Origin of the sequence: Parasphingopyxis sp. CP4 (genome assembly GCF_013378055.1) — a bacterium.
Classification (GTDB): Bacteria; Pseudomonadota; Alphaproteobacteria; order Sphingomonadales; family Sphingomonadaceae; genus Parasphingopyxis.
The window spans coordinates 57,672-115,342 of sequence record NZ_CP051130.1 but is presented as its reverse complement, the minus strand read 5'-3'; the positions used below and the strand labels follow the sequence as shown (position 1 = coordinate 115,342).

At 55.8% G+C, this 57,671-nt stretch carries 50 protein-coding genes, 1 tRNA gene and 1 pseudogene (1 of these 52 only partly in view); 16 read left to right on the top strand and 36 right to left on the bottom strand.

Features of this window, described 5'->3' with window-relative positions:
- Positions 1–223, top strand: partial view of a bifunctional diguanylate cyclase/phosphodiesterase gene (locus tag HFP51_RS00540; protein ID WP_176873824.1) — the 3' end only. It extends 1,751 nt beyond the left edge of the window; only the last 223 of its 1,974 coding nucleotides appear in the window; its start codon lies off the left edge, out of view; its stop codon occupies positions 221–223.
- Here HFP51_RS00540 and HFP51_RS00535 read toward each other — a convergent pair.
- Complete coding sequence (locus HFP51_RS00535) at positions 210–1,157, bottom strand: crotonase/enoyl-CoA hydratase family protein (RefSeq protein ID WP_255454730.1); 948 nt, start codon at positions 1,155–1,157, stop codon at positions 210–212. The genes HFP51_RS00540 and HFP51_RS00535 overlap by 14 nt on opposite strands.
- 433 nt (positions 1,158–1,590) lie before the next feature.
- Entirely contained in the window at positions 1,591–2,910 is a 1,320-nt protein-coding gene (hemN, locus tag HFP51_RS00530; RefSeq protein ID WP_176873823.1) for an oxygen-independent coproporphyrinogen III oxidase, read from the bottom strand.
- Positions 2,911–3,042: 132 nt separating this feature from the next.
- On the opposite strand from hemN, the gene HFP51_RS00525 reads away from it, so the two are divergent.
- Entirely contained in the window at positions 3,043–3,699 is a 657-nt protein-coding gene (locus HFP51_RS00525; RefSeq protein WP_176873822.1) for an OmpW family protein, read from the top strand.
- A 59-nt stretch (positions 3,700–3,758) separates the two neighbouring features.
- Here the strand turns inward: HFP51_RS00525 and HFP51_RS00520 are convergent, their stop codons facing one another.
- The 10 genes from HFP51_RS00520 to ccoN form a co-directional block, all read right to left on the bottom strand.
- Positions 3,759–4,460: a Crp/Fnr family transcriptional regulator gene (locus tag HFP51_RS00520; protein ID WP_176873821.1), complete on the bottom strand. Its 702-nt coding sequence runs from the start codon at positions 4,458–4,460 to the stop codon at positions 3,759–3,761.
- 65 nt (positions 4,461–4,525) lie between these two features.
- Complete coding sequence (locus HFP51_RS00515) at positions 4,526–4,786, bottom strand: hypothetical protein (RefSeq protein ID WP_176873820.1); 261 nt, start codon at positions 4,784–4,786, stop codon at positions 4,526–4,528.
- Positions 4,783–4,929 (bottom strand): cbb3-type cytochrome oxidase assembly protein CcoS, encoded by a 147-nt coding sequence (gene ccoS, locus HFP51_RS00510; RefSeq protein WP_176873819.1) that lies wholly within the window; start codon positions 4,927–4,929, stop codon positions 4,783–4,785. Before ccoS ends, HFP51_RS00515 begins: the two co-directional genes overlap by 4 nt.
- Positions 4,926–7,049 (bottom strand): heavy metal translocating P-type ATPase, encoded by a 2,124-nt coding sequence (locus HFP51_RS00505; protein WP_176873818.1) that lies wholly within the window; start codon positions 7,047–7,049, stop codon positions 4,926–4,928. The genes ccoS and HFP51_RS00505 overlap by 4 nt, the downstream gene beginning before the upstream one ends.
- Positions 7,046–7,498, bottom strand: a complete 453-nt coding sequence (locus tag HFP51_RS00500) for a FixH family protein (protein ID WP_176873817.1) — start codon at positions 7,496–7,498, stop codon at positions 7,046–7,048. The genes HFP51_RS00505 and HFP51_RS00500 overlap by 4 nt, the downstream gene beginning before the upstream one ends.
- The gene (gene ccoG, locus HFP51_RS00495) at positions 7,498–8,967 is read right to left on the bottom strand and encodes a cytochrome c oxidase accessory protein CcoG (protein ID WP_176873816.1); all 1,470 of its coding nucleotides are present in this window, start codon (positions 8,965–8,967) and stop codon (positions 7,498–7,500) included. The genes HFP51_RS00500 and ccoG overlap by 1 nt, the downstream gene beginning before the upstream one ends.
- Positions 8,954–9,934, bottom strand: coding sequence for a cytochrome-c oxidase, cbb3-type subunit III (gene ccoP / locus HFP51_RS00490; protein ID WP_255454729.1), 981 nt, complete (start codon positions 9,932–9,934; stop codon positions 8,954–8,956). Before ccoP ends, ccoG begins: the two co-directional genes overlap by 14 nt.
- Complete coding sequence (locus HFP51_RS00485) at positions 9,915–10,085, bottom strand: cbb3-type cytochrome c oxidase subunit 3 (protein ID WP_176873815.1); 171 nt, start codon at positions 10,083–10,085, stop codon at positions 9,915–9,917. Before HFP51_RS00485 ends, ccoP begins: the two co-directional genes overlap by 20 nt.
- Positions 10,082–10,816 carry a cytochrome-c oxidase, cbb3-type subunit II gene (gene ccoO / locus HFP51_RS00480; RefSeq protein WP_176873814.1) on the bottom strand — a complete coding sequence of 245 codons (735 nt, stop codon included), beginning with the start codon at positions 10,814–10,816 and terminating at the stop codon, positions 10,082–10,084. The genes HFP51_RS00485 and ccoO overlap by 4 nt, the downstream gene beginning before the upstream one ends.
- 12 nt (positions 10,817–10,828) lie before the next feature.
- Entirely contained in the window at positions 10,829–12,493 is a 1,665-nt protein-coding gene (ccoN, locus tag HFP51_RS00475; protein ID WP_176873813.1) for a cytochrome-c oxidase, cbb3-type subunit I, read from the bottom strand.
- A gap of 376 nt (positions 12,494–12,869) precedes the next feature.
- Between ccoN and HFP51_RS00470 the strand changes: the two genes are divergently transcribed.
- Positions 12,870–13,148 (top strand): tautomerase family protein, encoded by a 279-nt coding sequence (locus tag HFP51_RS00470; RefSeq protein WP_176873812.1) that lies wholly within the window; start codon positions 12,870–12,872, stop codon positions 13,146–13,148.
- Between the two features lie 550 nt (positions 13,149–13,698).
- Positions 13,699–13,995 (top strand): PilZ domain-containing protein, encoded by a 297-nt coding sequence (locus HFP51_RS00465; RefSeq protein WP_176873811.1) that lies wholly within the window; start codon positions 13,699–13,701, stop codon positions 13,993–13,995.
- Positions 13,996–14,109: 114 nt separating this feature from the next.
- On the opposite strand, the gene ppc is transcribed toward HFP51_RS00465, so the two are convergent.
- The 10 genes from ppc to HFP51_RS00415 form a co-directional block, all read right to left on the bottom strand.
- Complete coding sequence (ppc, locus tag HFP51_RS00460; protein ID WP_176873810.1) at positions 14,110–16,785, bottom strand: phosphoenolpyruvate carboxylase; 2,676 nt, start codon at positions 16,783–16,785, stop codon at positions 14,110–14,112.
- Between the two features lie 110 nt (positions 16,786–16,895).
- Positions 16,896–17,927 carry a sugar kinase gene (locus tag HFP51_RS00455; RefSeq protein WP_176873809.1) on the bottom strand — a complete coding sequence of 344 codons (1,032 nt, stop codon included), beginning with the start codon at positions 17,925–17,927 and terminating at the stop codon, positions 16,896–16,898.
- Positions 17,920–18,579 (bottom strand): bifunctional 4-hydroxy-2-oxoglutarate aldolase/2-dehydro-3-deoxy-phosphogluconate aldolase, encoded by a 660-nt coding sequence (locus HFP51_RS00450; RefSeq protein ID WP_176873808.1) that lies wholly within the window; start codon positions 18,577–18,579, stop codon positions 17,920–17,922. Before HFP51_RS00450 ends, HFP51_RS00455 begins: the two co-directional genes overlap by 8 nt.
- A gap of 24 nt (positions 18,580–18,603) precedes the next feature.
- A complete protein-coding gene (locus tag HFP51_RS00445) occupies positions 18,604–19,362 on the bottom strand; it encodes an SDR family NAD(P)-dependent oxidoreductase (RefSeq protein ID WP_176873807.1) in 759 nt (252 codons plus the stop codon).
- Between the two features lie 36 nt (positions 19,363–19,398).
- Positions 19,399–20,670 (bottom strand): MFS transporter, encoded by a 1,272-nt coding sequence (locus HFP51_RS00440; RefSeq protein WP_176873806.1) that lies wholly within the window; start codon positions 20,668–20,670, stop codon positions 19,399–19,401.
- Positions 20,667–21,038: a cupin domain-containing protein gene (locus tag HFP51_RS00435; RefSeq protein ID WP_176873805.1), complete on the bottom strand. Its 372-nt coding sequence runs from the start codon at positions 21,036–21,038 to the stop codon at positions 20,667–20,669. Before HFP51_RS00435 ends, HFP51_RS00440 begins: the two co-directional genes overlap by 4 nt.
- A gap of 1 nt (position 21,039) precedes the next feature.
- Positions 21,040–23,217 carry an alginate lyase family protein gene (locus tag HFP51_RS00430; RefSeq protein ID WP_176873804.1) on the bottom strand — a complete coding sequence of 726 codons (2,178 nt, stop codon included), beginning with the start codon at positions 23,215–23,217 and terminating at the stop codon, positions 21,040–21,042.
- Positions 23,214–25,463, bottom strand: coding sequence for a polysaccharide lyase 6 family protein (locus HFP51_RS00425; protein ID WP_176873803.1), 2,250 nt, complete (start codon positions 25,461–25,463; stop codon positions 23,214–23,216). The genes HFP51_RS00430 and HFP51_RS00425 overlap by 4 nt, the downstream gene beginning before the upstream one ends.
- Before the next feature lie 117 nt (positions 25,464–25,580).
- Positions 25,581–26,321 carry a FadR/GntR family transcriptional regulator gene (locus HFP51_RS00420; RefSeq protein WP_176873802.1) on the bottom strand — a complete coding sequence of 247 codons (741 nt, stop codon included), beginning with the start codon at positions 26,319–26,321 and terminating at the stop codon, positions 25,581–25,583.
- 165 nt (positions 26,322–26,486) lie between these two features.
- On the bottom strand, positions 26,487–29,516 hold the full coding sequence (locus tag HFP51_RS00415) for a TonB-dependent receptor (RefSeq protein ID WP_218135315.1): 3,030 nt from the start codon (positions 29,514–29,516) through the stop codon (positions 26,487–26,489).
- 180 nt (positions 29,517–29,696) lie between these two features.
- On the opposite strand from HFP51_RS00415, the gene HFP51_RS00410 reads away from it, so the two are divergent.
- Positions 29,697–30,926: an Nramp family divalent metal transporter gene (locus HFP51_RS00410; RefSeq protein WP_218135314.1), complete on the top strand. Its 1,230-nt coding sequence runs from the start codon at positions 29,697–29,699 to the stop codon at positions 30,924–30,926.
- Between the two features lie 15 nt (positions 30,927–30,941).
- A complete protein-coding gene (gene uxuA / locus HFP51_RS00405) occupies positions 30,942–32,120 on the top strand; it encodes a mannonate dehydratase (protein ID WP_176873800.1) in 1,179 nt (392 codons plus the stop codon).
- A gap of 39 nt (positions 32,121–32,159) precedes the next feature.
- Here uxuA and HFP51_RS00400 read toward each other — a convergent pair whose 3' ends face one another.
- From HFP51_RS00400 to HFP51_RS00380, 5 genes are all read right to left on the bottom strand, one after another.
- Entirely contained in the window at positions 32,160–33,356 is a 1,197-nt protein-coding gene (locus tag HFP51_RS00400; protein ID WP_176873799.1) for a cytochrome C, read from the bottom strand.
- 210 nt (positions 33,357–33,566) lie between these two features.
- Entirely contained in the window at positions 33,567–34,007 is a 441-nt protein-coding gene (locus HFP51_RS00395) for a hypothetical protein (RefSeq protein ID WP_176873798.1), read from the bottom strand.
- Between the two features lie 83 nt (positions 34,008–34,090).
- Entirely contained in the window at positions 34,091–35,101 is a 1,011-nt protein-coding gene (gene rtcA / locus HFP51_RS00390) for an RNA 3'-terminal phosphate cyclase (RefSeq protein WP_176873797.1), read from the bottom strand.
- Positions 35,102–35,134: 33 nt separating this feature from the next.
- On the bottom strand, positions 35,135–36,358 hold the full coding sequence (locus HFP51_RS00385; protein ID WP_176873796.1) for an RtcB family protein: 1,224 nt from the start codon (positions 36,356–36,358) through the stop codon (positions 35,135–35,137).
- 20 nt (positions 36,359–36,378) lie between these two features.
- Positions 36,379–36,456, bottom strand: a tRNA-Pro gene (locus HFP51_RS00380).
- A 236-nt stretch (positions 36,457–36,692) separates the two neighbouring features.
- Between HFP51_RS00380 and rtcR the strand changes: the two genes are divergently transcribed.
- The gene (gene rtcR / locus HFP51_RS00375; RefSeq protein WP_176873795.1) at positions 36,693–38,288 is read left to right on the top strand and encodes an RNA repair transcriptional activator RtcR; all 1,596 of its coding nucleotides are present in this window, start codon (positions 36,693–36,695) and stop codon (positions 38,286–38,288) included.
- 44 nt (positions 38,289–38,332) lie between these two features.
- Here rtcR and HFP51_RS00370 read toward each other — a convergent pair whose 3' ends face one another.
- Positions 38,333–39,409 (bottom strand): fatty acid desaturase, encoded by a 1,077-nt coding sequence (locus HFP51_RS00370; RefSeq protein ID WP_176873794.1) that lies wholly within the window; start codon positions 39,407–39,409, stop codon positions 38,333–38,335.
- A 256-nt stretch (positions 39,410–39,665) separates the two neighbouring features.
- Here HFP51_RS00370 and pnuC point away from each other — a divergent pair, with 256 nt between their 5' ends.
- Both pnuC and HFP51_RS00360 read left to right on the top strand, forming a co-directional pair.
- The gene (pnuC, locus tag HFP51_RS00365) at positions 39,666–40,244 is read left to right on the top strand and encodes a nicotinamide riboside transporter PnuC (protein WP_255454721.1); all 579 of its coding nucleotides are present in this window, start codon (positions 39,666–39,668) and stop codon (positions 40,242–40,244) included.
- 29 nt (positions 40,245–40,273) lie between these two features.
- Positions 40,274–41,218, top strand: a complete 945-nt coding sequence (locus HFP51_RS00360) for an AAA family ATPase (RefSeq protein ID WP_370462924.1) — start codon at positions 40,274–40,276, stop codon at positions 41,216–41,218.
- 106 nt (positions 41,219–41,324) lie between these two features.
- Here the strand turns inward: HFP51_RS00360 and HFP51_RS00355 are convergent, their stop codons facing one another.
- Together HFP51_RS00355 and HFP51_RS00350 are read right to left on the bottom strand one after the other, a co-directional pair.
- Complete coding sequence (locus HFP51_RS00355; RefSeq protein WP_176873791.1) at positions 41,325–41,651, bottom strand: anti-sigma factor; 327 nt, start codon at positions 41,649–41,651, stop codon at positions 41,325–41,327.
- Positions 41,648–42,232, bottom strand: coding sequence for an RNA polymerase sigma factor (locus HFP51_RS00350; RefSeq protein ID WP_176873790.1), 585 nt, complete (start codon positions 42,230–42,232; stop codon positions 41,648–41,650). Before HFP51_RS00350 ends, HFP51_RS00355 begins: the two co-directional genes overlap by 4 nt.
- A 141-nt stretch (positions 42,233–42,373) precedes the next feature.
- Between HFP51_RS00350 and HFP51_RS00345 the strand changes: the two genes are divergently transcribed.
- From HFP51_RS00345 to HFP51_RS00320, 7 genes and pseudogenes are all read left to right on the top strand, one after another.
- Positions 42,374–43,660: a sodium:proton antiporter gene (locus tag HFP51_RS00345; RefSeq protein ID WP_218135313.1), complete on the top strand. Its 1,287-nt coding sequence runs from the start codon at positions 42,374–42,376 to the stop codon at positions 43,658–43,660.
- Between the two features lies 1 nt (position 43,661).
- The gene (locus tag HFP51_RS00340) at positions 43,662–45,275 is read left to right on the top strand and encodes a glutamate synthase-related protein (RefSeq protein WP_176873788.1); all 1,614 of its coding nucleotides are present in this window, start codon (positions 43,662–43,664) and stop codon (positions 45,273–45,275) included.
- The gene (locus HFP51_RS00335) at positions 45,275–46,123 is read left to right on the top strand and encodes a hypothetical protein (protein WP_176873787.1); all 849 of its coding nucleotides are present in this window, start codon (positions 45,275–45,277) and stop codon (positions 46,121–46,123) included. Before HFP51_RS00340 ends, HFP51_RS00335 begins: the two co-directional genes overlap by 1 nt.
- Before the next feature lie 396 nt (positions 46,124–46,519).
- A pseudogene (locus HFP51_RS14770) lies at positions 46,520–46,651 on the top strand (LysR family transcriptional regulator); the annotation flags it as partial.
- A gap of 87 nt (positions 46,652–46,738) precedes the next feature.
- Positions 46,739–47,404, top strand: coding sequence for a LysR substrate-binding domain-containing protein (locus HFP51_RS00330; protein WP_255454716.1), 666 nt, complete (start codon positions 46,739–46,741; stop codon positions 47,402–47,404).
- Between the two features lie 230 nt (positions 47,405–47,634).
- Positions 47,635–49,188 (top strand): NAD(P)/FAD-dependent oxidoreductase, encoded by a 1,554-nt coding sequence (locus HFP51_RS00325; RefSeq protein WP_176873785.1) that lies wholly within the window; start codon positions 47,635–47,637, stop codon positions 49,186–49,188.
- 158 nt (positions 49,189–49,346) lie between these two features.
- Positions 49,347–49,646 carry a hypothetical protein gene (locus HFP51_RS00320; protein ID WP_176873784.1) on the top strand — a complete coding sequence of 100 codons (300 nt, stop codon included), beginning with the start codon at positions 49,347–49,349 and terminating at the stop codon, positions 49,644–49,646.
- A 371-nt stretch (positions 49,647–50,017) separates the two neighbouring features.
- On the opposite strand, the gene HFP51_RS00315 is transcribed toward HFP51_RS00320, so the two are convergent.
- From HFP51_RS00315 to HFP51_RS14765, 6 genes are all read right to left on the bottom strand, one after another.
- Positions 50,018–52,270 (bottom strand): P-loop NTPase fold protein, encoded by a 2,253-nt coding sequence (locus HFP51_RS00315; protein WP_176873783.1) that lies wholly within the window; start codon positions 52,268–52,270, stop codon positions 50,018–50,020.
- Positions 52,267–53,826 carry an HNH endonuclease gene (locus HFP51_RS00310; protein ID WP_176873782.1) on the bottom strand — a complete coding sequence of 520 codons (1,560 nt, stop codon included), beginning with the start codon at positions 53,824–53,826 and terminating at the stop codon, positions 52,267–52,269. The genes HFP51_RS00315 and HFP51_RS00310 overlap by 4 nt, the downstream gene beginning before the upstream one ends.
- A gap of 121 nt (positions 53,827–53,947) precedes the next feature.
- Positions 53,948–55,051 carry an MvaI/BcnI family restriction endonuclease gene (locus HFP51_RS00305; RefSeq protein WP_218135312.1) on the bottom strand — a complete coding sequence of 368 codons (1,104 nt, stop codon included), beginning with the start codon at positions 55,049–55,051 and terminating at the stop codon, positions 53,948–53,950.
- A gap of 217 nt (positions 55,052–55,268) precedes the next feature.
- Positions 55,269–55,691, bottom strand: a complete 423-nt coding sequence (locus HFP51_RS00300) for a very short patch repair endonuclease (RefSeq protein ID WP_370462923.1) — start codon at positions 55,689–55,691, stop codon at positions 55,269–55,271.
- A gap of 31 nt (positions 55,692–55,722) precedes the next feature.
- On the bottom strand, positions 55,723–56,787 hold the full coding sequence (gene dcm, locus HFP51_RS00295; protein ID WP_176873780.1) for a DNA (cytosine-5-)-methyltransferase: 1,065 nt from the start codon (positions 56,785–56,787) through the stop codon (positions 55,723–55,725).
- 627 nt (positions 56,788–57,414) lie between these two features.
- A complete protein-coding gene (locus HFP51_RS14765; protein WP_370462964.1) occupies positions 57,415–57,513 on the bottom strand; it encodes a hypothetical protein in 99 nt (32 codons plus the stop codon).
- Positions 57,514–57,671: the final 158 nt, after the last annotated feature.

Here is a 57,671-nt window from a genome sequence, read left to right as displayed (position 1 = left end):
GATTATTCGCGCTGTCGTTCAGCTCGCGAAATCATTGGAAGTTGCGACGGTCGCAGAGGGTGTCGAAACCGAAGAGCAGCTAGCCCGTGTACGCGACGCTGGCTGCAGCCGCGTGCAGGGTTTCTACTATGCGCGCCCGATGACGGCACCGCAGGCACAACAACGATTGGCCATGGAAACTGTGTCGAACGCAGCCGATCCGCAGATCGTCAACCTGCGCTAATACTCGCCGACAATTTGCTCTGCGCGCGAACCAGGCGTTCCATCAGTCGCAGATCCGTTTCTTTGAGCTTTAGTGCAGTATCCGCCCATATATCGACGATCGCATTTAGTTCCGCCAGCGAGACCGGCCAAACTTCGCGGCTGGCCTTGAATACGGCATGATTACCAGCATGGCGGCGGCTGTTCTGGGCGATATAGTCATGCACCGCTTGCTCACCTTCGCCGTCTTCGACGACCTGGTGAACCAGGCCCAGTTCAAACATTTCTTCGGCGGTATGCGTCTTGCCGCTCAAGATCATCTGCTCTGCCCGTGCAAAGCCAAGCCGCCGGGCCAGCAACGCATGCGCACCCATACCCGGGAACAGCCCAAAGGCGATCTCGGGCAGGCCGAATTTGGCACTCCGCTCGGCAATGATAACATTGAATGAAAGAAGGGCTTCGAACCCTCCACCCAGCGCTTGTCCCTGCACCAGCCCGATCGTAACCATCGGCAAACCAAGCGCCTGCATGTTCCGGAACAGGATAGTGTTGCAGGCCTGGCCATAATCGACGAGCGATTGGCGATCCTGATTGCGGATATATTTGGAGAACAGCCCCAGATCACCGCCGAAATTCCATACCCCGGGGAAGCGTGAGCCCAGAATCAGATAGCGGATCTGATCGTCGCTTTCGCCATAGAGGCGCTCAATTTCGTCCTGCCAGACATCAAAGTCCCGCAGCATCGGTAGGTTAAAACTGGGCCGCCCCTCAGGTGTCATGAAGGTCCACAACGCCTTTGTCTCCGGATCCCAGCTGATATCGAGCTGGCCGAGGTCAAATAGTGGCGATGGCTGGACTTCCGCAACTCGATGAAGCTCGGCTTCGCCCAATATCGTATCGGCCGCATCATTCGGAAGCGATTGACTGTCCGTCGGTCCGATCCTGGTCTGGTCCACTCAACTATCTCCGAACGCGGTAAATGGAATCTAAACACATTTGGTTACGGCGGGCAAACACAAAACAGCCAGTTTTCCATCCGTCCCTGTGTTGGACAGTAATAACGCCGTCCCTCGATCGTGGTTAACGGGCACAGACGTAAATCGATCCATCGACGAATTATTAATGGGTTTGCGTCATGCCATTTACATGGCTTTCGCAGACTCAACTCCCGGCTCAAATCGGCCTGACCAGCATCGCATTGCGAGACTCGGCCTTGTCGATGGCACGGCATTCTCGGTGATGCTCTCGCCAGGTTGTGAGCAATTTGTCGGGCGGTTTGTTAGATTGCCTGAACTGCACACTGCAGACCATGTAATCCGATTTCGGGATCCAGAAACGGCCTCGGACAGCGCCTCGGGCTAAATTCAAGCCTGAAAACTAGCCTCCACATTATACGGCGCTGCTGAAGCGCTCTTCAGAACTGGCGCGATATCCGTCAAACAAGGCCGCTATCGCCCGGCTATATGGCAATCCTTCGGATGCAATCGCAATGTCGCTCGCGCCTAACTCGATCAAGCCGAGTTTCGAAAGTTGTTCCAGGCGAGTCACCATAGCTGTCGGTACGTCAATCTCTGAGAGATTGGCCTGGCCACCACATAACAGGGATTCAATTACGCGTCCGCGAGCATTGTCCTCAGCAGTCCGCAGCACACCACGTTCACCGCTCAACATGCCGGCGCTCGCCATTATGCGATACTGCCCGCTATTTTTCGCATTCTGAACGATGCGATCAGGAAAATTGCTGATTGCACTGGCGCCAAGACCGATCAATGTTTCGCACGGATCGTCGGTAAAGCCCTGGAAATTGCGGCGCATCTGGCCGGATTCACACGCCTGGGCGAGGCTATCTCCCGGTCGCGCGAAATGATCAAAACCGATTGGCACATAGCCGGCACCCGTTAGCCGTTCAAAACCGATCGCAGCCATCTCGAAACGGGTTGCGCCATCCGGCATATCGCTATCGTCGATCTGGCACTGTCGCTTGATCACATTGGGAAGATGGGCATAGCCGAACAGGGCAATTCGATCAGGACTAAGGGTGATCGTCTGCTCAATCGAACTGACCAAGGCATCGCAGCTTTGCCCTGGCAGGCCGTACATTAGATCGAAATTCAGCGATTGAATTCCGGCACGGCGGAGATGTGCGACGGCCTGTTTGATGCTCTCGACAGGTTGCACCCGCCCGATCCGCGCCTGCAAGTCCGGATCGAAGGTCTGGACGCCGAGGCTCGCATGCGTGATTCCGGCCCTGCCGATCAACGCCTCCCATCCATCACACATGCTCCGCGGATCGAGCTCGATCGATAGCCGGGCGTCAAATGCCGTGAATGCAATCAGCAGATGATCCAGCAACCGCACGAAATCGATCGGGTCGAGAGCATTGGGGCTACCGCCCCCAAAGGCAATCTGGGTAACGGAGTGCTGTTTTCCGAGGCGGTCGACGGCTGTTTCAATCTCTGCGTGCAAGGCATCGAGATAACTTGTCAGGCGATGGGCGCGATTGGCAGCCCCGGTATTGCACCCGCAATACCAGCAAATCTTCTCGCAGAAGGGAATGTGGACGTACAATGATATCGGCGCATTTGGCGACAGGCTGTCAAAACCAGCTTCGTGGAAATAGCTGTCCACGGAGCCAAACTCCGCCGCTGTCGGATAGCTGGTGTAGCGCGGGACCGGTTTACCGATCAGTTCAGGGTAATAAGGCCACATGCCCCGCTAGAAACCAGCTTTTCCGCCCTATCTCCTTGACCATGATCAAGGAAGCGATTGACGCAAATCAAGGCGCATCATGCCGGGCGCTCGCAAAGCATGTGTGTCCAAACCGAATTGAAAGGTATCACAATGCGTGCGCTTACCCTCCTACCTCTGATCGCTCTCGCAGCTGCGCCAAGCGCTGCCTATGCCGAAGCTGGAGACGTTCTCCTGCGGGTCAGAGCTGTTGTCGTCTCACCGACCGAAAGTTCCGGATCGATTCTGCCGGCCTTTCCGGGTGAAGAAGTCGAAGTGACTGACAGCTTCGCACCAGAGGTCGACATCACCTATATGGCAACGGATCATATCGGTTTTGAGCTGATTGCCGCTACAACCAAGCATGATTTTTCCGGCACGTCCGGAACCACAGGCGGGATTGGCCAACTGGGTTCAACATGGGTGCTCCCGCCGACCCTGACCGCGCAATATCATTTTGCGCCTGAGAGTTCTGTTCGGCCCTATATTGGCGCCGGTATCAATTATACGGCTTTCTATTCGGAGGATGCGACCTCTGCTCTGGAGGCTGCCGTTGGCCCGACATCGGTGTCGCTGAGCGATAGCTGGGGATGGGCGCTTCAGGCAGGTGTCGACATTGATCTCAACGAGGACATCTTCCTCAACTTCGATGTTAAATATATCGACATTGATACGACCGCGACACTCGTCACCGGGGGCGCAGGCACCCAATCGGTCGATATCGACCTTGATCCGCTGGTCTTCGGAATTGGAATTGGTTTCCGGCTCTAGATAGACCGTAATCGCAACATGGGACAGGCTGCCACCCCTTCGGTGGCCTGTCCCATTTGCTATTCGCGCTCCGCTTCAGCCTCTAGCGCCGCGCGGTTGAGGATACCGATCGTACGACGATCCGGGGTCACGATGATCCCAGCTTCGCGGAGCCGACCAAGCTGACGGCTGACCGTCTCGATTGTCAGGCCAAGAATATCTGCAGTCTGCTGCCGAGAGAGCGGAAGTTCAAACTCATCGGCCGGACCAACTGGACCTTCGCAAGCGCGTCCAGCCAGCCTTTTTGACATTTCGAGCAGGAAAGACGCCACGCGTTCCGCGGCACTCTTGCGTCCAAGTAACAACATCCACTCGCGCGCACGATCCAGTTCACCGAGCGTGCGTTCGAGCAATTCATGTTCCAGATCCGGGTGATCCTTGGCGAAACTATCGAAACTCGAACGCGTAAAAACGCAAAGCTGCGCGTCGGTCAATGCCGTGACCGAATTGGTGCTGCTTGCTCCGAACGGTCGCCCGATAAAATCGGATGGAAATGTGATGCCGACGATCAGTTCGCGGCCATCGCCCGTCGCCGTTGTAAGTTTCAACATTCCGTCAATGACATTGGCCACGATCGGCGCATCATCGCCTTCCCAGATCACTGTCTCGCCTCGCCGAACATTTTTGCGCCGACCAATGCGGTTCAGCTGGCCCAGCTCGTTCGGGTCAAGGACCGCACAGATGGCGCGATTGCGCACCAGACATGTATCACAACTCGACATCGCGCCGGGTTAGACCAAGAATCCGGGCAGGTCAGCCCTTTTTCGTCGTGCTGCCTACGATTGTATCATACCATGGCACCGTCCGACGTACCGTGCTCGGTGCCTGAAAAGGCTTTGCGACCCATCGCGGAATGGCAGGCTTGCGCGCAATCCCGGGGATTCGCTGGTTCCTGATCGCGATCAATCTCAATGGCAATTCGCATGTCTGGCCGTCCGCAGATCGATAGCCACATGACATCGGATTGGTCGGCGGGCGCTGCAACACCGTTACCAGCGAGGCCAAGAATCGCCAATGTCGCCAGATACGGCCCGGATCGCCTCTTCATTCGTCTTCCTCATCATGCAGAATGCGCGTCGCTGCGCCGTCAGGATCGTCGAACTGATTGTCCGACACCGCCCAGAAAAAGGCGGCGAGCCCCGCAAGACCAAGCCCAATTGCCACCGGAATAAGGATTGCCAGGCTCGTCATTTTACGCGCCTCAACCGCAGGGAATTGGCAATTACGATAAGCGAGGAAAGCGACATTGCGACGGCTGCGACAAGCGGAGTAACAAATCCGGCGATCGCGAGCGGGACAGCCAGCGCATTATAGGCAATCGCAAGTGCGAAATTTTGGCGGACAATTGCCATCGTGCGACGGGCAGCGCGCACGGAAAAGGGGATCGGAGCAAGGCCTTCACCGAGAAACACCAGGTCGGCCGCATTCTGACCGACATCGCTGGCCGAACCCGGAGCCATCGACACATGCGCGCTTGCGAGCGCGGGCCCATCGTTCAGCCCATCGCCGACCATCAGCACATGATTGCCGCCCCGGCGCAAACGTTCGAGCGCGGCGCATTTGTCATCCGGTCGCGCACCAGCCTGCGCCGTGAGGTGCAATTGAGCGGCCACCGGTCTCACAGCTTCGACGGAATCTCCGGACAATATGGATCCGGGCAATCCCAATGCCTCAAGCGCCGCAACCGTAGAACCCGCATCGGGGCGGAGCCGGTCGCGAAACTCAATTGTAGTCGGCGCGCGATCGCCAATGGTCAGCGAGACGGCTGGACCATTCTGGGGTCCTTCCGGTCGTGTCAGAGAAACCGGATGGCCCCGATAAGTGCCGGCCACGCCTTCTCCCGGCGTCTCCGCGCCATCGACAATCTTCGCGGCCTTCACTCGGTCCGCCTCAAGCGCTTCGCGTAACGCGCTGGCCAAGGGATGCCGGGAGATCCGCGATAGGCCATGTGCGACCCGCTTCTGGTCCGGATCTAATATTTCAAGATTGGCGACTATCAACCGATCGAGCGTCAGCGTGCCCGTTTTGTCGAACACGACCCGATCGGCTTCCGCGAGCCGCTCGAGTGCCGATTCATGTTTGACCAGCACGCCGCGTTTCATCAGCGATCCAGTCGCCACGACCTGGGCCACTGGAACCGCCAGCCCCAATGCACAGGGACAGGTGATGATGAGTACCGCCACGCCAATCAGCAACGCCTGATGCCAATCGGCGCCGGCGATCATCCAGCCGACAAAACTCAGCAAGGCCAGCGCATGGACCAAGGGCGCGTATAGTTGCGAACCTCGATCGGCGATCCGCACATAACGCGACTTGCCTTGGCCCGACGCTTCCATGAGTCGCCCAATATCGGCCAAGGCTGTCTCATCCGATGCAGCCGTCACTTCGACCGTAATCGGCACGTCCGCATTGAGCGTTCCAGCGAATACTGTTGCGCCCGGAGCAACAGGTTGCGGCACGCTCTCGCCGGTTAGAAGCGATGCGTCGATGGCGCTCTGACCGTCAAGAACCACACCATCGGCGGCAAGCCGTTCCCCGGCTGCGAGCTGCATGACCATGCCAGGCTCAATCTCCGTGGCCTTGACCCATCGGCTATGCCCATCGCTATCGACTATCAGCGCACCCGGCGCGGATTGGCGTGCAAGCGCGGCAGCGCCATCGCCCACCCGCTGACGCATGGTCGCATCGAGCACCCGTCCGGCCAGCAGGAAGAAGAGCAACATGAGTGCGCTTTCAAACCAGGCATGCTCCCCACCAATAATCGTCTCGTAGAGGCTGATCGCGGCAGTAACCGTCACGCCGATCGCGATCGGCACATCCATGTTTGTCCGTCCATGGCGCAGGGCCTGCCAGGCTGACCGATAAAATGGGCGTCCAGCATAGGCGATTGCGGGCAGAGCGATCAGCGCCGAAATCCAATGGAACAGCGTCCGCGTTGCGCCGTCCGCGCCCGACCAGACGCTGACCGAAAGCAGCATGACGTTCATCGCGGCAAAGCCTGCAACCGCAAGCGCGCGGAACAATGCCTTCGTGGCCTTGGCCTGCTCATCCGCGGTGCTGGCATCGGCGATCGCTGTGGGTTCGAAACCGAGCGACCGGATGACCTTGCCGAGATCGTCCTCGGTCAGCGTTTCATCATGGGCGATGGTCACTTGCTTGCTCGTGAAATTCACCCGCGCCGCATGCACACCGGCTTCGGCGCTCAAACCCTTCTCAATCTTGGCGATACAGCCGGAGCAATGCATTCCCGGGACTGCAAAGCGGCTCTCCGCAGCGACTGTGGCTGTGCCGGATTTGAGCGGTGCGTTCATGAAAGATCCGCCAGCAAACGCTTGCGATCCGCACCGCTCTCAATCTCAATCCGCAGCACCCAGCGCCCATCGGCCACCGGTTCGCGACTGTGATAGATGCCTGGTTCGCGTTCTACGAACGCCAGCGTGATCGGTTCGGACCGGCCAAGCGGATGTTCGGCGATTGCGGTCACAATGGCGCCTTCGAGCATGCCATCTGAGGCTTCGACCGCTATCCGAACACCCGTTCCATCCCGGCCCACGGTTTCGGTCCATTGGAGGCTATCCTGCTCACGCGCAGCGGCCAGCCAGTCATTATATCGCTGGCTCGCGACATAGCTGTTGTCGACCACCGTCCCGCCAAAGGTTCGCGTGGCGTAGCTCGCCATTGTGAAATTCACGATGACAATCACACCGAAAAAACAAACCAGTATTGCCGTCATGTGCCAGCCGTTGAACCGCTTTGGCATTATTCGCCTCCCGGGCGGGTGAACCGCGCCGCTTCAATTGCAGATTCCGCGTCATCACCCTCGCCCGCGCTGACCGTGAATGCGAAATCTTCCGAAGCCTCGCCTTCGAAAGGCGCGGCCACAAAGACGCGAGTGTTGAGCAATTGATCCGGTGGCACTGATATCGTGAACGACCGCAGTGCTTGGTCCCGATTGCCAGAACCCGACCACATTACAGCGCCCTCCAATCCTTCCAGACCGAGCGTCATTTCCCTTGGCCGATTTTCCATATTGCGCACGCGGACATCGAAGCTGTTGCGCACATGTCCGTCGCTCAACTGGACAAAAGTCGGGTTGCGGTCCTGTATCGCATTGATTGTGAGCCGGTCTCGCGTGCCGACAGCAAACAGCATTGCGAGACCGATCCCGGCCCAGAGCGCGAAGTAAATCATCGTCCGAGGGCGGAAGACTGATCGTTTGAGCGGCGGTGTCGGCTCGCCAGCTTGCTCAGTCTCGGCGCTCTCCAGCGTTGCATAATCAATCAGCCCGCGCGGCCTGCCAACCTGGTCCATGATGTCATCGCAGGCATCGATGCACAGTGCGCAGGTGATGCACCCAATCTGCGGTCCTTCGCGAATATCGATGCCCGTCGGACAAACAGCTACGCACTGGTTGCAATCGATACAGTCGCCGAACACACCGGGCTGCTCCTTGGCCCGTTTCATACCACGGCTGCGCGGCTCGCCGCGCCAATCCTTATAGGTCACCGTCAGCGATTTTTCGTCCATCATTGCTGTCTGGATCCGCGGCCAGGGGCACATATAAATGCACACTTGTTCACGCATGAAACCGCCCAGCGTGAAGGTGGTAAAGGTCAGCACGCCAACCGTCGCATAGGCGACAAAGGGCGCTTCGCCGGTGAAAAACTGCCAGAACAAAGTCGGTGCATCGGCAAAGTAGAATATCCAGGCGCCGCCCGTTGCCATCGCGATTAGCAGCCAGATGGTCCATTTGGTGCTGCGTTTCGCGACCTTCTTGGCGGTCCAAGGTGATTTTTCCAGCCGTATCTGCGCATTGCGATCGCCATCCACCCAGCGTTCGACATGCTGAAACAGATCCGTCCATACAGTTTGCGGACAGGCATAGCCGCACCAGGCGCGGCCGACCGAGGACGTCACAATGAACAGGCCAATGCCCGCCATGATCAACAACCCGGCCACATAATAGAATTCGTGCGGCCAGATCTCGATCCCGAACATGTAGAAACGGCGTCCGGCCAGATCGACGAGAACGGCCTGGTCCGGCGCATAAGGTCCACGATCCCAGCGAATCCAGGGCGTGAGATAATAGATCGCCAGGGTGGCCAGCATGATCACCCATTTCAGACGCCGGAAGTTTCCGGTTACCGCCTTCGGATAGACACCCTTGCGCTTCTCATAGAGTTGCGGTTTGGGCGGCCCATCCGGCGCGGCGGAATCAGCCGCGCTCATCGCTCTCGACCTGGGCGATTTCCTCGCCTGCTGGGTCGGCAGCGTCCTCGCCTTCGGCCTCGGTTTCGACCTGAGCCACTTCACCGCCGCCACGCGACCAGACATAGGCGGTCAACATGCGGATCGTTACCGGGTCCAATCGATGGCCCCAGCGCGGCATCACGCCGAAGCGGCTGTTGGCCACGGAATCGGTTATTGCCTCGCGATCACTGCCATAGAGCCAGATGGCGTCCCGCAGATTGGGAGCGCCTTGGGTACGATCTCCTTCGCCATTCGGACCGTGACAGACCGTGCAGTTGGCAGTGTAAAGCTGGGCACCGCGCGCCGATGCGGCGCTTTCCTCTTCGGCACCGCTGAAGGTGCGCACATAAGATACGACATCGCTGATCTGGCGATCGTCGAGGATGCCGTCCGTACCAAAGGCAGGCATCTGCGAGATGCGGGTTTCGAGGTGATCCGGATTCCGGATGCCATGGATCAGCGTATATTCGATACCTTCCATATCGCCCGACCAGAGCCAGTCATCATCATTGAGATTGGGATAGCCAGTGCTGCCGGCAGCGCCCGAGCCATGACACTGCACGCAATGAACCACATAGGCAGATCGACCACCCTGGATTGCCGTTTGCATGAGCTGCTCATCGGCGGGCAGATCATTAATGTCGATCGCCCCTATCGCTTCACGCAGCGGTGCACGTTCGGCCTCGACAGCGGCTATATCGGCCGCCACATCCGCGCGGCTCGAATAGCCAAGCACGCCTTCCGTGGCACCGTTAATCAACGGCCAGGCCGGATAGGCGACGGTGTATGCAAGACCCCACACAACGGTTGCCCAGAAGATGATCGACCACCAGCGCGGCAACGGTGTATCGAGCTCTTCGATACCGTCCCATTCATGCCCGACAAATTCGGTGCCAGTCGGTTCGTCGACGCGGTTGCCGTCTTCGTTATTCGTCTCGGCCATCATTCTCACCTTCATCGAAAATCATGTTCGCGGCATCTTCGTGATATTTCTTGGCGCCCGGCCGAAACACCCAAAGGGCAAAGCTGACCCACAGGATGACCATGAAGAGCAGGCCCCAACTGTCGGCAAATTGGCGCATGGATTCGTAGGTCATCGGGACTCCTCCAATGCCTGCGCCGATTCAAAGTCGACCAAAGTGCCAAGCATCTGGAGATAGGCGACCAGCGCATCCATCTCGGTAATGCGCGATGGATCACCGTCAAAATCGCGGATTTGCACATCGCCATAGCGTTCGCGGATACCACTCGGATCGCTGAAAATATCGACCTGGATCGCAAAGTCCGCTGCGGCATTTTCGATCATCGCATCATCATAGGGCACGCCCAAGGTGCGCAATGTTTGCAGATCACCGTCAATATGTTCGAAGTCAATCTCGCGGTCAGCCAGGAAGGCATACGGCGGCATGATCGATTCCGGCACCACGGACCGTGGGTCGATCAGATGCTGGACATGCCATTCATCGGAATAACGCCCTCCAACCCGCGCCAGATCAGGGCCGGTCCGCTTGGATCCCCATTGGAATGGGTGATCATACATGCTTTCCGCAGCCAGGCTGTAATGGCCGTAGCGCTCCACCTCGTCGCGGAACGGACGGACCATCTGACTGTGACAGGTGTAGCAGCCCTCCCGGATATAGATGTTGCGACCGGCGAGTTCGAGCGGCGTGTACGGCCGCACGCCTTCCACTTCTTCAACAGTCGAGTCGATATAGAAGAGCGGTGCAATCTCCACGATACCGCCAATCGCCACCGTGACGAGGGCCAGCACGGATAACAGCGTTACATTTCGCTCAATCTTCGTATGGTCGAGAAATCGGGATGCCATAGTCGTGCGTCCTTATTCGGCTGGAACGGTTTGAGAGGTAACGATCGGACGATCCTTTTCCGGATCGTGCGGCGTATCTGTCATCGGCTTTTCGGTGCGGGTCTTGCCGGCAATCGTCAGCCAGACATTATAGACCATCACGACCGCACCAGCGAGGTAGAGGCCACCGCCAGCCGCGCGGATCAGATACATGGGATGCATGGCGCTGGTGACTTCCGAAAACGCGTAGACCAGATAGCCATCAGCCCCATATTCGCGCCACATCAGGCCCTGCATGATGCCGGCGACCCACATTGACGCGGCGTAGAGCACGATACCGACTGTCGCGAGCCAGAAGTGCCAGTTCACCATTCGCAAACTGTACAACCGCTCCCGAGCCCAGAGGCGCGGAACCAGATAGTAAATCGCGGCAAAGGTGATCATGCCGTTCCAGCCAAGCGCGCCGGAGTGCACATGGCCGATCGTCCAATCGGTATAGTGCGACAGCGAGTTAACCGCGCGGATCGACATCATCGGACCTTCGAAGGTGCTCATCCCGTAAAAGGCGAGCGCCATGACCATCATGCGGATGATCGGGTCGGTCCGGATCTTGTCCCAGGCGCCGTTGAGCGTCATCAGGCCGTTAATCATGCCGCCCCAGCTCGGCATCCACAGCATCACCGAGAACACCATACCCAGCGTCTGCGCCCAATCGGGAAGAGCCGTGTAATGAAGGTGATGCGGACCAGCCCAGATATAGAGGAAGATCAGCGACCAGAAATGGATAATCGAAAGCCGATAGCTATAGACCGGGCGTTCAGCCTGTTTCGGCACGAAATAATACATCATGGCGAGGAAGCCGGCGGTCAGGAAAAAGCCAACCGCGTTGTGGCCGTACCACCATTGGGTGAGCGCATCCTGGACACCGGCAAAGGCCGTGTAGCTTTTCGAACCAAGCAGGCTCACCGGGATCGCCAGATTGTTGACGATGTGCAGCATCGCAATCGTTAGAATGAAGGCGAGAAAGAACCAGTTGGCCACATAGATATGCGGCTCCTTGCGCTTTACAATCGTGCCGATGAACACCACTGCATAGGCAACCCAGACTATCGTTAGCCACAGATCGACATACCATTCCGGCTCGGCATATTCCTTGCTCTGCGTGATACCGAGCAGATAGCCAGTGGCGGCGAGCACGATGAAAAGCTGGTAGCCCCAGAAAACAAAGCGAGCGAGACCCGGGAAAGCCAGACGCGCGCGGCAGGTACGCTGAACGATGTAGAAGCTCGTCGCGATCAGCGCATTGCCGCCAAAGGCAAAAATCACGGCAGAAGTGTGAAGCGGCCTTAGCCGACCAAATGTCGTATATTCAAAATTGAGGTTGAGAACCGGAAAGGCAAGCTGGAGCGCAATATACAGGCCCGCGAGAAAGCCCGCCATGCCCCAGAATATCGTCGCAATGACGCCCCAGCGAACGGGATCGTCATCATAGCGTGACTGATCAGGCTTCGGCGCTCCAGCGCGCGCGAGCGCGGCGAAATCCGCCTTGTTCGCCATGACGAACGTAGCGACGAGCGCTGCTGCGACGACGATCCACATATGAATCGCGAAACCTGAATCGACAGCCGAGGCGGCCGCCACAAAGGCCAAAAATGCGACGATCAGCATGCCGCCGACCTTCATTGTAAGAGTTTCCATGCGCCCTTCCCTTTGCAAAGCGTGCCTTGCTCATAGGGATCGGGTCACGTCCTTCTTTGATCGCGATCAAGAATGGTCAGCTGATTGCTATGGGAGCGCTAATTCGGCGTTCAGCAGTTGAGCCCGGACAGTCCCCTGAACGGGACGATCCGGTCCGTTCGCGTACAATCGACGTGTACAAACCTCAAATTGCGGGAAAATCGTCCAATCCCCCCCCAAGGGCGCGGTACGACAAATGTAATGTAAATATCAGACTTTGGTTATGCAAGCCAAAATCTGTTGCCCTAACCCCATAACCAGATTGGGAGAGCGGCGCAGGGTCAAACTCCCCGGAAATCGCTGGCGGGAACGCCTTACTAATGAAGGGAGCCGGAAAGTGTTGCTGGTCACGATCGACATTTTATCCGGCACCTTCACCACGGCGCAAAAGAAAAGTCTGATTCATCGGATTACCGATGCGGCTGTTGATATCGACGGACCGGTATGTCGGGACCTGACTTGGGTTCGTCTCAATGAGACCGACCAAGGTCACTGGGCGGTTGGGGGCCGGCCAATGACTGCTTTTGATCTGCACGGCAAAAATGTTCCAACGCCACGAATTTCTGATCGCGAACCTATTCATCCCGATTTTTCGGGCTTGGGTAGAACTGGATAGTTTTCAATCCCGGGGGGCTCCCAATGCAAAAAGAGATTTTGACCGGATTTAAGCAGCCCCTTTTTGGCGATGATCATTCATCTCACGCGGGCCTGGAGAGGGTCGCAGAGGTCGGTGCAGTTCCCCCCCCAAAAGAGCGCACCGACCTCACCATGGTTTCAAGAGGTAGCCCTGGAGACGGGGTTGCAGAGGTCGACGTTTAAACCCCCCCCCAAGGGAGCGTCGGCCTCACCACATTTTCGAGATGTAGCCCTGGAGACGGGGTTGCAGAGGCCGGCGTTTAACCCCCCCCCCAAGGGAGCGTCGGCCTCACCATAGTTTCAAGAGGTAGTCCCGGAAACGGGATTGCGGAGGTCGGCGTTTACCCCCCCAACGGAGCGCCGACCTCAAACTACAATTATTGCGAGGGAAATGTCCACTCGATGCACGCTTTTCACCGCCAGATCGGATCATTTAGCGGCGCAGAAATCGCATTCGCGAGGCAGCTTTTTGCGCAAGCGTCTCGCGCCGGGAAAGGCTCAGCGCACAATAGCCGCTGGAATCGCATCCGATGAGCAAGGAACCGATCGCACGCAAAACCCGCAATAAACTGGAAGTTCTCCTGCTCTTCCGGCGCGCCAGCTACCCCGCCCGTCGGGTCGAAGTCCTCGACATCTCTGAAACAGGGTTCCTGATCGATTCCGCAGTCGATTTTTCAATCGGTGAGCGCGTTTGGTTGCAATTGCCTGGCTTGCAGTCCTTGTCTGCAAAGGTCGTGAGAGTAGACGGATTTAAAGTCGGTTGTGCTTTTGACCATCCACTGCACGAAGCCGTTCTGCGAGCAAAATTGGACGAACTCGCAGGTTAGTCAGAGTTTTATGGCCCTTGCGGAGAGGGCGTCCGTCTATCGATAGACCCTCATTTGTTCCCTCAACAACTCGGCAATCGTCAGAAAGTCCACATCGCGCCCTTTGGGGTATTTTCAGCCGCTATTGCGCAGTGCCGTCGCGATGGCGTTGATCGAAAGTTGGATTCCCTCGGCGATCTTTGGATCATCTTCGCCCGCCCTGTGACGCTTGAGCAATTCAATCTGCAGCAGGTTAAGCGGCTCGATATAGGGCAGTCGCAAACGGATCGACGTATCGAGCTTGGGGGTTTTTTCGAGCAACCGCGATTGATCGGTAATGTCGAGCAGCGTGTCATGCGTCGATTGCCAGCCGTTTCGGATATCGCCAAAGACAGACGCTGCCAGATCCCGGTCCTCAATCAGATCAGCATAGCGTTCGGCAATGCCCATATCCGACTTTGCCAGCACCATTTCCATATTGCCGAGTGTCATCTGCAGAAATGGCCATTGCGCGGCCATCTCCCGCAAGAGCCCCTTGTCTTCAAAGGCCTGGAGGGCATGGCCTACGCCGTACCAACCTGGCAGCATGACTCGCGCCTGTGACCAGGAAAAGACCCAGGGAATGGCGCGCAAATCCTCGATAGCATCGGACGTCTTGCGGCTTGCCGGCCGTGAACCGATCTTCAACGAGGCAATTTCGCTGATCGGAGTCATATCGCGAAAGAACCGAGTGAACCCGTCGGTCTCGTAGACGAGCGAGCGATAGGCGCGAAAAGCCGTGGCCGATATTTCGTCCATTGCTTCAGAGAAGCGCTGTTTATCGGTTGGCGAGATTTGTTCGGGCTCAAGCGTCGCCAGCAATGTGGCCGAGACCATGGAGTCGATATTGGCAGCGGCAGAATCGGGTGTTCCATATTTTGCCGCAATCACTTCGCCCTGTTCGGTAATCCGGATACGCCCGTTGACGGTGCCAGCCGGCTGCCCGCGGATCGCGGCAAATGCCGACCCTCCCCCGCGCCCAACGGATCCGCCGCGACCGTGGAACAGTTGGATTGAAGCACCCGCCTGTTCGAACACGGGCGCCAGCGCCTCGCTCGCCCGGCTCAGGATCCAGCCGGATGTCAGATATCCACCATCCTTGTTGGAATCGGAATAGCCGATCATCACTTCCTGATGTCCGCGCCCAGACACCAACGCGGCGATCTCTGGCAAGGCAAAATAGCTGCCCATTATGTCGGCAGCGCGCTCCAGATCGCCGATCGTTTCAAACAGCGGAATAGCCATGATCGCAGCATGCGGATCTTCGCCCGGACGATACAGTCCCACCTCCTTCAACAGGATATGGACTTCGAGAAGATCCGAGACCGTCTCGGTCATCGAAACGATGTAGTGGGTGATGCAATCCGGGCCATAGGCCGTGTGCGCGCGCGCGGCCGCTTCGACGATCGACAATTCGCGTGCCGTTTCGGGCGAGTAGTCAGTGTGCGGCACTCGCAACGGGCGGGGCGATGCCAATTCTCGGCGAAGCAACGCAACCCGGGCATCTTCATCGAGCGATGCATAATCTGCCTCGACGCCGGCCTTGGCGAGGAGCTCATCGACCGCCACTTCATGGACTGCGCTATTCTGCCGCAAATCGAGCGATGCCAAATGGAAACCGAATGTCCGCACGGCGCGAATGAGACGGCCAAGCGCACCGCTTGACGCCAGGGTTTCTCCGCCCGAGCGTGTCAGCGCGCGCGCAATGGTGCGCAAGTCTTCGCTGAAGGCCTGCGGATTGGGATAGGGTTCGCCGGTAAGCCGCGATGGCCGGGGCGGCGTTTCACCGATGAGCGCCGCATAAGTGGCTGCCAGCCGGGCATAGATCCCAGACAATGCGCGCCGATAGGGTTCGTCGGCGCGGCTGGCGGCTTCGTCGCCACTGGCCTCTGCGAGCGCCAGCACATCAGCATCAACCTCGGCAAAATCTGAAGAAATCGAGAGCTCCGCGCCCAGTGCGTGCAGATCATCGAGATAGGTGGACAGCGCTGTCTGTGCCGATCTTCGCAGTGCGAGTTCAAGCGACTCTGCTGACACATAGGGATTGCCATCGCGGTCGCCGCCAATCCAGCTCCCCAGACGAAAGAAGCTTTCTGGCCGGGCACCGAGCGCATCTTCCCAGCGGTTATAGAGGCCGGGCAAAATCGGCAGGAACACATCGCGTAGATAGGAGAGCGCGTTTTCCACTTCATCGGCGACAAACAGCCGTTCACGCCGCAACGGTCGGGTCTGCCACAGCAGCGCGATCTGGCGGGTGATCGATTCCGCGATATCGTCGCCTTCGTCTGTATGCGTATGACCCGCATCGCGCAGGACCATCAGTTCTGCCACGCGGTTGCGATGATCGATAACGCTCTTGCGCCGTACCTCGGTTGGGTGCGCGGTCAAAACCGGAACGATCAGAGCATCGTCGAGCATTTCGGCAACGGTTTCGCGCGTTACGCCATGCTCTTCCAGTCGCTCCAAAGCTGCCGCGACGTCTACATCATTGTCCGCGAGCAATCCCTGGCGATCTTCCGCCAGATTGGCGAGCATCGAAAACAGCATGAAGCCGCGCACAAAATCGAGTGTTTCATCCAGCGTCAGCGCATCGAGGCCCGGATCAATAGCGTCTGAACCCTCAACACCACGGTGACGATCGACAGAGGCTGCACGAATATATTCCGTGCGTCGAAACAGTTGATCCCCGCCATAGGCGCGGATCACATCACCCAGCAGCTTGCCAAGAAATCGAATATCGGGGTTCTGCGATATATGGGGGACCGAAGCCATGTCAGTTACCTTGATTTGAAGCAGGATAGCGCGATCCGGAGAAAGCACGATCAACCGGGCGGTTTAGCCCGCTGCATTCCTGTTCAGTCATTACATTGTTCCGTTGGGCGTTACCGCTGTACCCGACCCGAACCATCGCCGCCCATCAATTTTTCCACTTCAGGAACGGAAACGCGATTAAAGTCGCCTGAAATTGAATGTTTGAGACAACTCGCGGCTACAGCAAATTCCAGCGACTTCTGACGGTCGTCATAGGCGTTCAGGCCATAGATCAACGCCGAAGCAAAACTGTCACCACCGCCGACACGATCAACAATGTCGGTCATTTCATAGCGCCGCGAAAGCTTGAAGCCGCCCTCTCGATCACGAAGACAGGCCGACCAATTGTTACGGTCGGCGCTGAGGCTTTCCCGCAGCGTAATCGCGATAGCCTCCATCTCCGGATAGATATCGAGAACCTTCTGCGAGAGCGCCTCGTATTTGGCCGTGTCGAGCTCACCTGATTCCACATCGACATCCACTGAAATCCCGAGTGACTTTTGGCAGTCTTCCTCATTGGCGATGCCGACATGAACATGTTTGACGAGTTCACTCATCACCTCGGGCGCGCTCTTCCCATATTTCCAAAGCTTGCCGCGAAAATTAAAGTCGCAGGATACCGTCAATCCGGCAGCCTTGGCGGCCTTTACACAATCCATGCTGAGTTCCGCCGCGCTTTCGCTCAACGCTGGCGTGATGCCGGTAATGTGCAACCATTTTGCGCCGGAGAATATGGCGGCCCAATCAAACTCATCCGGGCCAGCCATGGCGATCGACGAATGTGCGCGATCATAGACCACCTTGGAAGGCCGTTGGTTTGCACCGGTTTCCAGAAAGTAGATTCCGACCCGGTCGCCAGAGCGGCTGACATGCTGTGTATCAACGCCAAATTTGCGCAATTCGGCAATCGCGCTTTCGCCGATATCATTGTCCGGCAAGGCGCTGACAAATCCGGCATCTAGGCCATAATTGCTTAGCGCCACCGCCACATTTGCTTCACCGCCGCCAAAGGTTGCCTCGAATGCCGGCGACTGAAAGAAGCGCTCATAGCCCGGTGTCTTTAGCCGCAACATGATCTCACCGAATGACAGAAATTCAGCCATTGTCTTGCTCCTTGCCTCGCGATCGCGCGGCTATTGCCGCAGCCTCGCGCGCGAGTTTCTTGATGGTCCCGAACTCGCAACTATCGACCGCCGCCCGCGGCGTCAGCCAACTGCCGCCGCACGCCAGCACATGCGGCAATGCTAGATAGTCGGACAGGTTTTCTGCGCTGATTCCACCGGTTGGCATGAACCGCATCTCACGAAAGACGGAGCCGAGCGCGCGCAACATTGGCACTCCTCCCGCCAAGCTTGCGGGGAAGAATTTCACATCCCGCAATCCCAAAGCATAGGCACGTTGCACCTCGCCCGCAGTCATGGTTCCAGGATAGACTGGGATGTCCTGATCGATGCAGTAGCGCGCGATTTCATCGACCAAGCCCGGACAGACAATAAACGCCGCACCGCTCGCATGCAGTGACTGTGCTTGATCAAGCGTCAGCACCGTTCCGGCGCCGACTATCACATCCTGTGTCTCTGCAATGATTGCTTCCATACAGTCTTGCGCCGCATCGCTTCGCATGACGACTTCGATGACCGAGAGTCCGCCCTCCTGCAGTGCTTTGGCCGTCTCCACGGCAATCATTGGATCGTCGCCCGAGATGAGGGGTATTACCGGTGTCGCGGCGAGCCGTTGATCAAGTTCAGTGCGCAAATTCACAGTATATCCCTCATCGGATCAGGAGAAAGCGAGGCCGCCATTAATGTCGACATTCGCACCCGTGATGAACGATGCCTCGTCCGAGGCAAGATAGACGACGGCATCCGCCGTTTCTTCTGCCCGTCCCTGCCGACGCAATGGTGTTGCATTTGCCGTGTTCTGGCGCGCTTCGTCTTTTGTGAAACGATCATGAAATGTCGTCGCGATCATGCCAGGACACAGGGCATTGACGCGAATGCCGCGCGGCCCCAGCTCTTTTGCCATACCGCGGGTAAAGGTCATCACTGCGCCTTTTGACGCGGCATAGGCGGACGCTCCTGGCCCACCGCCATCGCGACCCGCCTGAGAGGCCAGGTTCACGATCGCACCGCCCTCTGGCATGTGCGGCACGACTGCCTTGGTCGCGAGGAATGTGGAGGTTGTATTCAACTGCATGACATAGTTGAAAAATTCCTCGTCCATTTCTTCGATAGTCCGCCGCTCAACCAGACCGCCAGTGACATTGACGAGGATATGGATGGCATCGCCAAACGCCTCTCGACTGGCATCAATCAGCGCAGCGACATCGGCCGCCTTGGTCATATCGCCTTTCACCGTGATAGCCGCACCGCCGCCTGCCTTGCTAATCGCGGCAAGTGTGGCCTCAGCATCTTCTTCGCTGTTGAAATAGTTGACGACGACATTGGCACCTTCACTGGCCAATTTGACGCAGACGGCGCGGCCGATATCTCGGCTACCCCCGGTCACGATTGCCACTTTTCCGGCTAGTCTGGTCATTCTATTCCCCCTGTTGGACGTATCGCGCTGGCCGCATCAGGCCGCATTTGGTTGAAGTGGTTTTATGTCCCGACAGAAAATCAGGACTGAAAGAACGGTAAGAATTGCAAGCGCTGCTCCGACAACGAATGCCGGTGCGTATGAATTGACGGTGATCACCGGGATCAAGAAATTGAGTCCGACAACCGCCAGTTTCGCGGCGGTTCCGGCAAATCCTGCCAAGGTACCAACGGATTCACCGCTGAAATAATCACTCGGAAGGGTTTGGATGTTCCCGACCGCCGTTTGGAAACCGAACAGGATCACAGCCATGAGCAGCACCGCGAACATTGGCGTCGCAGCCTGTGTCGTCGCCAAGAGCGAGACCAGCATGATCACACCGCCGAGGCTGATGACCGCCTTGCGTGTCGCATTAACGGACCAGCCAGCCTTGATGCGGTTCTGCGCCAACAGTCCGCCAAACCAGGCACCGAACATTGCGCCGACATAGGGAACCCAGGCGTATTGCCCGATCTCGGCAACGCCGAACCCATAGGTGCTGGCAAGATAGATAGGCAGCCAGCCAACAAACAGCCACCAGATCGGATCGAGGAAGGCCGACGCCAATATGACGCCCCAACTCTCTTTGTGGGAGAGGATCTCTTTGGTGCTCGGCGCATAACTAGCGACTTCGTCGGTTTCCGTATTGCGCTGACCGGTGAGAATAAACTGGCGCTCTTCCTCAGAAATCCAGGGGTGCGCATCTGGCCCGCTTTTGTAGACGATCAGCCATGGCACCAGCCAAAGAAAACCAATCCCACCTATGGTGATGAAGGTTGCTTGCCAGGAACCGAGAAAGACAAAGAGATAGGCAACGATAGGCGCCGAGACGATACCGCCGATCGCAGCACCGGAATTGAATATCCCTTGTGCAAAGGCGCGTTCCTTGATCGGAAACCATTCGGCATTGGCCTTGGTCGCCCCAGGCCAGTTGCCGGCTTCAGACAAGCCAAGCAGCGCGCGAAACACAGCGAAGCTCGCCAGTCCGCTTGCCAAGGCGTGGAGCATGGTCGCCGCGGACCAAACCGCGATTGACAAGACGAAGCCCAGTCGCGTTCCGATCCAGTCGAAGATCTTGCCGAATATCGATTGACCAAAGGCGTAGGCGAAAGTGAACACATTGAGGATGATCGCATAGTCAAACTCGGTCAGGCCCAGTTCGCTGGAAATCTCAGGCCACAAGAAACCCAGTGCGCCGCGGTCGATATAATTGATGATGGTTGCAAGCGCGACCAGGCTGACAATCAGCCACCGTAGTTTGCCATTCATGATTGTGCCTCGTCCAAGCCCAGAAAATCAGCGCGCACGGGATTAAACATGTCCAGCAGCACGCCAGCTTCCAGACACACCGCGCCATGCATTTCATGCGGCGCTACAAAAAAACCATCGCCCGGGCCGAGTTCCGATTCCTCGCCATCGATCGTGACGAGAAAGCGCCCGCTCTCGACATAGCTGGTTTGACTGTGCGGATGGGTGTGCGCCTCTCCGACAGCGCCTTCTTCAAACCAGACCCGCACGGCCATCAAATCGTCGTTGTATCCCAGTAACTGCCGGCGGATCCCATCGCCAAGATCTTCAACTGGCGTTGCATCAGCATGGATAAAGCGCGCGCTCTTATTGCTGCTCAAAACGACCATCTTAACTCTCCCCTCGAGAAAGCGAGATGCGGGCAACACAGCCTTGCCAGCGTAGCTCTTGGCCGTTGACGGTGGCGCTGTGCTCGGCCTCAGCATTGCTATCCCACGACACCGCGACAGCGACTTGTGCGCCGGTGATCGTTTCGATCACAGCAATGTCAGTGGTCCCCGATCGAATGTGGTGCAGTGATGCGATCTGACTATCGCTATCAATCGTTTGTTCGGTCGCGCCATCATAAAGGCCGTGCGGTTCGACCAGGCTCACAAATGTTGCGCGATCGGTCCCGCTGACGCGCTGGATCGCGATCGGTTCGCGGCGCAAATTGAATGAAGGATCATTGGCGCCGGTTTCACCCAGAATGACTTCAAGCTCGCCAGACTGGACAAAGCGATAGGTGTAAAAGCGGCCATCCAGCAGCCAGGTCATCAGGCTCTGTTCGCCGTCAGGCCTGGCGCGGCCATCGACCCAAATATGCTGATACCCATTTGCATCGCCGAGGATCGGTCGGCCTGCCGTGTTGCGATCGACATCGAAGCCTAACCGCATGATATGACCGGCATAATGCAGCGGCAGATCGAATTGGAGCGCGCCGTCTCCTTGAGCCCGCAAGACATCCAAGGCGATCGGAGCCGATAGACCGTCGATTTCGACCATCGCCAGCATGCGTTCCATCGTTACGCTTTCACGGGGATAGGCGTCATCAATCGATGCGACGCTGAACTGCAATTCGTCGTCGACGCCGAAACATTGTTGGGTCGGCGCGGATTGGTCCGCGAGGTCGCGGTCGCCATAGAAATGGCTCTGTTGATTAACGACCAGCGTATTGTGAGCCACCGTCTGTTTCGCCCAGCTTTCGTTTTCGGGCAGGTAGCGGCCGCCTTCCTTGGCCTCGATGTTCAGGAACCGCGCGGCGCCATAGTCGCGGACGATCTCGTGACCATTATCATAGAGCTGCCAGCTCAACTTATCGAAATGCCCATGACCCATGCCTTGGGAGGCGTTCTTGGCGACCAGCGCCATATGACCAGGCTCGCTCCCATTGCGCATGATTGCGACCGCGCCCTGCTGACCATTGGGTCCATCTCGCAAGACCATCGACCGGAATGGGAATTCCTCGGCAAGGCCCTGTTCAATCGCTTCTGCGACTTGAAGGCCGGCCGGCGTGATCATCGTTCGATTTTGGAACTGAGCGATGCCGAGAAGGCTCGGATCGCGGGTTACCGAATAGCCGATTGCAACGCCCTGATAGAGCTCGGCGGTGTTAAGACTCTTGTCCCGGATCGCGTCGTTGAACGGGAAGAAATACCCGCCATAGGTCAGCTGGATCGTTGCCAGCAGCGCCTTGCGCAAAATGCCGTCGCGATGTTCGAAGATCGCCCGCTCCGGTTCATTGCGTTCAATCGCCCCAGCAAAAACCATGAACGGCAACAGCGCAAATCGCTGATAATAGGGCCCTTCAGTGTAATATCCGTCTGGCGAAAAGAGCAGTTCGGTTTGCCGCAGAAAGCCAGATTCACCATCGCCTTGCGTGCCATAAAGCGCGCGGCGGACCAACTCGTCATCGCCGAGAACATAGCCGGTCATCCCGACAGCAGCCGTTGCCCATGTCGCATGGTTATGAATGCGGTTGAATGTTGCTTCGGATTCAACGGACAGGAAATGGGCTGCGCGACGGAAGACATCATTGTCGATCCGATCGCGGCTCTCGCTATCCAGATCGTCGCGGATAACCTCATAGGCCTGGATCGCATGGACCAGCCACATCGCGTCATTGAGCACCTGCCAGAACAGGCGACCCGGATTCTGATTGCTGCGCGCGGGATGGTCTTCAAGCGTCGGGTAGAGATCGGCATATTCGAGCAGCATGTCACGTACGAAGACGAAATAACGCTGATCGTCGCTCAGATTGTAAAGGTGGCTTGCAAGAAACATCGCGCGAAAATTGCGCTTATGTTGTTCATGCGTGTAACCGCCACCGGGATCTGCTGGAACCGGGACCGTAATCCCCGCAGCAATCATCTCATCGACAAACTCGCGCGCTCTTGCGGTTTCGGCAGCGAATAGCGGCGGGACATCCGGGGCCTGTACCGCCCCGGACGGCGCCGTATCTTGCGCAATAGCGGGCGCAGCCGCAGCCGAAGCTGCAGCTGCTAGAATGAGAGGCAGCGCCCTCTTCACTGGCTCTCACTTTCGCTAAACACATTGTCACGCATCTCGACCCGGGGCTCCCCAGGGAAAATCAGCTCGGTCAGGACTGGTTCTGGCGTATCTGTAAAGACGTTGCGCTGCACCGCCGTGCGGGGATTGCCAACCGTATGGGTGATGCCAAGAGCCGCCGATCCAGTAACCAGGTTTTCGCTAATCGCGGTCTCTTGAACGCCGTGAAGCCGCAACGACAGGTCGCTTGCCTCGCCAACATTCTCGAGGATCGAATGGCGAATGGAAACATGCGGGCCGAATGTGCTCTCATCTCTGCCCCCGCGATACACTTCAGCAAGAGCGCCACGAACATTTCGGAAGATAGAGTTTTCAATATCGAGATATTCGACATTGTAACGGCCTTGATCATCGGCTTCTGCGGCCGCGGAAACGACTGTGCCGGTGATATCTTCAAACAGACTGTTGGTGATATGAATCCGGTCTGCCAATGTTGAGGGACCGAGATAGATCACGTCGAAATCGCGATTGACGGTGAGGCCACGGACATTGACGGACTCGAGCTCAAGTACGAAATTCCCGCGGATCGGAGCAATGCCGGTACGAATGACGGAATTGCCGACTGAGTCCGGAGATGCCGACCCGTCGATCACCAGAGATTGGAGCCGCAGATTCCCGCCTTGCTGTATCTCGAAAAGCGACGGGCGCGAGAAAGTCAAAACAGCCTGCTCGCCATCGTCGCCAGTGCGGCCGACAAAAGTGAGCGCGCGATCAATGCCAAGTGTCCGATCTACCTGATAGCGGCCCGGTGCAAGCGCCAGGACATCTCCGTCCTCGGCCTGTGCGACTGCCTCGAGCAAAGCCGCCGTGGTCGCAGCAACTTCGATCTCGCGTCCGGAAGCAAACAGCTGTGCCGGCGCCGGTTTCTCATACCAATCAACGCCCACGTCTTCGAGCGAGATGACGGTTAGATCAGCGGGCACACCAATAGCGCCAAGTGCCGGATCTGTCGGATAGAGAAGCCCGTTGTCCGCGCGGTGCATTTCGGTTTCGACCCGCTGGATATCGGCAAGCGCCGGGTCCAGTTCACCTGCAATGATGACATTGTCGGCACGCTCAATTCCGGAAATATCGGAATCGACTTCGATAAAGGTTTGATCCTCTATCCCACCCAGAACGTTGGCCGTCATCCGACTGTCGACTGGCGGCGCGGAGCGTTCTTCGTCCGCGCCTGTGCCGAGCGAGATTGTCGCGCTATCGACAATAGTATTGCGCTCTATCTGAGCGTTCTGCACTTGAACGTACCGATTGGCCGGTGAGTTGGGCACACCGTTCATCACAGCCATTGCGCTCGAAAAACCAAAGCCGCGCAGGCCTTCCATATAGTTTTCACGGACAGTTTGATTGCGATTGATCACCCGGATCCCGCCCGTATGATCCTTGCCATGCCCAAGGAAGACATTGTGTTCAATGAGGTTTCCGTCGCCATGCCGTAGGGTCAGCGCACCGCGCGACCGCAGGAACAGGTTACCGCGAACGATATTGCCACCGGCTTTGACGGAAATAATCTCAACCTCGCCATCAGTCCGGTCAAAGACATTATTCTCAACGATCGTGTTGGAATCGAAGCTTGCATAATGGCTCGTCCCGATCCGCAACGTCTCGCCGCCATTGGAGCCGAGGACGGACCGCGGCCCGAAATAATTATGGTCAATCCGGTGATTATTGTTGCGGCTCTCCGCCGTGTTCAGGCGAACGGCCAAAGTTACACCGCGATTGGTTTTGCCCTCGAGATGATTGTGGTCGAACCGGTTGTTGCTGCCATAGATCGCGACCCAATAATCGGTCTCATTGCGATCGGGCTTGCTGAAATTGTCGATGACAGTTTGCGTAACGCGCGAATTGTTCGCGAGCGTATCGCTGTCCAGCCGGAATGCGATCACATCGCCAGTGGGGCTGTAGCCATCCCGAAAAACGAGCCCCGAAACGACAATATGCTCGCCGCCAATTCGGAGATTGGACTGGCCCGTCAAGACGACTGAGCCGGGCGTTTCCGACCGAACGGTAATCGGGCTCTCGGCTCGCCCTGACCCGGTCACCGCCATTTCAAAATCCGGCCATTCACCGTCTGCCAGAACAATTGTATCGCCCGCCGAAATCCGGCTCAGAGCCTGCGCATATTCATCCTGGTTGCGGACAAGAAGATCTTCTGCGTGCAAGGGAGACGTCAACGCGCACAGCGCGAACAGCCAAATGAGCAACCTCACAGACATCCTAAAACAACTCCCCTCTTATCGAGAAGACCATATCGGGTCGACAAGGTGTGTCAACCAATATTCTATGCCAGTTTTACAAAATTGTCATACCAGTTTGTCTGGCTAGGCTCAGCGCATCTTCGCCGCGGCGAGGAAACGCTCACGACTTTCCGTCGCCTGTTTCTGGACTTCGGCCAAAGCCTGCTGCTCGGTGGTGTCCAGCATATTTTCGATTAACCGGTGAAAATGATCCCGCATGGCTCTGCGCGCGCCGGCAGAATCCCGGGCTTTCAATGCGTCAAACACTGCGCGGTGTTCGTCTGACCGCATCTGTGCGTCGTCTACGCACACGGCTTCATAGGTGGCCTTCACATCGGGAAGATCTTCGCGCATTCGCCACAAGGACGTAATATTATGGAGCAGAGCGGTATTGTTGGAGGCTTTAGCAATGGTCAGGTGAAAGGCTTCATCTGCCTCATTTGCACTTTCGTGATCGGCTTCACCCATCAGATCAATAAGATGTTCAAGCTGCTCAATCTCTTCATCCGTGATGTTCTGGGCCGCCAGGGCGGCAGCTTCAGACTCTACGAGTAATCGCGCTTCAGTGACCTCAAACGCGCTGGCGGTCGGCAATTTTTCGGTATCTCCGGCTGGAGCCTCGCGCACATATACGCCTGAACCAGTCTTGATTTCGAGCCGCCCAACAGCCTGAAGGGCGATCTCGGCCTCTCGGATTGTCACCCGGCTAACGCCGAGCTGTTCTGCCAACTCCCGTTCGCCCGGTAAGCGAGAACCGGGAGAATATACGCCATCGTCGATCAGCTTGCCGATCTTTTGGGCTACAGATTGGTAGAGTCTCTTGCTGCTCATCCGTCACCTTACCACCGGTTGCCTAGTCCACTTTGGAAAAGTGGATAGGCAATTACCGATCGAAACTCCAGCGACCATTTGAGGCTGCTCAGGCTTCGCTGTCGTAACAGCGAAGCCTGTCGCAAAAGCAACCGTCCCATATTCGGTTGCCGGCCAGTGCGGCACCTAGAACCGGAAGCTCGCACCGAACGTAATCCGGCGATCCGGGAGACCCTGGAAGCACAGCTGTGCGCCTGAGTTCACACAAGACTGGGTGATCCGGGATTTGGTGAGGTTAACGCCCTCCACCCCGACATTGAGCCAGTCAGTAACATCGTAGGAAATGCTGGCGTTCAGCTGTCCTCTCGATTCTGTCACGACAGGGAAGCCCAAGGTACTGTTGAGCGAAGCGCCACCGGCCGTATCCAGGGTCCGGAAGGCATCACGCCACGTGTAACGTGCCCGAGCGGAGATCCCATATTTCTCGTAGTAGAGCGTTACGTTATACGCGTTCTGCGAGAAATCGAGCAGGCCCTGCACCGCCGTAAATGGACCGGTGAGGCCGCTGCTGGCTTCGAGAATCGGTGTCCCGCGAGAAGATGATGAGTTCGTCGCCTCACCACCGCTAAAGTCCTGATAGGTATAGTTTGCTATCACGCCGAAACCGGACAGGAAGCCGAAGCCGCCGAGCGCGCTCTCGAACTGGGACAGATCATATTGGAATGCGACCTCAATACCCGTCTGGGTGGTATTGGCCGTATCATTGATGATCGTCTGAAGCGGTACGCACAGACCGTTACCAGGAATGTTCGAAAGCACGTTGCGATCGGGCAGCGGATTGAAAATCCCGCCGCCTTCACATGGTGCCGTGATGTCGCGGAAGCCATTGGCATCCAAGGCAACATCTTCGACTTGCGTAACGAACAGGCTCGACCGCTCTTTATGGAAGACACCGACGCTGATCACAGACGCAGGTGCGAAATACCATGCGAGCGACGCGTCAAATGACGTCACCGTTTCCGGTGCGAGATTCGGGTTACCAAGCGCAACCGCATTGTTCGGTCCTGTCGGGAAATTGACCGACAGAGACAGATCATTGAAATCCGGACGATTGAGATCTTCAGTCCAGCTGGCGCGGAAGACCAGATCGTCAGTAATGTCTGCAACCACGTTCACGCGCGGTAGCAGCTCGGTGTAGCTACCGCCGGCCGTTACCGGCGTAACCACGCCAGCGGCAACATTGTTGCCCAACGAACTAATGCTCGTATCGACCCAGCGAAGCCCGACATTGCCGCGGATACGGCCAAACTCGAAGTTCACCTGCCCATACAAGGCATGTGTTTCCTCTTCGATGTCGAAAAAGCCTGCCGGATCCGATGTTGGATCACGCAGCAATCGACCACCGCCAGCAATTGCAGCTTGACCACCAGGGGTGGAATCCAGCGCAGCCTGCAAGGTCCGCAATGTTCCGGTAGGATCGGAGAAGGCCTGGTTCGGATCGACCAGCAGGAAGTTCCTGAAAGCCAGCGTCCGGCCGTCGAAATCGCCAAAATTGCTGGGTCCAGGGACAAGCAGGCTAGCAAATAGCGAACCATTTGGGCTGTTCGCGATTGCACCTGTACCGAAGGTAGAACGGACCAGGTCAAAAACGCTCGAACTGTTATTGTAACGATAGCCGACGTCGACCGATGTGACACCCGGGATTAGGTCTTCGAAATCATATGTAAAATCGACCCGGAAGGCTTGTTCACTGTTATCGGTTCTATTGCGACCAACGGTGACAGCATCCAGCACCACATTGCTCGGGCTGAGAAGGTCAGCGACAGTTGGCGCAAATGGCGATGCGAAATCGACACCGAAGGTAAGCGCTCCACCGGTAAGGTCATAGATAAACGGAACGCTGTTATCGTTACTCGTGCCATCCAGAGGCGTGAGCGGATTTGGGTTGATAAAGTTCAACGTCGTGCTCAGATTCGGATTGACCGTCTCCGCATTTGACGTTGACGCCTCTACCCGCAAGTGCGCCCGGCCACTCTCCCAGTCCGCACCAACGACAAACACATCGCTGTCAGTAATGCGTGCACCTGTATCGCTCGAAAAGCGCAGGTTCGGGTCATCATCGTCAACGCCCAGATTTGGCTGGATGGTGCCGGTCAGGGCCGCTTGAATGCTACCCAGATTTACCCCGTCGAGCGTGCCATAATTGATCGTCTCAAACGTATCGGGAACGTTGTTAAAGCGGAGCGAGCTCACGCCGGACGCCTGAATACGCGAACTATCCTGGCGACGCTCCTGACTGTTCACAAATGCATCAAAATAGAGACGCAGTTCTGGGGTCGGAGCCCATTCGACAGAGCCCGCAAAGTTGAAGGTTTGATATTCGAAATTCTCGAGTTCCTGGTTCAGGAACTGGATGCCCTGATAGGGCGTGGTCGGCCCCGGAGCCCCGGCAGCCGTAACCGATCCACCACCCGGGATGAGGGTATCGCGGTCGACGCGAGGACGGAACGACGTTGCTTCCTGCTGGGTAAAGCTTGCGGCCAGCACAAACCCGATATCGCCGGTGCCGGTTTCCCAATTGTCGCCAAAACTGGCTGAAATTCTCGGCGTCACGCTCTCAGAGAGCTCGCTATATTCACCTTGAATACGTCCAGCGATCAAGCGGTCCCGCAAATCAAGTGGGCGGATCGTCCGCAGATTGATGGTGCCACCAACCGAACCTTCAATTGTTCCGGCCGTCGGCGCCTTGATCACTTCGACCGACGAAATGATCGCTGCGTTGATATCTTCGAAGTTGATACCGCCGCGACCCGTGCCCGCAGACAGAACGCTGACACCGTTGATTTCAGTCCGGTTCTCGTTGGTACCGCGGATCTGGACCCCGGTGCCGACACCGGCTGTCCGGGTAATCTGGACGCCTGTAATATTCTCCAGCACCTCAGCGAGGTTTTGATCTGGCAGCTTGCCGATATCTTCGGATTGGATGACTTCGACAAGGCTGTCCGCATTCCGCTGCTCATTCAGAGCGCTGAGTAGCGAACCACGGATGCCGGAGACGACAATCACGTCATCGCCAGTGTTCGCCTCTGGCACCGATTCGTCAGTTTGTGCGATGGCTGTCCCATGCGCCAATGACAGCGCTGATCCCGCCAGCAATCCCGCAAGAATACGTGATTTCTTTCCGGTCAGGCCTACGCCCCCGTTCAAATAACCCATGGCAAACTCCCCATCGCCTTTTCTTGTTTGTTTGGTGGGTCAGTAGACTGGCATGGACAAATGTCAACCTATATTGCACACCTATTACACCAAATTGGTCATACCAATATACCAACTAAGGCGGACCTTCCGCACGGAGGACTCATGGCGATTGTTGCTCGACGTCGATTATTTGCATGGGTGCCATTGTTTTTGCCCGGAATATTCCTGCTCGGCTTCAATATCGGCACGGGCAGCGTCACAACCATGGCAAAGGCGGGCGCTACATATGGTATGTCATTGCTGTGGACAGTTATGCTGTCCTGTGTCGCAACATTTCTGATGATCAACGCGTATGGCCGGTTCACACTGGTCACCGGTGAAACAGCCCTACAGGCGTTTCGCCGTCATATTCACCCGGCGATCGGGATTTTCTTCATTGTTGCTCTCACCGCTGGTGTCAGTGGCAGCGTGATGGGCGTTATGGGGATCATCGCCGAAATCAGCTATGAATGGTCCAAGACAATCATCGAAGGTGGAATTGCACCCATCTATTGGGCCGCCCTCTTCATAGGCATTGTCTATCTGATATTCTGGAATGGACGCACGCAAGTATTTGAGCGCGCACTGGCCGTGATCGTTGCGATCATGGCGGCGAGCTTCGTTTTGAACTTTTTTATCCTGATGCCGCCGCTGGCAGACATGGTGAGCGGCCTTGTTCCATCAGTTCCAGATATCGCGGACACGGAAAGCGATGGCCGAGGCCCCCTCCTCCTGATCGCATCGATGGTCGGGACGACTCTGTTTTCCGGCTTGTTCATCATTCGCACGACTCTTGTAAAAGAAGCTGGCTGGACGATCGGCGATGCACGGCAACAGCGTCGAGACGCCTTGTTTGCGGCCATAATGATGTTTGTCATCAGCGCTGCAATAATGTCGGCAGCCGCAGGCACGCTCTATATTGCCGGGGTCGGCCTCGATCGACCATCCCAGATGATCAGTTTGCTGGAACCGTTAGCGGGCGCGTTTGCAGTCTCAATCTTTGCCATCGGTATTGTGGCGGCCGGTGTGTCATCACAATTTCCCAATGTGCTGATGCTGCCCTGGCTGTTGTGCGACTATCAGAACGCACCGCGCGAAATGACCCTTCCGAAATATCGGATAATGGTGCTTTTGATCTCATTGCTCGGCCTGGTTGTTCCGCTATTCGATGCCCGGCCAGTGTTCGTGATGATAGTATCTCAGGCCTTCAATGTGGTGCTCTTGCCGCTCACAGTCGCGTGCATAGTCTATCTGGGCAATCGCCACGATCTGATGGGCGAACATCGTTTCCGCCCAGCGACAAATTGCGGACTTATCGCGATTTTTCTCTTCTCCCTAATCACCAGCTATATGGGATATCAGGGATTGTTTGTGATGCTGGCGAGCTGAACGGAGGGCGAGGACATGCGTGAATCCTGGCGATGGTTTGGGCCCAATGATCCAGTCAGTCTGGACGACATTCGCCAAACCGGCGCAACGGACATTGTCAGCGCGCTCCATGACGTGCCGATCGGCGCGGTCTGGCCTCGTGAAGCCATAGCTGCGCACAAGGCTTTGATCGAGGATGGTTCTAACGCGCGAGCACCGCTGCACTGGACCGTTGTCGAGAGCATCCCTGTCCATGATGACATAAAATGTGCAGCAGCTGGGCATCATCAGTATGTCGATGCTTGGATTGCGACGCTCGAAAACCTTGCCGCCGAGGGTATCACAACAATCTGCTACAACTTCATGCCGGTGATCGATTGGACAAGGACCGACCTCAAATATCGGTTGCCGAGCGGCGCCTTTGCGCTGCGTTTCGACCAAGACCAGTTCGCGGCCTTTGATCTGTTCATTCTGAAACGCGACAATGCGCAATTGGATTACACTACAGCAGAAATCGATCGGGCCGAGCGTGAGTTTCAGTCGATGACAGCGGCAAATATCGCCGAGCTGACCCGAACAATCATCGCCGGCTTGCCGGGGAAGATGACAGAGGCCTATTCGCTCGAAGACTTTAGAACCGCGCTGGCCCGGTACGACGGCATCGATCACGCGACCCTGAGGAGCAATCTCCATTCCTTTCTCGCACGGGTGACACCGCATGCAGAAAAAGCGGGCGTTCGACTGGCCATCCACCCGGATGATCCGCCATGGGACATGTTTGGCTTGCCCCGCATCATTTGCACGGCGGATGATCTCGATAAGCTGTTTGCCGATATTCCGAGTCCGGCAAACGGTATGACATTATGTGTCGGAACCTATGGCAGCAGGCCCGATAATGATCTGCCTCAAATGGCAGATCGCTATGCAGATCGGATATTCTTTGCGCATCTTCGCGGCGTCACACGCGATCCCGAAAACCAGCGTAGTTTCTTCGAAGCGAGCCATCTCGACAGCGACGTCGATATGGTCGCAATCATTGCGCAACTGTTGGACAATGAAGCCGCCGGACAGAGCGAAATCTTCATCCGCCCTGACCATGGCCATTTGATGCTCGATGATGTCCACCACCCAACCAATCCCGGATATTCAGCCATTGGCAGAATGAAAGGCCTGGCGGAAATTCGCGGGGTGATACGGGCGCTGGCTGTCCGTTGAAGATATCCCGTCGTCAGACGGAATCAGGTCGCCAAACCCTCAGCGGGCCGCGTCCGTGCGGTCGACCGTAACCCTGGCAATATGGTTTGTGCCGCTTTGATGGATCAGCAATGCGCTGCCATCCAGGCTGGTTCGCATGTGGCGAAGGATTCCCGCATAGACCGGTCCCGAAGGAATTGGCCAGCTTTGAAAGGTCTCGGTTTCCGGTTCGAACCGCACCAGCATGTCAGGGCGCACGCCGCTTTCATTATACCAGATCGCATCGTCAAAAACGGCAATCGCATAAGGGTGTGAACTGGGTCCGCTCGGGGAGGCCCATTCCGTGATTTCACCACTTTCCGGATTATAGCGCCCCAAGCGCCCCAGACCCGAATTGACCCACCAGATTAGTCCGTCCCGATCGATATCGAGCCGCCTGACCGTTGTGCCTTGCTCAGGCAGAGTGATTTCGGTGACCTCCATCGTGTCTGGATCGACCCGCAACAAACAGTTGGCCCCGTTACAGGCCACCCAAATCGTGCCGTCTGCTGCAATTTTCACCCCATAGGGACGCGACCTCTCACGGGGACTCCGGATCAGTCGGACTTCGCCGGTAGCCGGATCCAATCGTCCGATCATGTTGCTGCCCTGCAGGCTGAACCAGAGAATTCCATTGGCGTCGAACTCTGCCGTGTGGGGATCGCGTGCGGCCTCGTCCGGCATTACGAACTCCGTGATCTGCTCAGTTGCAGGATCAAATCTACCGATCGTGGCGTTGCGATTTCCGGTGTACCATGCCGCTCCGTCAGGCCCGATTGTCACCGAATGCGGTCGCGCCCCGGCTGGCAACCGATGCTCTTCCATCTCACCGGTTTCAGGATCCAGCCGGCCCAATATGTCGAGCCACTGACCGACCCACCAAATGCTGCCGTCAGGCGCCTCTACCGGATCGCGTGACCGCTGCCCCAAAGTCGGCACCTGCCACTCCTCAAACCGTATGGACAGCGGTCCATTTACGGGTGTTGAGGCTCGGTTTTCACTGGGTGGATATGTGGCTGCAAGATAGTCGAGAATCTCCGCCTCGGTTTCCGGACTTCTGGACAGATCAACCATGGTAGACGCCAGAACACGCCAATCCTCACGCGTATAGCCGGAACTTCTCGCCATGCGGTTCGTACCGTGACAACTGCCGCATACATCTTCGACCAACTCTTCCCCTCGGCCTTCTGACTGTGCGACGGCGGATGCTGGCATCATCAAAGCAGCGATCAATAAAATGGGGCGAAGTATCTTGCTCGGCATGATCAAACTCTCAGTCGTGGCGATGGCGACTAGCGTGACGAGAAGCATGCATCGTCGAAACCGCGATGCCAAGCCGCATCCCATATGGGCGAGCAATCTCCAACCGCTTTCAAGCTCGAAGCAGCCGAAATTCAACTTCCTATGCGGCCCACTATTAGGCAGGTCTCACGAGCGCGATGAATCGCGAACAGGATATGCTGCCAAGAGGGCCTCCAACGAATCCAATATCGGCGGCAAATAGGACTGATCCAAACCAAATTCGAACCGGTGAAATTGCTCGACGTGATCTGGCGTGATTTCTACGCTCCCGGCGACATGGCCAGTGCGATGCATTTTGAGCGTCAACGAGATATTGGGTTCCAATCCTCCCAACGCGGCTTCTCCGCTCAATGATGAATGCATCTCGGCAAGCTGTTTGTGGAATCGAGCGAAATCTTCAATTCTAAGATAGGCTCCGTCAATGGTCACCTTGGCTTCATCGGCGGCCATTGTTGCTCGGAGCCTAAGCCAGTTCCCGTCCCAAAAATCGTTAGAATCGGGGAACTCTCTGCCATGTATCCACACAGACAGGCCTTCCATGACAAGATCGGGCGTCATTTCTGTCATTGGTTGGGGCACTGAAGTGTCCTTTGATTGCCAGTGGCTTGCTGAACCGTCACCCCGGCATTTGCAGTGCCGGTTTATGGGCTTCAGATCCGTACCAGATGGGTTCCGTCTTGGGTTTGTTCGATCGAAATCGACCGCCCGGTGAACAGTTTGATCGTGTCGATATTGGTCAGCGTATGCTGGCTGGGCTTGACGGTCGTAAAGCGTCCGCCGCCGGCCAAGGCCATTGGCAACAGCAGCTGGTCGGCGAGATACGGCCCGGCAAAGGCTGTAGATTTATCATAGCCGAGCATCCGTGCAGCGGCCTGCTTGGCCACGCGCTCCGCCGGCAATCCCATCTTGGCAAAGCCAGCCACCACCTCGGTCACCTGTTCATAGGCCGATTCAAGCACGACAATATTGCCCGGCCCCTGATCTCCTGGAAGATCGCGCTTCACGATTGACTCGTCCGACCAGTCGAGATTGGCGGCCAGAACCTTAATTTCACGCTCGGCAATTTCACGTGGCAGGCCAGCGCTGAGCACCATGGCCTGGTGCGATTTCAGCAAACCGCGATCGACACATTCAATCCGGCGCAGCGACGATGGAGTAATCTCCGCCTCAATGCGGCCACCACCGCGCGGAAAAAATCCATGCCGCGCCAGGCGCAGTTGCACATCTGGCCCCATCTTGCCGAGTATCGGCAGAAAGCTGCGCTCGAGAAAGTCAAAAGGCGGTGCGCCGGAATTATGCGTGCCGCCTTCGATCGCGACATGTGATGGACCGCCGGCCAAGGCGAGCGGCAGCAAAATGGTCTGAAGGACAAGCCCGGTGCTGCCAGCCGTGCCAACCGCAAAACGATAGCTACCGGCGCGGACAGCCCCAGGCCGGAAGACAAGTTCAGAACTGCCAATTTCCAGTCCGCTACAGTCTGCATTTCCAATCTCGCACGCCGCCGCAACGCTAGTCAGATGCTGACGCATCAGCCCAGGCTTTTTCCGCTTGCCACGGATATTCTCAATCTTGAACGGCTGTTCGGTAACCAGGGCGAGCGCAACTGCAGTGCGCAAAATCTGCCCACCTCCTTCGCCCGCCGAGCCGTCAATCGTAATCATTGTCTCTCTTCCAACTTCTGGATGCGTGAAGGGTCACCCCTTCACGCATACCACCTGTTTCAACGTATGGACGATTTCCACAAGATCGGCCTGTGCAGCCATGACCTTGTCGATCGGCTTATACGCTTTGGGCGTTTCGTCGATGACACCGGCATCTTTCCGGCACTCGACACCCGCCGTATCCGCGCGATGCTCTTCGATCGTCACTTCCTTTTTGGCCTGGGTACGGGACATTACACGGCCCGCACCATGGCTACAGCTATGGAAGGACTCAGCATTGCCGAGCCCGCGTACGATGAAGCTCTTGGCGCCCATTGATCCGGGAATGATCCCCATCGATCCTTCAGCCGCGCGTACAGCGCCCTTCCGGGTTACGAGGATATTCTCGCCGAAATGGTTTTCCCGCGTCACATAATTGTGATGACAGTTTACCGCTTCGACATCCGCATCGAATGGCTTGGTGATCTGCGTGCGCAGGGCACGGATCACATTTGCCATCATCACGCGACGGTTCAGCGCGGCAAAGTCCTGCGCCCATTCGACCGCTTCGACATAATCATCGAAATGATCGGTGCCTTCGGCAAAATAGGCGAGGTCCTTGTCCGGCAGGTTGATGAACCAATTGCGCATATCTTCACGCGCCAGTTCGATGAACGACGAGCCGATACGATTGCCCACACCGCGCGATCCGGAATGCAACATCACCCACACTCGGGACTCGGTATCAAGGCACAGCTCAATGAAGTGATTGCCAGTACCCAGCGTTCCGAGATGGACGATGTTGTTGGTATTCTTGAATCGCGGATATTTCTCGCAGATACGATCAAAGCGCGTAGAAACCGCACGCCAGGCTTCAATGACCTCGGCCGGCGGTTCGCCCCAGGAGCCATGATCGCGACGACCACGTCCCACCGAGCGACCGTGCGGCACGGCAGCCTCAATCGCGTGGCGAACGGCTTCCAGATTATCCGGCAAATCGCTCGCCAGAAGCGAAGTGCGAGCCGCCATCATGCCACAGCCGATATCGACGCCGACAGCAGCCGGGATGACAGCGCCCTTGGTCGGAATCACCGAACCAACGGTCGCGCCAATCCCGACATGGACATCGGGCATTGCTGCCACATGCTTGAACACGAACGGCATCTGGGCTGCGCGCGAAAGCTGGTCCCGGGCGCCCTCATCAACGGGCACTCCCTTGGTCCACATTTTGATCGGCACACCGCCTTCGACATGCTGAAATTCATAGCTATCGGTCATGATTGACCTCCTTTAAAAACTGGTCAGGGCGGTTGGATTCGAACCAACGACCCCCGGCTTCCAAGGCCGGTACTCTTCGCAAGCTGAGCTACGCCCTGCCGTTCAAATCCTTTGGGGCGACCGGCCGATTCCGGCCGCCCCTTCCGCCGCTGTATCGTCGGAGATGTTTGCGAACCGACGACGCACGATACATTGCAGATTGCATGCCAGTTTCTGAGAAGCGCAGAAAATTGCCAGAAAACTGCCATTCTTGAATGTTTGGTCGAAAATCCGAGAGAGTCCGAAATCAACATTTTATATCGACAGAGCGCATATTTTATATGATAGTATAAATATGAAACCGCTGACCGTTATCGGATTTTTGGGATCGACGCTCGATGCGTCCAAATATGGCCCGACACGCTGGAACAAGTGGCGACCCAGCGTTGGCATCCATATGCATGAAGATCTGAGGGTCGATAACTTCGTCATGTTGCACGGCGATCGGCACGGTCGCTTGGCCCAGTTCATTGCGGACGACATTGAATCTGTTTCCCCCGAAACCTCCGTCCAGCGCCATCTGGTCGATTTCGACGATCCTTGGGATTTTGAGGAGGTTTATGGCAAGCTTCTCGATTTCACCCGGGGCTTTGATTTTGATCCCGAGGCAAATGACTATCTGATCCACATCACGACCGGCACGCATGTCGCGCAGATCTGTCTCTTCTTGCTTACCGAAGCCCGCTACCTGCCTGGCAAGCTACTCCAGACCCAACCCGAGCGCGGTGGTGCCCCACGGGCGGCCGGCAGCTGGACAACGATCGATCTTGATCTCTCGCGCTATGACAGCATTGCAAGCCGTTTCGCCGGAGAGGTCGAGGAAAGTACATCCTTCCTGAAGTCGGGTATCGACACGCAGAACACTGCTTTCAATCGCATGATCGACGAGATTGAGCAGGTCGCCATCCGATCCACGGCACCGATCCTACTAATGGGACCGACCGGCGCTGGGAAGAGTCAGCTTGCCCGGCGCATCTATGAGCTCAAGCGTCTTAAGCATCAGATTGCCGGACCGTTCGTTGAGGTAAACTGCGCCACACTGAAAGGCGATAGCGCGATGTCAGCGCTCTTCGGACATCGCAAAGGCGCATTCACCGGAGCTATTGAGGGCCGGGCGGGCCTGCTCAAATCTGCTGATACGGGAATGCTGTTCCTGGACGAAATAGGCGAATTGGGGCTTGATGAGCAGGCCATAATCTTACGGGCAGTCGAGGAGAAACGCTTCCTGCCGGTCGGAGCCGATGCGGAATCGGCCTCCGACTTCCAGTTGATCGCAGGAACCAACAGTAACCTGGCCGACGCGGTTGTTGGCGGGAGCTTTCGCGAAGATCTCTTGGCCCGTCTCAACCTTTGGACCTTCTCATTGCCGGGACTTGCCGAACGGCGAGAGGATATCGAGCCCAATCTCGATTATGAGCTGGACCGCTTTGCTGAACGAGAAGGCAGTCGCGTGCAATTCAACATGGAAGCGCGCAACCGGTACCTGGATTTTGCGACCTCACCGGCCGCGATCTGGTCAGGGAATTTCCGTGACTTGGCATCAAGCGTAACGCGGATGGCCACACTTTCCTCGACCGGGCGAATTGGAAAATCGATGGTTACCGCCGAAATCAACCGTCTCGAAAATCTTTGGGGTGTCGATCGGTCGGCATCGACAGACATGCTAGATGCATATCTGGATCAGGGCGCTATCGATCAAATTGATCCCTTTGACCGGGTCCAGCTGGTCGAGGCCATTCGCACTTGCCAAGCAAGCCGGACTCTATCCGAGGCTGGACGAAAGCTGTTCGCCGCGTCGCGACTGAGGCGGAAAAGTGCGAATGACGCTGATCGGCTGCGAAAATACCTCGCTCGCTTTGACCTGGACTGGAAGATCATCACGGACGGCTGACGACGAGACGTCCGCTTTCCAGCCATAGCGGGCATTGGCGATGCTTATTGAAAAGGGATCAGCCGTCGTTGATCCTCGTCCCACAGAGCGAGGCGCAGCGTTCCGATCGTCTGGGGAGCGGTGAGCCGGTTTATAGTTCGCAAGTGCGGATACGCCCTTAGCACTTCGGGAAGCCGATAAAAGGGAATCCGGCTAGCGAGGTGATGGACGTGGTGAACGCCGATATTGGCTGTGAACCAGCGTAGCACGGGAGGAAGATCGAGGTGCGAGCTCCCCCGAAATGCAGCATCGTGGAAAGACCACTCGGCGTCCTGGTGCCAGTGAGTGGCTTCGAACTGATGCTGGACATAGAATAACCAGACGCCCACCGAGGCGGCGAATAACACCACAGGCAGGACGACCAAAACAACAGCGCCGATGCCGAACTGGATGGCGAGCGCGGCCAACAGCAGAGCCAATAAGGCGTTGGTTGCGATCGCGCTGACCCAATATACCGTCCCGGCCTTCATCAGCCCGATCGGGAGCCGGTGACGCAGCAAGAACAAATAGGCGGGGCCGAGCCCGAACAGAATGACCGGGTGTCGGTATATGCGGTAGAGGATTTGTTTGAATCTGGACAGCGATTGGAACTCACGAACAGTCAGTGTGTCGACGTCACCGAGCCCACGCCTATCAAGATTGCCGGTGCCCGCATGGTGCAGCGCATGAGACCTCCTCCAGCAATCGTAGGGAGTGAGAGTCAGCACACCAAGCGCCCTGCCAAGCCAGTCGTTGCTGGACCTGCCAGGCAAGAACGCCCCATGGCCACAATCATGCTGGATCAGGAACACCCTGAGCAAAAAGAGTCCCGCCGGGACGGTGAGTACAAGTGCGAGAAGATAGCCAGCCCCTACTGCGGCCAGCATTATCCAGCTCAAGAACACGAAAGAAACCAGCGTGATCGCGAGTTCGAATCCGCTTCGCCATGGCTGCGGGTCATTGAACGCTTTCAGTGCCTGAACCAGCTGTCGCGGATCGATCGGTGTGGTTCCGGAGCTCGCAGCGGATCCTGCGGCTTCATTCGCTTGGGTGTCGCCAGGTGGCACAGACGCCGCCTCGTCACCATCATTAGGGTTCAGCATTTCTTGGTCCCCGGGAGCATGGCCTGGAAAAGAGCGAATATTGCGTCAATGAAAGTGTTCCGTCAGATCATCGCGGCGCGGTACGCTCTGCTGAGGTAGGAGGCAAGTCAGCCAGTGCAAACCAGGCCGCCGCTACCGTCACGGTCTATGTCCGCTTTCGGCCACAAGCGGACCTCGTTTCCTTGTTGGATAACAAGGAAACGGTTAGCCTCAACCATCCCTGACCCAAGGGGAATGCCAATTTAGGAGTAACTTGGTGTTGATCGAAGCGCTGGCGGTTGCGCTTGGCATTGCAAATGTCACTCTGATCGTCAGGAGAAATGTTTGGAACTATCCGTTCGGCATCGTGATGGTATCGCTTTATGGATACATCTTCTTCGATGCCAAACTGTATGGCGAGGCCGGTCTTCAGATATTTTTTGTCGTCATCCAATTCTATGGATGGTGGAGATGGTCGCGGGCTATCGAACACGAGGGAACACTCAATGTCCGATGGACCGATTTGAGCTCGATAGTCCTCTGGTTGGGAGTAACTGCGGGTGTGACCATGGGTCTGGCCTATGCCTTAGGCACTTGGACGGATGCGGTAGCCCCCTATCCCGATGCGACAGTATCCGCTGCCAGCATCACCGCACAAATTTTGCTTGCGCTCCGCCGGATAGAAAATTGGATCTACTGGATCTTTGTCGACATCATTGCGATTTGGCTGTTCCTGAGCCGTGAGCTTTACCTCACGGCCGGACTGTATGCGGTGTTTCTGGTATTGGCGACAACAGGCCTGATCGTTTGGTGGCGAGCGGGTAGAAAACGGGCGGCGGAGCAAAGCCAAATATGACATCGCGGGGATTTTTGTTAGGTAAGTTCATGCCTCCGCATGCTGGCCATATTGCGCTGTGCCGGGCGGCTGAAATGATGTGCGACCAACTTACTATTCTCGTTTGCTGGTTACCGGACGACCCAATCGCAGGCGAACTCCGCATGGAATGGATGCGTCAGCTGTTCCCCCAATCTCGGCTGATTGGGAATGGCGCTGAAGTACCTCAGCATCCGGACGAAAGTGAAGAATTTTGGCCAATATGGCGGGAAATTGTGCAGCGGGCGCACCCCGAACCCATTGATTTGCTGTTCGCGGGCGAAGAATATGGCGACGAACTCGCAAAACAGGTCGGTGGTAAATTCGTGCCTTTGGGCGGACGGATTATCGATGCCGATCAGAATGGACTAGGCGGATTATCGGGCCAGAAGATCCGTGAGGATTTGTCTGCGGAATGGACGCACTTGCCCGGGCCTGTCCGAAGGGACATGGTCAAAACGGTTGTGTTGCACGGGATCGAGAGCAGCGGCAAATCAACCTTGGCCGCCTCTCTTGCCGATGAACTCAAGAGTTGTTGGGTACCGGAATATGGCCGATCACATTGCGTTGTTCATGGGACCGAACTGTCGCAGTCTGATCTATCGTTGATTGCGGCAGCTCAACAGGCAATGATCGCCTCGGCCAAGGAATGGAGCGGTTTAATCCTGCCCTGCGATACGGACTGGCTCATGACTCGGGCCTGGCATCGTATGATATTTGATGCACCGCTCAATTGCCCGGCATTTCCGATAGCTGACCTTTATCTCTATCTCGCCGCAGACACCGAGTGGATTGATGATGGATTACGACTGTTTGGCTCGAACAAACAGCGATTGAAATTCGATAACCTTTGCCGTGAAGAACTCATTGCCGCCGGGGCGAACTGGATCACCATCAACGGTTCGTGGGATGAACGGTATGAACAAGCCATAGAGGCCGTGCAATCTCTCGACTGACGACAGATGTCCGCTATTGGCCGAAAGCGGTCGTTCATTGGCTGTCGGCTTATTAGTGACCGCCTATTGCAGGTCTTCGACAATACGGGTTGCTCGTTGAGTTGGTCTAACTGTCACGATCCGGACCATCTCCATCACTCAGCGCGTCGACAACTGCGACGATCAAATCCTCCGGCAGTTCGGGTAACTCGGTTTCGGCTGATGCTGCACTCGCGCGGGCAAGTGTCATCGATGCCTGATAGGCCCGCAGATATTCGCGGCACTCGCGGCACACCCGCAAATGCATATTGAAAATGAGGCGCTGGCGTGGCGTGAGTTCGTCGTCGAAATAGGCGATGATGAAGGTCTCGAACTCCTGGCAATCGATCATCAGGGGCAGTTTTGACATCACGCGTTTCATGGCAGGCGGAAAATTGATCCCTTTGGTGATCATGTCGCTTCTCCCCGCATCATCGGCTCAAGCAGGCGTTTGAGAGCGTTACGCGCCCGGTGCAGACGTACCTTGGTGTTGCTTTTGCTCAATCCCAGCAGTTCGGCCGTTTCCGCCGTGGACAGCTCTTCAATATCGCGCAGCAGGATAAGCAAACGATATTTCTCCGGCAGTTCGGCGATCTTTGCGAGCACGAATACGCGGGTTTCGTCGCGGCTCAGAAGGTCTTCAGGCGATTCAAAATGCGTCCAGACCGGCTCGATCCGGCATCCATTCGCATCAAATTCGGGAAAATTGCCATCCGGCAATTCTTGCTCCTGGCGGCGACGCGCCCGCAGGATCGACAGGCAGCTGTTCAGCGTAACGCGATAGAGCCAGGCCTTGAGCGCAAGTGGGTCTTCAAGCTGCGGCAGCTTGCGGAATGCACTAATCATCGCGTCTTGCACACCATCCTCGGCCAGCGCCGTTTCACCGAGCAACCGCCGGCACAGGGCAAGCATCCAGCCCGAATGTTCGCGCATCAGAATTTCGATCTGGCTAGGGTCCATCTGCGCTTCAATCTCCGGCTTTGAGACCTGCTTCACTTGCTCTGATATCCCGTTCCCCATTGCCGCACATCTATCACGGGAGAGGAGAAGTGTAACCAAGGGCGCTCGGCGCGCATCTAAGGATGGTACATTGACGCACAGTGACGTGCTGCCATTACAATGGGAAGGGGAAAAAGCTTGGGTGAAACGGCACTAATCTACGCCGCGGCATGTGCTGTCGGTTTCGCCTGGCTCGCGAAGCGGTTTGAGCGCACGATCCTGACTGCACCGATTTTCTTTCTCGCAGCCGGCTTCCTGATTTCTGGGACCGGATGGGCCGATCCCGAGGCTGGTGAACCGATCCTCCACGCAGTGGCCGAAACCACGCTGGTAATCCTGCTGTTCCTGGACGCGTCACAAGTCGATCTGATGCAGTTCCGAAAACAGCATGTCTGGCCGCAGCGCATGCTGCTTGTCGGGCTGCCACTGGCGGTGCTGATTGGCACGGGCGCGGGCTATCTCCTCCTGCCCGGCTGGCCACTCGTCGCTCTGGCATTGGTCGCCGCCTTGCTCGCTCCGACCGACGCGGCGCTGGGCCAATCAATCGTCACCAATCTGCGCGTACCCGAGCGGGTGCGGCGCGGCCTGACGGTCGAAAGTGGCCTCAATGATGGCCTTGCGTTGCCGATCATCCTGCTGCTCGCGGCACTGCTCGGAGAAATGGCAACACAGGATGCCCAGGGCTGGCTGTTATTTGGCCTCGGCCAGGTGCTACTTGGGCCCCTCGCCGGAATTGTGATTGGCCTGGCCGGTGGCTGGATCACCTTGCATGTCAATCGTCGCGGTTGGACCAGCCGGACCTATGAAGGCATTGCTGCCCTTTCGCTGGCCGGGCTCTGCTATCTCGGAGCGACCGCGATCGGCGGTAACGGGTTTATCGCGGCGTTCGTCGGCGGATTGTGCTTCGGCAATCTCCTCCAGGGTCGCTGCGAATTCCTGTTCGAATTTACCGAGGGCGAAGGCCAGCTCTTAATGTGGGCCGCCTTCTTCCTGCTCGGCTTTGTATTGCTGCCCGAGGCGATTGAGCATCTTAGCTGGCCCATTATGGGTTTGATCTTCGCCAGCCTTTTCATCGTTCGGCCGCTCGCAATCTGGCTCTCGCTGATCGGCACGGACGCTGCGCCCGCAACTCGGCTCTTCTTCGGCTGGTTTGGGCCGCGCGGCCTCGCAACGGCCCTGTTCGCACTGCTGATCATACCGCAGGTCGGCGAAGCCTGGGCCGAACCCATCCTCGTCATCGCCATCAATGCGGTATGGATCAGCGCTCTCCTGCACGGGATGAGCGCCCTCCCGCTTGGTAACCTATACGCGCGCCGCACCGAACAAATGGGTGAGTGCGCTGAAACAATGGACGTCGCGGATCCATTCGAGCGCGTCGAAGACGACGCTGCGACCTCACCACAACAGATCAAGTCAGGGGATTGAGATGTCAAAAATTGCCATAGCCAAATGGGACGAACTTGAGGACCGGACACCGACATATGCGCTGGTCGCCAATGTCGATCTCGTTATCGTTCGCTTCGATGAGAAAGTATCGGTGATGTATGGCCGTTGCCTGCATCGCGGCGCGCTGATGGCTGATGGCCATGTCGACGCCAATGACAATCTGATCTGCGGTGTTCACGACTGGGATTACCGGCTCGACAGCGGCGTTTCGAGCTATGCGAATGAAGAAGCATTGCAGAAGTTTGAAAGCTGGATTCAGGATGGCGAAATCCTGGTCGATGAAGACGAAATCGCCGCGTGGCACCACGCCAGCCCGCAACCCTTTGATCGTGATGCTTATCTCGGCCTCTATGCTGACACCAGCCATGGCACAGAAGAAGAACCTTATACCGGCCTGATCCAGCAATATGCGAAAGATGGCCTCTCAAAGACCGGGCATCACGGTGCCGTCGCGGCGATGGGCGTGCCGCGCCACGAATTGCCCGATTGGGATGATATCCAACTCCTCACCGCGCAGCTGCATCGTCCGCCGCTGCTCGATGACGATCCCGTGGCAACCGAGGTGGTCATCGGACCCAATGCGCAAAAACCCCTCAAACTCGCCATTCCGCTTTTTGTCTCTGACATGAGTTTCGGCGCCTTGTCGGAAACCGCCAAGGTCGCGCTCGCCATGGGCGCCGAACTGGCCGGTACCGGCATCTGTTCGGGAGAAGGCGGTATGCTGGCTGAGGAGCAAGCCGAGAATAGCCGCTATTTCTATGAACTGGCATCGGCCCGTTTTGGCTTTAGCTGGGACAAGCTTGAACGCGTGCAGGCCTTTCACTTCAAGGGTGGCCAGGGCGCAAAAACCGGCACTGGCGGCCATCTTCCAGGTGAAAAGGTCAAAGGCAAGATTGCTGAGGTGCGCGGCCTGGCCGAAGGCGAATCTGCGATTTCCCCGCCGCGCTTTCCCGACTGGACCGAAGTCAGCCAGATCAAGGAATTCGCCGACGAAGTGCGCAGCCGAACCGGCGGCATTCCGATCGGATTCAAATTGTCAGCCCAGCATATTGAGAAGGATATCGATGCCGCGCTCGAAGTGGGCGTCGACTATATCATCCTTGACGGCCGCGGCGGCGGCACGGGCGCAGCCCCGATCATCTTCCGCGACAATATTTCAGTCCCGACTATCCCGGCCCTGGCACGTGCACGGCGGCATCTGGATAGCTCGAACGCAAATGGTGTGACGCTGGTCGCCACCGGTGGCCTCAGAAAACCGGCAGATTTCATCAAGGCCATGGCACTGGGCGCTGACGCAATCGCGGTCTCCAACTCGGCGATGCAGGCGATTGGCTGCATCGCAATGCGCGCTTGCCATACGAACAACTGCCCGGTCGGCATCGCCACCCAGAAGCCGCACCTTGTAAGCCGCCTGCTTGCCGACAAATCGGCCGGCCAGCTCAAGAATTTCTTCGATGCCAGCGTCGAGCTGATGCAAGTGATGGCGCGAGCTTGCGGCCATGATCACCTCTCGAAATTCAATGCGGACGACCTGACAACATGGAAACGCGAGATGACAGAACTGTCCGGCGTTGCTTTCGGAGGCGTGCAATAATGGCCGACAATCAAGAAGGGATTTCCGTCGGCCAAGCGGATGCGCTTCGCTCGGCCCGCAATCACGCGCATAAAGCGCTGCAGCATGTCACCCGCGCAGCCCGGGCCAATCTTGTTGCGGAGCCCGATGACAGTCAGTCGAATGTTGGATGGGATTCCGCATCAAACGGGTTCGTCTCTCACCCAATTGGTGAGCTGCGCGTTGGGCTTGGGTTCAGCGATTTTACGCTGTTTGTCCGGCATCAATCCGGTGTCGCCGAGCAATTCCCATTGAGCGGCGCGTCAGACGCCGAGGTCGCCCAATGGCTCGACGATCAGCTGGTCGCCAATGGACATAGCCGGGCCTCAACAGTCGAATTGCCCTATGCGCTGCCAGACGATGCGGCAGCGATCGAGGGATATGATGCAGATGCTATCGCAGCGAGTGACTTTGCGGGTCTCGCCGATTGGTTTGGCGCGACAGCCGCATCATTGATGCATATCACCGAAACCTATGCAGCCATTGACCCCGGCCCAAGCCCGGTGCGCTGCTGGCCGCATCATTTTGATATCGCTACCTATATCGCTTTGGAATCGGGCGATCCGGAAACCGCAAAAGGCATTGGCGTTGGCCTGTCGCCAGGCGATGAAGGCTATGACGAGCCCTATCTCTACATCAATCCCTGGCCCCATCTCGACGCGGCCAGCCTGCCACCTGCGGTTGCCCCCGGGCATTGGCATAGCGAAGGTTATGTCGGCCTGATCGCGACCGCTAGCGAGATTGGCAAACGCGAAGATCTCGGCACGGCGATTGCAAATTTTCTTGAGCCGGGCGTCGACGTTGCAATCAAGGCGAGAATGGCAACCTAGCTCTGCCGGGTGGCGCACGCCTGTTGACATACAACGCCTCGGCGGCGGCGTTTGCGTGGACTCCAATGTCCGCTTTCGGCCGATTGCCAGTCGTTCGCCGTAACTGAGGCGGGTGAGTGTCGCCTAGGTAGATCTAGTGATCGATTCTGACCGAAAGCAGACGTTCAGATAGCCACTGGCATGGCCATGTTAACTGCCGGACCGACACTGGCGGCGAGCGAAACAAGGGTGGAGACTAGTGCGGCAAGAGCGGCAGCGATTTTGGTTTGTGCGGTGTGGTTTTGCATTTTGGAGTTCCTTTCAAATCATGTTGACAACGCCCTTATGCCCAGTCGATATTGGATAGGAAATTCGCAAAATGTGCATATAATCATCCAAATATGAATGGATTGACTGATGGCAAACCTCGATTGGACACTCCTGCAATCCCTTGTTGCTGTTAGCGAACATGGCTCTTTCTCGGCCGCTGCGCGCGCAACGAACGGCAGTCAGGCCACATTGAGCCGCCACATATCGACACTTGAGCAGCAACTTGATGCGCGTCTGTTTGAACGGGCGGTGGGAGGTGTTGAGCTGACCAAGCGCGGCATTGCCGTACTGCGTCATGTCACCGAAATGGCCGATGCCGCCGGTCGATTATCCCTTGCCGTAGAAGGTAAGGACATGTCGATTTCTGGCACCGTGCGCATCACTGCCAGCACGATTGTCGCGACCTTTGTCTTGCCGAAGATCCTTGCCGCCTTGCGGCTTGAAGAACCTGAGATCGATATTGAGCTGACTGCGTCGGATAAAACCGAAAACCTGTTGCGCCGCGAGGCAGACATTGCTGTCCGCATGTATCGGCCGACTCAGGCGGACGTTTTTGCGCGCAAGGTCGGGGATTTTGAACTCGGGATATTCGCGGCTCATTCCTATCTTGCGCGGCACCCGGCACCCACCACCATGCGCGAGATACTCGAGCACGCTGTCGTCGGAGCAGATCGAAACCAAGACATAATCGCAGGAATGAAGCGGTTCGGTGTTCATATAGAGCGCGAATTCTTTGCGTTTCGCAGTGATGATCCGATTGTATGCTGGAACATGGTCGTCGAGGGATATGGGCTGGGCTTCAATCAGGTTCAGGTGGGGGAAGCTGAACCACGAGTCTCCAGAATTGAAATGGACGGCGAAATAGATCCATTGCCTGTATGGCTTGTCGCGCACTCGGAATTGAAGACCAATCCTCGCGTACGCCGAGTGTTCGATTTCCTGGCCGACAGGTTATCTACAGCTACGCGCTGAGTGACTTTCCTATGTCGATCAGCGAGGATGGCTGCCTGGTGGGCGGCTAAGTCCGCAATGGATGGAAGGCGGACACTCCGATGCGATTGATTCAGGTCAATGCGCTGCAGCGTCGCTGGCCCTAGGTCCTTTCTTGCCAAATTTGCTTTGCGGCTGATGCGCGATTTGACTGCGCAGCAAGCCGATGTCCGGACCACGCGTAATCTATTGTAAGCAATGGAGATCGACCGATGACTGATGCTCAACACACTGATTGGGACGCCATTGTCATTGGCTCGGGAATAGGGGGGATGGCTGCAGCCGCCGCACTGAGCCGGATGGGCCAAAAGATACTGTTGCTCGAACAGCATCATACACTTGGTGGCTTGACGCACAGTTTTTCGCGAGGCGACTTCACTTGGGACGTCGGCATTCACTATTTGAGCTTGTTGGCGCCCGGAGATCCGACGCGCGAGTTGCTCGATTGGATATCGGACGAGCCCATCGATCTCGTGTCGTTGGGCTCGATATACGATACGATACATATTGGATCGGCAAAACCATTGTCGCTTTCCCGTCCCTATGAAGCGCAAGAGAGAGATCTAAAGGACCGCTTCCCGGATCAGGCCGAGGCAATCGAAGCCTGGACCCACGCCCTGCGTGAAGGACGAAAGGCGTTGTACAAGGTGTTTCCAACTCGGGCGATGCCGGAGATGGTTGGTGACATTCTCGACTGGTGGAACCGGAGTAGCATTTCAAAATGGTGCGCCCGAACCACCCAGGAGGTGATCGACGACCTCACCGATCATCCGGAGCTCGCTGCAGTCCTGGCCGCCCAATGGGGCGATCATGGGGGACGACCGAGCAAAGCAAGTTTCGCGATGCATGCGTTGATTTCGGCATCTTATTTACACAGCGGTTCATGGTATCCGGTGGGTGGTGCAACATCTTTTGCCGAGAAGATTGTACCGACCATCACCAAGAATGGCGGCGACGCGCGTGCGGGCGTGCGTGTCGAAAAGCTGCTGCTTGATGATGGTGCCGTAGTCGGCGTGCAAACGGATGACGGGAGCGAGATACGCGCAAATGTCGTGATCTCCGACATCGGAGCACGGGAGACTATCGATACACTCTTGCCCGGCGACTGTGGTTATCGTGAATGGATGGCTAAGATTCGTGCACTGCCGTCCAGCATTGCCAATTTCACGCTCTTTCTTGGTTTTGAGGGTGATATCGAAGCTGCCGGTGCGACCAAGGCCAATCACTGGATCTATCCAACCGGAAAGGTCGATGTTCTTTGGGAAACAGCACCAGATGGCGAGCCGCCCCACATGACCGCTTCCTTTGGTTCATTGAAGGACCCGCAGCATGACCCGGGCCCGCGCCAAAGGCATATGGGCCAGCTTCTGGCCTGGACGGACTGGAGCTCGGTATCTCAATGGGCTGACAAGCCAGCCGGAATGCGCGGAGATGATTATGCTGACTTCAAGCGCCGGGTCGAAGATACTTTGATGGCGCAGTTTGAGCGATATTTCCCGGAGCTCTCAAAATTGGTGGTTTACCGGGAATTGGCGACACCGCTTTCGACTGTCAGCTTTACTGGGCATCGGAAGGGCGCATTCTATGGCGTTGATGTAACGCCGGAGCGCGTCATGTGCGATGCGTTGCAGGCCAAAACCCCCATTCCGGGCCTGTACCTGGCAGGCCAGGATGTTGCGAGCCCGGGCATTCCTGGAGCCCTGATGGGCGGCGTGCTCTCTGCGGCAAGCGTCAATCCCAAGGTGTTTCGCAAGATCGGGGGGTGAATAAATCGCCGAGTGTCGAGCTGCAATCAATGACTGCTTTGGGTGGATAGCGGACGTTGGCAAAACCATAGGCCAGGCGGTAACAACTTGTTGCGTATACAATCGAATGGCCGTGATCCATTCACAATTTCGCGGTGACCGCTAGGGCAGGGATAGAGATGTCGACACGTGATGAAGATGAGCGCCCAATGTCAGCGGATGAAATAATGAAGATGGTGAACGAAGCACATCAGCACATGCGCGAGAACAGGGTGCCTTATCCCGATCCTATGTTGCCTCCCTGGATCGTTTTCCCTGATTATGAAAGACAAAGCATGGGATGGCGCATGGGATCGGGCGAAGACTATTGGCATGATTTCTCGGATTGGTTTCGCGCGCTAGATGACCAAGCTCGCGCACAGTATATCGCCGCCAATCCAGAACCGACCGGTTGGGAGGGATTCTATGGATCGAGGTGACGAACTCCGCCCTGGGTGGTTAGCGGACAATGCCCGCTATTGGCTGGAAGCGCTCGACTAGCTCACGCGGTCCCCGTAGAGCGCCCCCGTGCAATGTCCGCTGTTAGGCGCCCATTCGCCCCCCACACGTTCGCATGCAGTTTTGGCGGCTTCGCCGCGCAAATACCAGCCGGTAGAAAGTCCAAGGACCAGTATCAGCACAATCAGGAGTGCGGTTCTCCACATTTTGGAAATCTATGCTTCACCGCGAATGTTGGCGAACAACGCCCTGGCGGAGAGGGTGTCCGCTTGTATAACGCCATAGTAGCTTAGATTAATGTGAAAATGTTGTATCAAATTCTCTCATTCCCACATTTCTTACCACATGCCGGTCAACCCGATCCGAGAATTTCTGCATCTTCCGTCAAATCCAGCAGCTTTTGAACGCGCTCTTTCATTGACGGATTCTCCGAGCTTGGCGATTCGTCTAACAGCCCTTCAAGCCGTGTTCTGATCTCACCCAAATCTAGGAATGGGCTGAGATTTTGAGGGGTCAAGGACACTATTTCATGAAAGGCATCCGGATTACCTACCCGTGCAATTCCAGACCACTGTTCGAGCACACTGACAAAATCATCATCCGACTCAATACTTGATTTGACAAGCGAAATTGGCTTGTTTGTATCACCGCTTTGATACCATCCATACAGACTACTAACCGGTTGTGGCAGTTTGAATATTTCATTCAAACTCATTTCTTGGAATCGCGCCTGGATTTTTTGAATAGCTATGTCGAGATTTTCGCCATCCAGTATTGGATTGCCTCGCGCATTTTCTCCAACCCGACCATGCGCAAATAGTTCTGATCGGACAATATCTGTTAGCCAACCGATCGCGTCGCCATCTTCAAAAATTTCCGAGATCATATTGGACACGTTATCTGGATAGAATTGAACCACGGCGTCAAAGATAACAATTGCCTTACGCCAGATTTGAGGACGCCCAAAGTGCGAGTCCTGTCCAAGCACAGCCACATCCATTGTTTCCGACAGAGCCGTTACCAACATAGTAGATCTGTCAGATGTGAGGAGATCTTTTATTTGTGGTTGAGTCACTTGGCCCGCCAACCAATCAATTATCAGTGTTAATTCTGAAACACCTGTCGGTAACGTGTTTTTACCCCAATCCAATAAAAGTTCAGTGGTCTTATCCTCGCCCGTATCAAGGGCCGCCATCAACTTTTGCCAACGGCTAGCATACGTTGAATAGGATGATTCACCGTATGACAAAAACAATTTGTAGTGATCAGGACTTGATAGACGACGTAGTTTGAAGGCCGATTCCATGGTGGCTGCATCAACAGCCTCAAATAGTTTTAAATGGAGCTTATTGTCACCTTCTCCATTCTCAAATGCTTCGCTAAATACATCCTGTTCGAAACCTGGCAAAAACGCTTCAAGCCTCTGCAGTAACAAGTCGCCCGCGCCTTGGTGGCTGTTCAACGCCCGGCGCAATCTCTTGATAGAGCGTTTTCGATCCTTTCTTGAGACTATACCTCCAATCGTTACAGCGGCGTTCTCAGTTAGGTAACTCACGATCCAGTGATAAAGCTCACTATGCGCGACTTTGATGATCTGCACCCAGACCAAATCAGCGAAATCAACTGCCCCTTCGACGGCGAACCACGCAAACTTGATTGCATCAAGTGATCTGACGACCGAGCGAGGATTGTGAAAATACCATCCTCCCTCAATGTCAATGATTTCACGAATTCTCGACTGCTCAGCGGTGTCTTTTGGAGAATAGAAGCTGGAAAGCTCCTCCTCAAACCACCGTCGGAGATCAAAGGAATCTGGAACTGGCATTGGGACCACGATTTGCAGGATCTTCTCAAGGAAACTTGATCCCGATTTGATGCCCGATTGCTCCAGTGCGTGCACGACAATCTCTTGATCAAATGAAAGGAGATAAAGAATATTCGGAAAGTTAGCGACAGACTTAATCAATCTAATAATTTCGATTGTTTCACGTGGTTCTAGGCGATCAATATCGTCTATTATCACAACAAATTTGTTTGGCAGGCTCTTTAGTTTTCTCTCTACCTTGCACTTGGCTTCTTCCAATGGAATTGCTTCTTTGGAGTCGATTGCTTTTCCAAATCCCGCAGCGATATCGGCGTGGACGCTGTATCCAGGAATAACGGCCTCAACAGCTGGAGCATATGCTGGATGCCAAGCTATCAATTTTTTTGCATATCGTTGAATTGCTTTTCCGGTATCTTTGAAAGCTTTTATCGTTACGTCGGTCGCATCTCCGTGTTCGTATTTATACTGACCAATTCCAATCGATAACTCCGAAAAGAAAGCTTCCATCAGCGAGCCTTGGCTCCCAATTTGCCATGGCTTGAATTGAATAATTCCAGGACGAGTATGAAGGTTTTGCTCATCAAGTTCCGCAATGAGCTTGTTGATCATACTTGACTTGCCCGACCCCCACGAACCTTCTAGTCCGACCACTAAGTGCGCCTCTGGCGAGCACTTTGTCAGCGCATTTGCAATCTTCTTCGCACTCGCTTCAAATCCTAGCTTGTCCGGCTCCGCTGCATCTAGTTCCCGGTCGCCACGGATCGCTTTAGGATCTATCATACCCCAGCCCAATTTGTCGGTAATCTATCGTTGCGAGCGCAATAGCCGCCGGTCAGACCTACGTTCCGGAATGCAGTTTCGACGTTCTGATTTTTGCTGAAAGCTTCTTGCACGGCTTTCGCGTGGATGCCTCTTGTTAGATCTGCAGTCCAGACAGGGTGATCGAAGAATCGGTCAATGTTTCCAGAAATTATATCCCACGTTTTCTGTGGAACATCCTCTTCGACAAAAGTCAGATCATCATGCGATGGAAACATTTGTGCTGACATCAACTGGCGAATGATCGCAGTCATATAAGCCAAGCTAGCTTGGTATCCTAGCCGGCCGATTCTATGTCTTTCCTGCTCCGGGTCTGCGTCAGGTTGTTCGACGAAACCACGCTCATAAATTTTGTTTAGCAGCTTTACTACGTTCTTGGTCTCTCGTTCCCTTGCTTGTTTCATGGCCTCTCCCTTGAGGCCCTCAGACAGAGGTTTAGTAAAGAGCAATTTCTTCAGAATGTTCTTTTGAAACGCAGCTTCTTTTAGCGAGATCGGGCCATCTATCACTAGACCTTTTCGTTCAATTATCCGCGCGAATGCAAGGTCTTGATCACTGACTACTCTGTCAATGACAGCCGAAGCTATGCCCGCCTTTGCCCTCGCCCTGCTCGCCGGATCCAGCCATGCGATGAAGCCAGCTTCCGAGACCTCTTGGGATCCCATCTCTTCTTCATACGCTTCAATCTGCCTAGCCACTTCGTCCGACATCTTTGTGGCTAGTTCAAAAGGAGTGAGGGGGAGCTTTTTTATTCGGCTCTGGATTGAATTTACCAAATGAAGCGATTCTTCAATCGATATGTCCAGATAGAGTTTAAAGACCAATGATGTCCGGCCGTTGATCAGGTTTGCAACAGTCTTGTGCTGGCCGTCGAACATTAACACGCTTTTTTTATCGCTATCACCGACCAGACGACATGCAGGTTGTTCGTGAAGCGGATTCTTGGTGAGGTCCGTGGCGATCGACAGCAGGTGATTGATATTGATGTAGCGAGGTTGAATTTTGTCATCATTCACTATGCAAGAGATTGGAAGTTCGGCGAAACAAAACGCCATGTCGCGACTTCCCACCCGTTCATGATAAATTGATACGGACTGCTTGCCTAACTCGGTCTCAATTGTGGCGGTTTTTTTGTTCTTTGTCGTCTTAACAAAGCAATCTGTTAGACCAAGTTTGTAAAATTCTTTCGCACTTTTGAAGTTTGCAGCGCCAGATTTGTTTTCCCAGAAACGTTTGAACTGGAGATGTGGTCTGACTTCAATAGAGCTATGATTACGCTTGTATCGATTACAGCCGGCATGCGTTAGGTTCAGGTTATCCCAACTGTCGATTCCGTCTTCGGCAGAAGGTATATTGTGATCCAATTCTATGGCGTCGGCGGCTCTGTTCAATTTGCCACTGCACAGAAAGCAATTATTCGGCTTGTGGTTCCAAACGTAATCTTCAACATCCGATTTTTCGATCTCTTTTTCTGCTGCGATAGACTTCTTCAAGTCTGCCGAAATCTTTAATGGCATAGGCCACCTCCCACATAATCCCTAACGTCGCACTGTGCATCGGCAACGGGAATCAAAAAGAAAAAGCGCTGCCTACAAAAAACCAACGGGCAACTAGTTAGCGCGCAAGACTAGCAGCTATTTAGGCATCAAGGAATGCAACGGAGCTTTTGTGGTAGAGGGAAGACAATTGCTTATGCGCGATCCGAAACTGATATCGCGCGTGCGAAGTTGGATTTAAAGTGGATATTCCTTCAAGTTTTACACCAGGATCAAAATAGACCCTAGCTTCTGAAAGAGCGGCCAAGAACAAAAGAAAATCGGTTCCTTCACAAAGCTCAATTCTCGAACCAAACTTGTAAACTGGGGGCGGCCCTCGCATCAGCGACGGCACAAAAGCTGCCTTGGCATGCTTCCTATTCCAGTGTGACAGCAGATCCCTAAAGCCCCAAGATGCAGCTACTGTTTCAGTGGGATCCAATAGCAATATGTTACCATCCATATCGGTAATCTTCTTTGCCTCCTGATCATATCCATCAAGAACTAGCCTCAAACCGGTCAGATGATGGCGGTCGCCCCCAACCACATATTTCCCGCCAAAGTTCAGTCGATCTGGTTTTCCGTTTCGATCTGGGTAGCCATAACGCTTCATAAACGCGACTATCCCATCTTTACTGCTGATACCGCCGGTCGGAGCGGGTGTGAAAAGGGTCACGGGAGACTTAGCGGTAAATCTTTTAAAATCCCGCACGCCATACTGCTTGAGTTCCCAACCAAGGATATCCGGTTGAGCCTTCGCATTTGGAATTATTCCAAGCTCTGCCTCAAGCGTCAGGCCGGCAGCGTTCCGTGCCTGATAAGAAATTGGAACCCCTTGGCTATTCAACCGTTTGGATTCAATCCAACCTTTTTGATGAATGAGAGCCAATTTTCGGATCAGCTGGCCTCTTGTATCGACCTCACCGGATCTCAATCCATTGAGATCTAAAAATACGCCCTGCGCCGGCACATCCTTTTGGCTTAGTAACTCGATTGTTGCTGGATGCTCTGCTCCCGTCGCGAACGTCAGAATTCGATGATCAGGACAGACGCCAAAGAACAAAACTCGGCCTGACATACGGCCCTTCAGGAGCTCTGCCGGAGCTCCGGATGCATTCTTGAGAAAGCCAGAAAGCCGAACTTCCGGATACTTCGGATACAACACCAGCTGAGCATGCCTTGCTTCGCAAACGCCCTCATCTGTCAACCAAAGGAGGTTCACGTCTGCCTTGTTTCGAGGCCTCTTGCTTGATGCAACTGTTGTTTCGTCAAGGACTACTGGTCCGTGCGGCAACACATTCAATGCCCGGAATCCTGAACCAAGATAAATTTGGTTCTTTCGGTTGTCATTCGCCGCAAGTCGCTTTGCATAGAACCCAGTGGCACCTAAATATGCAAATCTTTCGAGTAACGATTGAAGTGCGCTAGCCAGCTTTTTTTCCTTCCAACGCCAGCACTCCCTTTCCGTCCCGGATGAAATCCGTCAGATCATCGAAGAGAAGCGATCGGTCCACTTTTTGTCTCCCCTTAAGCGCGCATTCCCATACGGTCGCTACCTTCCAACCTGAGGCCCTGAGCGCACTAATTGAAGTTTGGTCTCGTCTCATATTTGCTTCGATCTTACTGCGCCAAAATTCCTTTCTGGTTGTCGGCCATCTGAACATCTCACATCCGTGACCGTGCCAAAAACAACCATTCACGAAAACAATTGCACGATAGCGTTTCAAAACGATATCCGGTTTGCCTGGCAGGTCGGAAGAATGAAGCCGAAAGCGAAACCCGCGCTTGTGTAGTCCGCTCCTGATCAGCAGCTCGGGCTTGGTATGTGCGTGCCTGATCGCCGCCATATTGCGACTTCGAGTCCGCGAATCATGGACGTCAGGCAACGGCCTGCAGTGTTTGTGGCTTGGATTTTTTGATACGTTCGATTTCGGGCAACATTATTCGGGCGACTTCCTCGAAAACTGGCACCGCCACCGAGTTACCGAACTGTTTGTATGCTTGAGTATCTGACACGGGAATTCTGAAGGTGTCGTCGTAACCCATCAATCTGGCACATTCTCGTGGTGTAAGACGGCGCGGATTCCGACGGCCATCTTGTTTGACCAATATCTCTGACCCATCCTTGTAGTATCTGGCAGAAAGAGTTCTGCAGGTATCATCAGGCCCAACTAGTCCATAACCAAATCCATTGCCCGCAGCGCGGTGTTTCTCCGCGTAGCCCTGAAGGTAGTTCCAGAGTTTATCGCTGAGGGTGTATTTGGAATTGACTTCAGCACGCGGCCCTAATGTGTATTCGCCTTCGGGATCTTCACTTCCATCCTCAGGATGCAAAATTGACGACATCTTCGTCTGACCAATTGGAGGCAGGACAAGTCTATCCCATGAAAAACTTGTCGGCTCTTTGAAGCCAACGATCACTATGCGCTCCCGGTTCTGCGGCAAATAATGGAGCGCATTGATAACCCGATAGTGAAGCTCATACCCGAGGTCTTCCTCAAGCGTTCGGCGGATGACCTCAAAGGTTCGCCCTCCATCATGACTTTTCAGGTTTTTCACATTTTCGAGAAGAAATCCTGCAGGCCTCCATCGTTTCAGGATCCTGACGACATCGAAAAAAAGTGTCCCTTGAGTGAGGTCTGCAAAACCGTGATCCCGGCCGAGCGAGTTTTTCTTCGAAACACCTGCAATGGAGAATGGCTGACAGGGAAATCCCGCTAAAAGGATATCATGGTCGTCGATTTCGCCCGCCTGGACATCACGCAGATCCCGACCATCCACTTTTCTGTTATCTCTGAAATTCGCTTCATAGGTTTGCTGTGAAAACCCGTCCCATTCGGAAGAAAATGTGCAGTGCGAGCCAACCGCATCGAACGCCCTTCTCAGGCCGCCGATACCAGCAAAAAGATCAACATGCCGGATTGCTTGCGTCGCCAATTTCATAACTCCAACGGATGGCAATTAGCTACTCGTGTCATTTTACGACCGAACGGTCAAACAAAATGTTCTAACTATGTTCCCAAATCTGTGAACAATGATCATGGTGCGCGAAGCATCTGATTCTGGGGTTCAATACTAGAGAGTCTGGCAACATCAGAAGCAAACAGAAGCTGTCTTTTCAAAGTATCGGGCGCAGCTTGGTCAACTAGCTGAAAATCGCAGATTTTGGTCGATTTACAAAGATGAAGAGTTTGCTGGAAAGGACAAAGTTTTTGCCAGAATGCGCAGTCGCGGCCCCTCTACTAGTTACCGGGTTCTGGAATACTAACTGAATATTGGAGAGGTTTGAGATTTCAGGCATAGGTCGCCTACCCCCGCCTGTGGCCGGGGCAGACCCTATGCCTGATTCAATCTCACCAATATCTCCTGAACATCGGAGTCGGTCGTCGAACTTGGCACCACTGGTCCGGAGGTGGCCAGCAGTTTGGCTGCTACTTACGAGGCTGTCCTCCGCCCCGCCGATCGCCCTTCAGCCTTTCGGTCTGGGCTCCCGCTTGACCGGCCCCACCTGGTAGCGGAGAATATTCAGATCGCCAGGTGTTTTTAGCCGTCCCGATCTGAACAGAAGCATCATGCCGAAGAGCTCGTATCAATCAGTTCATCGATACTGGTTCTCGTCACAAGATTCCGACTTCCGATCTTGCAGGACTGGAGTTCACCCGTCTCCATAAGCTTGTATACGGTCGATCTGCCGACACCGAGCAGGGTTGCAGTTTCGACTATGCTGAAAAGCTTAGGAGAGAGATTCGTTTCCATGTTCTGCCTGATCATTGAAGATCGACGCAGGATGGCCGCGGACAACGCTGGAAAACAGGTAAAAGAGAATC

Coding starts and splice junctions, on each gene's coding strand:
- HFP51_RS14765 (WP_370462964.1), bottom strand. CDS start 57,513: ATGGAGACGGGTGAACTCCAGTCCTGCAAGATCGGAAGTCGGAATCTT.
- HFP51_RS00320 (WP_176873784.1), top strand. CDS start 49,347: ATGTCGACACGTGATGAAGATGAGCGCCCAATGTCAGCGGATGAAATA.
- HFP51_RS00335 (WP_176873787.1), top strand. CDS start 45,275: ATGGCCGACAATCAAGAAGGGATTTCCGTCGGCCAAGCGGATGCGCTT.
- HFP51_RS00340 (WP_176873788.1), top strand. CDS start 43,662: ATGTCAAAAATTGCCATAGCCAAATGGGACGAACTTGAGGACCGGACA.
- HFP51_RS00445 (WP_176873807.1), bottom strand. CDS start 19,362: ATGACCAGACTAGCCGGAAAAGTGGCAATCGTGACCGGGGGTAGCCGA.
- dcm (WP_176873780.1), bottom strand. CDS start 56,787: ATGAAATTGGCGACGCAAGCAATCCGGCATGTTGATCTTTTTGCTGGT.
- HFP51_RS00395 (WP_176873798.1), bottom strand. CDS start 34,007: ATGACAGAAATGACGCCCGATCTTGTCATGGAAGGCCTGTCTGTGTGG.
- HFP51_RS00325 (WP_176873785.1), top strand. CDS start 47,635: ATGACTGATGCTCAACACACTGATTGGGACGCCATTGTCATTGGCTCG.
- uxuA (WP_176873800.1), top strand. CDS start 30,942: ATGCGTGAATCCTGGCGATGGTTTGGGCCCAATGATCCAGTCAGTCTG.
- ccoO (WP_176873814.1), bottom strand. CDS start 10,816: ATGGCATCCCGATTTCTCGACCATACGAAGATTGAGCGAAATGTAACG.
- HFP51_RS00385 (WP_176873796.1), bottom strand. CDS start 36,358: ATGACCGATAGCTATGAATTTCAGCATGTCGAAGGCGGTGTGCCGATC.
- HFP51_RS00500 (WP_176873817.1), bottom strand. CDS start 7,498: ATGCCAAAGCGGTTCAACGGCTGGCACATGACGGCAATACTGGTTTGT.
- HFP51_RS00455 (WP_176873809.1), bottom strand. CDS start 17,927: ATGGCTGAATTTCTGTCATTCGGTGAGATCATGTTGCGGCTAAAGACA.
- rtcR (WP_176873795.1), top strand. CDS start 36,693: ATGAAACCGCTGACCGTTATCGGATTTTTGGGATCGACGCTCGATGCG.
- HFP51_RS00465 (WP_176873811.1), top strand. CDS start 13,699: ATGAGCAAGGAACCGATCGCACGCAAAACCCGCAATAAACTGGAAGTT.
- HFP51_RS00525 (WP_176873822.1), top strand. CDS start 3,043: ATGCGTGCGCTTACCCTCCTACCTCTGATCGCTCTCGCAGCTGCGCCA.
- rtcA (WP_176873797.1), bottom strand. CDS start 35,101: ATGATTACGATTGACGGCTCGGCGGGCGAAGGAGGTGGGCAGATTTTG.
- HFP51_RS00415 (WP_218135315.1), bottom strand. CDS start 29,516: ATGGGTTATTTGAACGGGGGCGTAGGCCTGACCGGAAAGAAATCACGT.
- ccoN (WP_176873813.1), bottom strand. CDS start 12,493: ATGGAAACTCTTACAATGAAGGTCGGCGGCATGCTGATCGTCGCATTT.
- HFP51_RS00515 (WP_176873820.1), bottom strand. CDS start 4,786: ATGAAGAGGCGATCCGGGCCGTATCTGGCGACATTGGCGATTCTTGGC.
- ccoG (WP_176873816.1), bottom strand. CDS start 8,967: ATGAGCGCGGCTGATTCCGCCGCGCCGGATGGGCCGCCCAAACCGCAA.
- HFP51_RS00315 (WP_176873783.1), bottom strand. CDS start 52,270: ATGATAGATCCTAAAGCGATCCGTGGCGACCGGGAACTAGATGCAGCG.
- HFP51_RS00435 (WP_176873805.1), bottom strand. CDS start 21,038: ATGGTCGTTTTGAGCAGCAATAAGAGCGCGCGCTTTATCCATGCTGAT.
- HFP51_RS00440 (WP_176873806.1), bottom strand. CDS start 20,670: ATGAATGGCAAACTACGGTGGCTGATTGTCAGCCTGGTCGCGCTTGCA.
- ccoP (WP_255454729.1), bottom strand. CDS start 9,934: ATGATGGCCGAGACGAATAACGAAGACGGCAACCGCGTCGACGAACCG.
- HFP51_RS00370 (WP_176873794.1), bottom strand. CDS start 39,409: ATGCTGAACCCTAATGATGGTGACGAGGCGGCGTCTGTGCCACCTGGC.
- HFP51_RS00505 (WP_176873818.1), bottom strand. CDS start 7,049: ATGAACGCACCGCTCAAATCCGGCACAGCCACAGTCGCTGCGGAGAGC.
- HFP51_RS00355 (WP_176873791.1), bottom strand. CDS start 41,651: ATGATCACCAAAGGGATCAATTTTCCGCCTGCCATGAAACGCGTGATG.
- HFP51_RS00420 (WP_176873802.1), bottom strand. CDS start 26,321: ATGAGCAGCAAGAGACTCTACCAATCTGTAGCCCAAAAGATCGGCAAG.
- HFP51_RS00360 (WP_370462924.1), top strand. CDS start 40,274: ATGCCTCCGCATGCTGGCCATATTGCGCTGTGCCGGGCGGCTGAAATG.
- HFP51_RS00300 (WP_370462923.1), bottom strand. CDS start 55,691: ATGGCGGCGATCAGGCACGCACATACCAAGCCCGAGCTGCTGATCAGG.
- ppc (WP_176873810.1), bottom strand. CDS start 16,785: ATGGCTTCGGTCCCCCATATATCGCAGAACCCCGATATTCGATTTCTT.
- HFP51_RS00485 (WP_176873815.1), bottom strand. CDS start 10,085: ATGACCTACGAATCCATGCGCCAATTTGCCGACAGTTGGGGCCTGCTC.
- HFP51_RS00400 (WP_176873799.1), bottom strand. CDS start 33,356: ATGATGCCAGCATCCGCCGTCGCACAGTCAGAAGGCCGAGGGGAAGAG.
- HFP51_RS00330 (WP_255454716.1), top strand. CDS start 46,739: ATGGCCGATGCCGCCGGTCGATTATCCCTTGCCGTAGAAGGTAAGGAC.
- HFP51_RS00520 (WP_176873821.1), bottom strand. CDS start 4,460: ATGTCGAGTTGTGATACATGTCTGGTGCGCAATCGCGCCATCTGTGCG.
- HFP51_RS00310 (WP_176873782.1), bottom strand. CDS start 53,826: ATGCCATTAAAGATTTCGGCAGACTTGAAGAAGTCTATCGCAGCAGAA.
- ccoS (WP_176873819.1), bottom strand. CDS start 4,929: ATGACGAGCCTGGCAATCCTTATTCCGGTGGCAATTGGGCTTGGTCTT.
- hemN (WP_176873823.1), bottom strand. CDS start 2,910: ATGTGGCCTTATTACCCTGAACTGATCGGTAAACCGGTCCCGCGCTAC.